Here is a 49,688-nt window from a genome sequence, read left to right on the forward strand (position 1 = left end):
CCCGTCTCGCAGATCTCACGCTGGACATCAACGGTGTCGAGCGAGCAGGGCGATGACGAGGCGGCACCTCGGGCGCATCACCGACCCAACCAAGATCGGTGACGGATGGATGGTGCACCAGTGAGCCTGCTGGCGGTCGGCGTCAGCCACCAGACCGCGCCCGTCACGCTGCTGGAGCAGTTCGCGATGGGTGCCGACGACACCGTCAAGGCCCTGCACGAACTGGTCGGCAGCGACCACGTCAGCGAGGCCATCGTGCTGGCGACCTGCAACCGGGTCGAGGTCTTCGCCGAGGTGGACCGCTTCCACGGCGGCGTCACCGAGGTCAGCCGGGTGCTGGCCCGGCAGGCCGGGGCCACCGTGGAGGAGCTCTCCCCGTACGTCACCGTCCACTACGAGGACCAGGCGGTCACCCACCTGTTCACCGTCGCCGCCGGGCTGGACTCGATGGTCGTCGGCGAGACGCAGGTGCTCGGACAGCTGCGCACCGCCTACGCGCTGGCCCGCGAGCAGGGCACGGTCGGCCGGGCCCTGCACCCGGTCGCGCAGCGGGCGCTGCGGGTGGGCAAGCGGGTGCACTCCGAGACGGGCATCGACAAGGCCGGCGCCTCGCTGGTGTCGGTCTCCCTGGACCGGGCCGAGGAGCGGCTCGGCTGCCTCGCGGGCCGGCCGGCGCTGGTCGTCGGGGCGGGCTCGATGGGTGCCCTCGCGGCGACCACGCTGGCCCGCCGCGGTGCCGGGATCACCGTCTGCAGCCGCACGCCCGCGCACGCCGAGCGGCTGGCCGCCGCGGTGGAGGGCCGGGCCGCCGACCTGGCCCGCCTGCCCGAGGAGATCGCCGCCGCCGACGTGCTGGTCACCTGCACCGGCGCGCGCGGCACCGTCGTCGGCACCGAGGTGGTCGCCGGCGCGATGCGGTCCAGGGGCGGGGCCGGCCGGCCGGAGCGGCCGCTGGTGGTCGTCGACCTGGCGCTGCCGCGGGACGTCGACCCCCGGGTCGCCGCCCTGCCGGGGGTGCACGTCGTGGACCTGGCGCTGCTGCAGGGCGCGCGGACGGCGGCCGGCGAGCACCCGGCCAGCGGTGGGGTGGCCGCCGACGACGTGGCCGCGGCGCACGCCCTCATCGAGGCCGAGACCGCGCTGGTGCGCGCCGAGCGGCAGGCCGCCGCGGTGGCGCCCACGGTGTCCGCGCTGCGCAGCCAGGCCGCGGAGGTGGTGGACGCCGAGCTGCTGCGGCTGTCCGCCCGCCTCCCCGACCTGGACGCCCGGGCCCGGGCCGAGGTCGCCCGCACGGTCCGCCGGGTCGTCGACAAGCTGCTGCACGAGCCGACGGTGCGGGTCAAGGAACTGGCCAGCGCCCCCGGCGGCGTGGACTACGCCGACGCGCTGCGCGCCCTGTTCGGGCTGGGCATCGACGCCGAGGTGGCCCCGGAGTGCACCACCCTGGCCGAGGCGGTCGCCGTCGACCCCGACGACCTGCGCCCGGGGGGTGGCGCGTGACCGAGCTCGCGAGGTCGCCCCGGGACCGGGCCGCCGCCACCGACACCCTGCGGCTGGGCACCCGGGCCAGCCAGCTGGCCACCACCCAGTCGCGGACGGTCGCCGACGCGATCACCGCGGCCAGCGGCGTCCCCGTCGAGCTGGTGCACATCAGCACCGAGGGGGACCGCTCGTCGGCGGCGATCGCCCAGCTCGGCGGCACCGGCGTCTTCGTCACGACCATCCGCCGGGCGCTGGCCGACGGCACCGTCGACGTCGCCGTCCACAGCTACAAGGACCTGCCCACGCTGCCCGAGCCGGGGCTGGCCATCGCCGCCGTCCCGCCCCGGGAGGACCCGCGCGACGCGCTGGTGGCCCGGGGCGGCCTCACCCTCGGCGAGCTGCCGGCGGGGGCGAGGGTGGGCACCGGCGCTCCCCGCCGGGTCGCCCAGCTGCGCGCCCTGGGCCTCGGCCTGGAGGTCGTGCCGATCCGCGGCAACGTGGACACCCGCATGGCGCGGGTCGTCGGGCGGGTGGGGCAGGACGCAGACCTGGACGCCGTCGTGCTGGCCCGCGCCGGGCTGGCCCGGCTGGGCCGGCTGGACGCCGTCACCGAGACCCTCGACCCGCTGCAGGTGCTGCCCGCGCCGGCGCAGGGTGCGCTGGCCGTGGAGTGCCGGGCCGACGACGTCCGCACGCGGCGGCTGCTCGGCGCGCTCGACGACCCGGCGACCCGGGCCTGCGTGCTGGCCGAGCGCACCACGCTGGCCGCGCTGGAGGCCGGCTGCATCGCGCCGGTCGCGGCGTACGCCGAGCTGGCCGAGGGCGAGGACGGCCCCGAGCTGTTCCTCCGGGCCTCGGTCACCGCGCTCGACGGCGGCGACGCCGTCCGCGGCTCGGCGACCGGTGCGCCGGCCGACGCCGAGCGGCTCGGCCGCGAGCTGGCCGCCGACCTGCTCGACCGCGGCGCCGCGGACCTCGTGTCGGCGTCCCGATGAGCCCCTCCTCCCGGGCCGGGCAGCAACCCCCGGCCTCCCACAACCCCGCACGCGCCCTCCGGGGCCAGAACCAGGAACACGTGATGACGCGCTTCCGCAAGCACAACGGCGGGACGGCCGGCACGGTCGTCTTCGTCGGCGCCGGCCCGGGCGACCCCGGGATGCTCACCGCCCGGGCGACCGCGGCGCTCACCGAGGCCGACACCGTCCTCGTCGACCCCGACGTCCCGTCGGCGCTCACCGACGCCGTCCGCGCGGACCGGCCCGAGCTGGAGCTGACCCCCGCCACCGGCGAGCCGGCCGAGATCGCCAAGGCCGCCGTCGCCGCCGCCAAGGGCGGCTGCACCGTCGTCCGGCTGGTCGCCGGCGACCCGTTCACCTCCGACGGCGTGGTCAAGGAGGTGCTGGCCGTCAGCCGCACCTCGGTGGGCTTCGACGTCGTCCCCGGCGTCGCCCCGGCCACCGCCGTCCCGGCCTTCGCCGGCGTCGCCCTCGGCGGCACCTCGCTGACCGCGGACCTGCGCGGCGGCGAGGCCGACCTGGCCGCGCTGGCCGCCGCGGCGACCGGCCTGGCCGCGCCGCTGGTGCTGCGCGGCGACGCCCAGGACCTCCCCGACGCCGCCGCGCGGCTGGTCGAGGGCGGGCTGCCCGGCAGCACCCCGGTCGTGGTCACCAGCGGCGGCTCGGGCACCGGGCAGCGGAGCGTGGTGGCCCAGCTCGCCGCCGTCGCGGAGAAGACCGCCGGGCTGGACGCCGTCTCCGGGCCGGTCGTGGCCACCGTCGGCTCGGCCGTCGACAAGCGCGGCAAGCTCTCCTGGTGGGAGAGCCGGCCGCTGTTCGGCTGGCGGGTGCTGGTGCCCCGCACCAAGGACCAGGCCGGGGAGATGAGCGACCGGCTGCGCGCCTACGGCGCCGTCCCGGTCGAGGTGCCGACCATCGCCGTCGAGCCGCCGCGCAGCCCCGCGCAGATGGACCGCGCGATCAAGGGCCTGGTCACCGGCCGCTACGGCTGGATCGTGTTCACCTCGGTCAACGCGGTGCGGGCCGTCCGCGAGAAGTTCGTCGAGCTCGGTCTGGACGCGCGCGCCTTCGCCGGCGTCAAGGTGGCCTGCGTCGGCGAGTCCACCGCCGAGGCGGTGCGCGCCTTCGGCATCGCGCCGGAGCTGGTGCCCACGGGTGCGCAGTCCAGCGAGGGTCTGCTGGCCGACTTCCCGGAGTACGACGACGTGCTCGACCCGATCGACCGGGTGCTGCTGCCCCGCGCCGACATCGCCACCGAGACCCTCGCCGCGGGGTTGAAGGAGCGCGGCTGGGAGATCGACGACGTCACCGCCTACCGGACCGTGCGGGCCGCTCCGCCGCCTGCCCCGGTGCGCGAGGCGATCAAGGGCGGCGGGTTCGACGCGGTGTGCTTCACCTCCTCGAGCACGGTGCGCAACCTGGTCGGCATCGCCGGCAAGCCGCACGCCAGGACCGTCGTCGCGGCGATCGGCCCGCAGACGGCGGCCACCGCCGGCGAGTTCGGCCTGCGGGTCGACGTCCAGCCGGAGACCTCCGCGGTGGCGCCGCTGGTGGACGCGCTCGCCGAGTTCGCCGCGGCCCGCCGCACCGAGCAGGAGGGGGACACCCGGTGACCCGCGGCTTCGCGAGGGGCCGGCGGCTGCGCTCGACGCCCGCGCTGCGGCGGCTGACCGCGCAGACCCGGCTGGCCCCGGCGGACCTCGTGCTGCCGGTCTTCGTCAAGGAGGGCATCGACGAGCCGGTGCCGATCGGCTCGATGCCCGGCGTCGTCCAGCACACCACGGACTCGCTGCGCAAGGCCGCGCACGAGGCGGCCGAGGCCGGCGTCGGCGGGCTGATCCTCTTCGGCATCCCGGGTGAGGGGAAGAAGGACGCATCGGGCTCCCAGGCCGACGCTGCCGACGGCGTCGTTAACGTCGCCCTGCAGCAGCTCTCCGCCGACCTCGACGACGAGCTGGTGCTCGTGGCCGACCTGTGCCTGTGCGAGTACACCGACCACGGGCACTGCGGGCTGGTGACCCCGGCCAGGGGTGGGGTCCGGGGGCAGGGCGGGGAACTCGTGGTCGACAACGACCCCACGCTGGACCGCTACGCGTCCGTGGCCGTCGCCCAGGCGCAGGCCGGGGCGCACGTCATCGCGCCCAGCGGGATGATGGACGGCCAGGTCGCGGCGATCCGCGCCGGGCTGGACGGCGCCGGGTACACCGAGACGCCGGTCCTGGCCTACGCGGCCAAGTACGCCTCCGGTTTCTACGGGCCGTTCCGGGAGGCCGCCGAGGGGGCACCGCGCTTCGGCGACCGCTCGACCTACCAGATGGACCCGCCCAACGCCGACGAGGCGCTGCGCGAGGTCGCCCAGGACCTCGCCGAGGGCGCCGACGCGGTCATGGTCAAGCCCGCGCTGCCCTACCTGGACGTCGTGGCCCGGGTGGCCGACGCGGTGCACGTTCCGGTGGCCGCCTACCAGGTCAGCGGCGAGTACGCGATGGTGGAGGCGGCCGCCGCCCGCGGCTGGGTGGACCGGCGGCGGGCGGTCCTGGAGACCCTCACCGCGATCCGCCGCGCTGGGGCCGGCACCGTGCTGACCTACTGGGCGGTGGAGGCCGCGCGCTGGCTGCGATGACGTACGTCGAGCCCGGCGGGTCGTGGCGGCCGTTCTGGCTGGCCGCCGCCGCCCTGGCCGTGCTCGTCGCCGCCGACGCCGTCCTGCCGGACCCGGACGTGCCGCCCCTGCTGTGGCTGGTCGGCGCGGTCTTCGTGCTCGGCACCTTCGCCGCCGGCGCCGTCACGGCCCGCCGCACGTGGACCGTCCGCGTCGACGCCGCCCCGGACCCGGCGCTGTCGGTCGGGCGGGAACGGGTGCCGCTCGCCGACGTCGACGCCCGTCACCTGCGCGCCGTCCGCGGCGGCCGGGCGGGCGGGGACGTCGGCGCCCCCGTCCTCGGCGGCGGCGGGTCGATCCCCCGCGGGCGGACCGGGCTGCCGCTCACGCTCACCGACGGGCGCACCGTGCTGGTGCCCACCCGGAACCCGGCGGCGCTGACCACGGCGCTGCTGGCCGCTCACCCGGACACCCGCGACGGGCACCCAGGGAAGCGAGGCACACTGGGCTCGTGACCTCGCCGGAGCGCCCCCCGTACGCCTACGAGGCCCCCACCTCGGCCGACCTGTTCGCCCGCGCGCAGCGGGTCACCCCGGGCGGCGTGAACAGCCCCGTGCGCGCCTTCCGCGCCGTCGGCGGCACCCCGCGGTTCATGGCGTCGGGGTCGGGCGCCCACCTCGTCGACGCCGACGGACGCCGCTACGTCGACCTGGTCGCCTCCTGGGGGCCGCTGATCCTCGGCCACGCCCACCCGGCCGTCGTCGAGGCGGTCACCGCCGCCGCCCGCCGCGGCCTGACCTTCGGCGCGCCCACCGAGGGCGAGGTGGAGCTGGCCTGCGAGATCGTCGCCCGCATGCCGCCGGTCCAGGAGGTCCGGCTGGTCAACTCCGGCACCGAGGCGGTGCTCTCGGCCGTCCGGCTGGCCCGCGGGGTCACCGGCCGCCCGCTGGTCGTCAAGTTCGCCGGGCACTACCACGGCCACGTCGACGCGCTGCTGGCCTCCGCCGGCTCCGGCGTCGCCACCCTCGGGCTGCCCGACACCCCGGGCGTCACCACCGGCGCGGCCGCCGACACCGTCGTCCTGCCCTACAACGACGTCGCCGCCGTGGAGGCCGTCTTCGCCGAGCGCGGCGGCGAGATCGCCTGCGTGATCAGCGAGGCGGCGGCCGGGAACATGGGCGTCGTCCCGCCGCTGGACGGGTTCAACGCCGAGCTGCGCCGGATCACCGCCGCGCACGGCGCGCTGCTGGTCCTCGACGAGGTCATGACCGGCTTCCGGGTGTCCCGCTCCGGCTGGTACGGCCTGGACCCGGTGGACGCCGACCTGTTCACCTTCGGCAAGGTCATGGGCGGCGGGCTGCCCGCGGCGGCCTTCGGCGGCCGCGCCGACCTCATGCAGCACCTGGCCCCGGCCGGGCCGGTCTACCAGGCGGGCACGCTGTCGGGGAACCCGGTGGCGGTCGCCGCGGGCCTGACCACGCTGCGGCACTGCACCGACGAGGTCTACGCCCGCTGCGACGAGGTGGCCGTGACCCTGCGCGGGGCGGCCAGTGCGGCGCTGTTCGCCGCCGGCGTCCCGCACCGGGTGCAGCAGGCCGGGTCGATGTTCTCCGTCTTCTTCGTCCCCGACGACCGGCAGGTGCGCGACTACGCCGACGCCCGCTCCCAGGACGCCGCCCGCTACACCGCCTTCTTCCACGCGATGCTCGCCCGGGGCGTGTACCTGCCGCCGTCGGCGTTCGAGGCGTGGTTCGTCAGCGCCGCCCTCGACGACGAGGCCGTGACCCGCGTGCTCGAGGCGCTGCCCGCGGCCGCCCGCGCTGCCGCGGCCGCCCAGCCCGCCACCGCCCCACCGGCCGAGGACCCGGCCGAGGTGAGCACCTGATGGCGGCCCACGACCGGACCACCGTCGTCCACCTGCTCCGCCACGGCGAGGTCGCCAACCCGGAGAAGGTCCTCTACGGGCGGCTGCCCGGCTACCGGCTGTCGGAGACCGGCCAGGCCATGGCGCTGGCCGCGGCCGAGTGGTTCGCGGACAAGGACGTGACCCACCTGGTGTCCAGCCCGCTGGAGCGCGCCCGGCAGACCACCGCGCCCATCGCCGAGCGGCTGTCGCTGCCGGTGGCCGTCGACGAGGGGCTGATCGAGGCCGGCAACGCCTTCGAGGGGCTGCGGGTCGGCGTCGGGGACGGCGTCCTGCGTGCGCCGCAGCACTGGTGGAAGCTGCGCAACCCGTTCCGGCCGTCGTGGGGCGAGCCCTACGTCGAGATCGCCGCCCGCATGCTCGCCGCCGTCGAGTCCGCCCGCGACGCCGCCCGCGGCGCCGCGGCGGTGTGCGTCAGCCACCAGCTGCCCATCTGGACGCTGCGGCTGCACCTGGAGGGACGCCGCTACGCGCACGACCCGCGCCGCCGCCAGTGCGGCCTGGCCAGCGTCACCTCGCTGACCTACGACGGCGACCGCCTGACCGGGATCTCCTACGCCGAGCCCGCCGGCGCCACCGACCCGGACGCGGTACCCGGCGCATGACGGTCACCTCCTCGACATGCCGAGCCCGCCGGCGCCACCGACCCGGACGCGGTACCCGGCGCATGAGGTGCTCCCCACGAAGCCACCCCATGACGTTGCTCCGCTCCGCTCCACAACGCCGCGGGGACCCCGGCGGACGCTCCGCTGGCGCTCCACGTCCCCGCGGGGGCTCCGGTGGAGAGCGGCTGCTCGGGGCCGCCGTGGGCGCGCTGCTCCTGGTGTGCACGGTGTTCCTCGCCGGCTGCTCCACCGGCGCGAACGCCGTCGACGTCAACAACGGCGGCGAGTTCCGCTTCGTGGCCGGCACCCCGGCCGGTGAGGTCATCCCGGCGTCCGAGCGGGCCGCCGCCCCCGAGTTCTCCGGCGAGCTGCTGGGCGGGGGCGGGTTCTCCTCGACCGAGCTCGCCGGCGACGTTGCCGTCCTCAACTTCTGGGGCTCCTGGTGCCCGCCCTGCCGGGTGGAGACGCCGCAGTTCCAGCAGGTGTACGCCGAGGTCCGCGACCGGGGGGTGCAGTTCCTGGGCCTGAACGTCAAGGAGACCAGCGAGCAGTTCGCGCAGGCCTTCGTCGACAGCGAGGGCATCACGTTCCCGTCGCTCTACGACCCGCGCGGCGAGGTGGCCCTGGCGTTCCGGGACTACCCGGCCAACGCGATCCCGTCCACCATCGTGCTGGACCGGCAGGGCCGGGTGGCCGCGGTCTACACCGGCGAGGTCGCCCAGGACGACCTGCGCGCGGTGCTCGACCGGCTGCTGGCGGAGGAGGGCTGATGGGGCAGACCCTCAGCGGCCTGGTCACCGACGGCCCGCTGCTCGTCGCCGCCGCCGTGGCCGCCCTCGTCGGGCTGGTCAGCTTCGCCTCGCCGTGCGTGCTGCCGCTGGTGCCCGGCTACCTCTCCTACGTCGCCGGCCTGGCTGGCACGGGCGAGCGTCCCCGGGCCGCGGTCCCGGCCGGAGGGGCGACGGCGACCGCGGTGCGCACGGACGTCGACCAGCGCTCGCCCCGCGGCCGGATGGTGCTCGGCGCGGCGCTGTTCGTGCTGGGCTTCACCGCCGTCTTCGTCGCCTTCGGTGCGGCCTTCGGCGGGCTGGGCCGGCTGCTGCTCGAGCACGCCGACGTCCTCACCCGCGTCCTCGGCGCGGTCACGGTCGTCATGGGCCTGGCCTTCCTCGGCTGGCTGCCGTTCCTGCAGCGCACCGCGCGGCTCTCGGCCCGCCCGGTCGCCGGCCTGGCCGGGGCACCGCTGCTGGGCGTCGTCTTCGGCCTGGGCTGGACGCCGTGCCTGGGGCCGACGCTGGCCGCGGTCAACTCGCTGGCCTACGTGGAGGCCACCGCCGGGCGGGGAGCCCTCCTGGGCGTCGCGTACTGCCTCGGCCTGGGCGTGCCGTTCGTGCTGGTCGCCCTGGGCGCGCGCTGGGCCCTCGGCGCCACGTCCCTCCTGCGCCGGCACGCCCGCACGGTCACCCGCGCCGGCGGGGCGCTGCTGGTCGTCGTCGGCGTCCTGCTGGTCACCGGGGCGTGGACGGAGTTGACGGGCTGGCTGCGCTCGTGGCTGGCCACCACCGGGTTCGGGGAGTCCGCGCTGTGACCACCACCGCTCCGCCGCGGGAGGCCGCGGCGCCACCGCCGGCGGCCCGACCGCCCCTGGGCCGGCGCGCCCTGGCCCTCTGGTTGCGCTGGTGGCGCCGGCTCACCGCCATGCGGACGGCGATCATCCTGCTGTTCCTGCTGGCCTTGGCGGCCATCCCCGGGTCGCTGCTGCCGCAGCGCTCGCTGAACCAGAACGCCGTCCGGCAGTACTTCACCGACCACCCGACGCTGGCGCCGGTGCTCGACCGGCTCTACGCCTTCGACGTGTTCGGCTCGCCCTGGTTCGCCGCGGTGTACCTGCTGCTGTTCGTCTCGCTGATCGGCTGCGTCGTCCCCCGGCTGGTCGAGCACGCCCGCGCGCTGCGGGCCGCCCCGCCGCCCGCGCCGCGCCGGCTGCTGCGGCTGCCCGACTCCGCCGAGCTGGCCACCCCGCTGCCCGGCCCGGCCGCCCTCGACGTGGTCGAGGAGGAGCTGCGGGTGGCGCGCTTCCGCGTCGTCCGCCGGGACTCGCCGGCCGGCCCGGAGCTGTCGGCCGAGAAGGGCTTCTGGAAGGAGACCGGCAACCTGCTGTTCCACCTGTCCCTGGTGGCACTGCTGCTCGGCCTGGCCGGCGGCAAGCTGTGGGGCTACGAGGGCAGCATCCTGGTCACCGAGGGGCAGGGGTTCTGCAACTCGTTCCAGCAGTACGACACCTACTCGGCCGGGCCGCTGGTCGAGGGCGGCGACCTCACCCCCCTGTGCATCGACCTGGAGGCCTTCCACGCCCGCTACGAGGAGGACCTGACCGCCGCTTCCTACACCGCCGACATCCGCTACGGCCCGCCCGGCGAGCCGGGCCGGGAGACGACGATCGGGGTCAACCACCCGCTGCGGGTGGACGGCGACCGGGTGTACGTGACCGGCCACGGCTACGCGCCCCGCTTCACCGTCACCCTGCCCGACGGCCGGCAGTTCACCGACGTCTCGGCGCCGTTCCTGCCCTCGGACCAGACCACGATGGCCAGCGAGGGCGCGCTCAAGCTGCCCGACCTGGGCGCCGGCGCCGACTCCCAGCTGGCCCTCGAGGGCTTCTTCGCACCGACCGGGCTGGTGCAGGGCGGGGTCCTCACCTCGATCGACCCCCGGCCGCTGGACCCGCAGGTGGCGGTCCTGGCCTACCAGGGCTACCTGGGCCTGGACTCCGGGCTGCCCCAGTCGGTCTACTCCCTCGACGCCAGCCAGATCGAGCGCGGCCGGCTCACCGAGGTGGGCCGGGCCAACCTCTCCGTCGGCGAGTCGATGACCCTGCCGGACGGGACGACGGTCACCTTCACCGGCACCTCGCAGTTCGCCGCGCTGCAGCTCTCGCACGACCCCGGGCAGGTGTGGGTGCTCGCCGCCGCGATCAGCCTGCTGACCGGCCTGCTCGCCCTGCTGCTGCTGCGCCGGGAGCGCTTCTTCGCCCGCGTCGCCCCGGCCCCCGACGGCGGCGGTACCGTGCTCTCGGTCGGCTCGCTGACCAGGGGCGGCGGGGAGAGCGCCACCCGCTTCGCCGCGCTCACCGGCCAGCTGCGGACGGCGCTCGACGAGCGCTCCCCGACCCCCTCCGCCCCGTCGTCCGGCGGGGCCGCACCGGAACCGGAGGCCTCCCGCCGTGACCGTTGACCAGTCGCTGGCCGACCTGTCGGACACCCTGTTCTCGATCGCCGTCGCGCTCTACTCGGTGGCCGTCGTCGCGTTCTGCGCGCAGCTGGCCTTCGGCCGCCGGCCGGCGCGGGAGCTGGTCGGCGCCGGGGCCGGGGTCGGGAGCGCCGCCGCCGCGCCCGCCGCACCGCCGCGCAGCTCCCGCTGGGGCTCGATCGGGCTCGCCGTCACCGTGCTCGGCGCGCTCGCGCACGCCGGCGTGCTGGTCACCCGCGGCCTGGCCGCCCACCGGCTGCCCTGGGGCAACGTGTACGAGTTCGCCACCGCCGTCGTCCTCGTCGGGGTGGCCGCCTTCGTCGTGCTGGCCGTGCGCGTGCCGGGGGTGCGCGACATGGGCGCCTTCGTGCTCGCCCCGGCGGTGCTCGCCCTCGTCGCGATCGGGCTGTTCCTCTACACCGAGACCGGACCGCTGGTCGCCGCGCTGCGCTCCAGCTGGCTGGCGGTGCACGTCACCAGCGCGATCCTCGGCTTCGGCGTCTTCTTCGTCAGCGGGATCGCCAGCGTCCTCTACCTGCTGCGCATCCGGCACGACACCCGTGACACCCCCCGCGGGGACGGCAGCAGCTCGGTGCTCTCCCGGCTGCCCAGCGCGGCGACGCTGGACCGGGTCGCCCACCGCACGGCCGTCTTCGGCTTCCCGATCTGGACCTTCGCGGTCATCGCCGGCGCGATCTGGGCGGAGAGCGCGTGGGGCCGGTTCTGGGGCTGGGACCCCAAGGAGACCTGGGCCTTCATCGCCTGGGTGGTCTACGCCGGCTACCTGCACGCGCGGACGACGGCCGGCTGGCGCGGGCGCCCCGCGGCGTGGGTGAACGTCGTCGGCCTGGTCGTGATGGTGTTCAACCTGCTCTACGTCAACATGGTCTCCACCGGGCTGCACAGCTACGCCGGGCTGAACTGAGAGGGTCCACCGTGGACGACGCGCAGGACGCCCCGGGCGCGCAGACCGTGCCCGGCCTGGGCTGGCCGGGGTCGGGGACGACGCACCCGGGCCTGGGCTGGCCCGGCGGCACGGCCTCCCCGCGGCCGACCTCCCCGCCGCCGGCTGCGCCCGGTCCCGACTGAGGCCCCCTGCCGGGCTCCCTGCAGGCTTCAGGCCGGGGAGCCGTCGTCGCGCCGGGTGCGGCGCTCGAGCTCGCGCAGGAAGTCGGGGTCGTCGTCGGGGGCGACCGGCCGCACGGGGCGCTGCGGCCGGGGCCGCGGACGCCGCGGGACGCGCGCCCCGCCGCCCCCGGACGCCCCCGCCGAGGCCGCGCGCATCACCAGCACGGCCACCGCGACCATCACCACCAGCACCACGACGACGCCCATGGCCTTCCCCTCGTCCGTCGAGCCCGCGTGCCTCCACAGTACGTGCACGGGCGACAGCTGCCCGCAAGCCCGACCCAGCTCGCCGCCGCCAAGGCCCATGCCAGCGGCCCGGTGGCCACCGCCGGGAGGGTTCACCTCCCGCTCAGCGCCTCCCTGACGGCACTCCTCCGGTCCCTGAGGACGGGCCACGAGGGTCACGCTCTCGGCCCACAGCAGCATCGGGCCCGGGCCTCACGGGCACGGTGATGCGGATGCCAGGACGACCGGGGTCACCGGCCCCCGGGTCGAGGTAGTCCTCGATGACGAGGGCGAGCGGTTGGGCACCGCGCCGCTCGATGGCGGTCAACGCGGCGTGGTAGGCCAGGGGAAGCTGGTCGGGGTCGCCGCGGTGGGTGACCTGGACGCCGCGACCTGGCGGCAGCGTGGCCGTCGACCGCGCCGGCCCGGTGAGCTGGGCGGTTCCGCCTGCGGTCCGGGCGAAGACGTGCCCGCTGATCGGCTCGCCCGGGTCGAGCGGAAGCAGCGCCCCCCAGCCGGTGGGCTCGACCCCGGCGCGGCGCAACCGCTGGCGCAGGACGGCCACGCCGCGGGTGATGGTGGCGGGCAGCTCGGCGACACCGCTGGTGAACGCCAGCGCCGGAACCGGGCCGGGCACGAGATCGACGACGCATGGCGGGTCGACACGACCGGCCAGCGGCGCGGCAAGTTCATCCAGCCGCGCCAGGGCGTGCCGGCGCTCGTCGATCTGGGCGGTGATCCGCCGTCGGTGCGCCTGCAGGGTCCTGGCGGCGCGATCGCTGCCGGCCAGGACGTCGGCGATGTCCTCGGGGGCCAGGCCGATCCCGCGCAGCCGGGCGATGGTGATCGCGGTGGCCAGCTGGCCGGCGGCGTAGCGCCGGTAGCCGGTGGCCGGGTCGACGCTGTCTGGGTGCAGCAGGCCGATGCGGTCGTAGTAGCGCAGCGTGGACACCGGCAGGCGGCAGCAGCGGGCGAACTCCGCGATCAGCAGCGACCGGGGGTGGGGGCTGCCGGTCACCGGGACAGCGGGCTCTGTTCCAGCAGGGACAGCTGTACCGACGGGCGCTGCGCGGCGATGCGGGCGACCGCGGCCGGTGCGATGCCCACGGCCAGCAGCACGGCCGTGCGGTCGAAGTACTCGCGGTAGGTGTGGCAGCGACCGGCTCGGGTCTCGAACACCTCGAGGAGCCGCCGCAGCCCGGCGTGACCGTCGAACCGGCCGTAGAACAGGTCGTGGTAGACCGCGTCCGGGGTGAACACCTTCAGCACTCGGTCGACGTCGCGGCTGTTGAAGGCCCGGGTGAACCGGTGGGCCACCGAGAGGGCGTCAGCGCTCATGCCGAGCACGGTCGACCCTCAACCCAGGTGAGAGTCAACCCCGGGCCGCGGACATCTGGACACGGCAGCAGCCCCTCGCCGGGAGACCACCCGGTGACGGTTACCGCGAGGGTGCCTGGACCGGAACACGCCTCGACCGCAGAGAACGCCCTTCATCTGCCGGTCGCCGGGGCTGGATGGCTGTCGACTGGAGAGTCGGCGGAAGGCGACTTCGACCGGTGGTCCGGTGGTCCTGCGTGAGGCGCGGCTCAGTCGCGGGACTTCTGCTGCACCGGCAGCCCACGGTCAGCTGGTGCGGTAGCGCGTCGCCAGCTTCGGGCTCTGCGCTCCGAAGGCGGCCAGATCGGCGGCGAAGACCGCATCCAGCAGCCTGGCGTCCTCGACGCCGGGGGCCACGACGACCTCGCCCAGCTCCAGGCCGCGCAGGCTTGCGGTCACGACCTCGTCCGCGCTCATCCGCGGTACCGCGCTGAGGTCCATCGCCTGGCGCTCGTGGAACTCGGTGGCCACCACGCCCGGGCACAGGACCTGGACGCGGACGCCGGTGCCCTCCAGCTCGGCGCTGAGGGTCTGCGACATGGCGAAGGCGAGGCGGCCGGCGTAGACGGCCCGACGTGGCATCACCGAGCTCGGCGCCGGACCGCTGAAGGCGCTCATGCCGGCGACGTTGACGATGGTGCCCTCCCCGCGGTCCTGTATGCCGCTGACGGCGGCGCGGGTGAGCATCGTCGGGGCGACGACCTCGACGTGGGCCAGCTCCCGGGCCTTGTCGGCCGGCAGCTCGGCGAGCGGCATGTAGTGCGCGACGCCGGCATTGTCGACCAACAGGGACAGCGGTTCGGTCGCGCACACCTGCGCGACCTCGTCGATGCCCTCGTCGGTGGACAGGTCCGCGGCGAGGGTCCGGACGGTCACCTCGGGGTGTGCGGCGGCGAACTCCTCCAAGCGGTCCTTGCGTCGTCCCACGAGGACCAGGTCGTGGCCCTGCGCAGCCAGGCGTTCAGCGAAGGCCTTGCCGATGCCGGAGGTGGCGCCGGTGACGAGTGCGAGCCTGCTCATGATGTGTTCCTCTCGTCGATCGGGTCTCCCGTGGCCAGGGCGACCGCGGGTCGGCTCCTGCGGAGCCGGGTGGTGGTCGCTGGTCACCGGTCGGCCGATGGCCGGTCGATGGGTGAGGTGTCCTGGTACAGCCACTCCAGGTCGGCGGTGAGCTGCACCCGCACTGCCTCGGGCCGGTCGTCCTCGAGCAGGTCGTCCGGAATCAGACATCCGGTGCGGCCCAGCTGCCAGGCCAGGCAGCGGTAGGACGGTCGCAGGCCGGGAAGGCGTCCGGCGGGATGGCGAGGACGGTTCCCGGTACCGCCGCAGTCAGCGTGTCCCGCTCGTACAGGGAAGGACGGGCCGGCGGTGGCGGCGCTGGTCGCAGCACAGGCAGCCCGGCGCACCCCCAAGCCCGCACCACTCCCGTGCGGGGAGCCGAGAGGACCCTCGGCAGGTAGGTGGCCGGCGTCGCCAGTCAGCACCCATCACCGGGCATCCCCGCGGGCGGGATGTGCGGGACACCCTCTCCAGCACATCCCTCCTGGACTGGGCCGTTGCCCGGTGAGGGGTCGGCTTGCGGCATGACCTCCGCCATCGTGGTCTGCCATGAGCCCGCCGGTGTGATCGTCAGCCGCCTCGATCAGGCGGTACGGCCGATCGTCGCGCCTGAGGATCGTTCGCAGGAGCGCGGACGGCGGTGGGCTCAGCCGCTGTCGACGCCCGGGCATGTCGAAGGATCTCGGTGATGACCTCGGTCTTGGCCTGCGCGTAGTGGTTCATGCTCGGCCAGTCCATCGCGGCGAGGCGCCGCTTGGTCTGCTCGTACAGCTCGCGGTCGGCGGGGTTGCGGCGTAGGTGGTCGCGTAGGGCCAGGTGGTCGGTGAGGTGGGGGCTGTCGGCGTCGAGGACGTGGACGTGGACGTCGAGAGCCGGCGTGCGCAGCATCCGGTGGGCCGGCTCGTGCACCCGCAGCTGATAACCCGCGGCGAGCAGGGCCGCCACGTGGGCTCCGTCGTCGTCGACGTCGGCGACGCCGACGGCGATGTCGATGATCGACTTGGCCGCCAGCCCGGGGACCGAGGTCGACCCGATGTGCTCGATGCTGAGCGCAGCCGGCCCGAGCGCATCCCTGATCTTGATCCGTTCGGCTTCGTAGCGGACCGGCCAGGCGGGGTCGTAGTCGGTGACGATGACGGCCCGGTGCTCGATTCCGCCGACGAGGTGAGCCTCCTGCGGGGACTGCCCGCCGGTCATCGGGGAAGGCCGTGCGAGGCGCGGCCGAGGACGAGGTCGAAGGTGTAGCGCTTGGTGATCTCGCCGCCGAAGCGGTGATCGATCAGGTCGGCCAGGCAGCCCAGCAGGGCAGCCCGTCGTCCGGCCGGCAGCCGGATCGTCGTGGAGTAGGTGCGCAGCAGGTCCAGGTACTCCTCGCCGGTGTAGGTCAGGTCGACGCAGAAGCGGTGCGACGCGACATCGGTGACCAGGGATGACTGCACGAGTTCGTCGGTGGGAGTGGGCACTCGGTCCTCGGGCAGTGGCCCGTCCTCGTAGGTCTCCGGGTCCAAGCGGCGGTAGCAGTCCTGCGCGGCGGTGAAGAAGGCCTGGCTGCCGCCGGCGACGTGGTGGGTCCAGACGATGGCCACCGTGCCGCGCGGGCGCAGCACTCGGGTGGCTGTGCGCAGGCGGGTGGCGGGGTCGAGCCAGTGCCAGGCGGTCGCGCAGACGACAGCGTCGAAGGGCTCCGGAGGCGGGGACCACTCCTCGAAGGCGCCGACGACCAGCTCGACGGCGGGGAAGTCCGCCAGCTGGCGGCGGGCGACGGCGGCGAGGTCGGCGCCCAGCTCCACGCCGGTGACCGCCCAGCCGCGCTCGGCCATGGACGCGGTGGCCTGGCCGGTGCCGGGGCCGATCTCCACGACTCGGGCGCCGTCGTCGAGGTCGCCGTAGGCGGCGAGGCGGTCGAAGAGGGCAGCTGGGTAGGTCGGACGGCGAGCGGCGTAGCGCTCGGCGTCGGTGTCGAAGGTCTGCCGCTGCGCCAGCCGCGCCGACTCGCTCACTGACCGCACCCGCCCGACGCTAGCCGCCAGGCGCGACACCGACCGTGAGATGGCACCCTCACCTCCGGCGTCGGTTTGCGCGGCATGTCTTCGGACGACGCGCTTGTTGGCGCAACGCCAACCGGCGCGCTCATTGGCGCAACGCCGACCCCGCGCCGACCTACGCCGAGCTCGTTGAGGACGGTCTACACAGCCCGAGCAGCTCCGGCCGATGACACCCACACCTCCGCCCGCAGGGCGCCCACGCGCCCACGATAGGTGCGGCCGCGGGGCGCAGGGGGTCACGCTGTGACCCGTCACGACCGGACGTGTTCCACCCGCGCGCACGCGGGTTCTCCCGATGGCGACGTCCCGCAGGGAATCCCGAGCCGCGCGGCCGTGACAGCGCCGAATCCGGGGCCGCGGTCGCGGCACTTCCGTTCAGGATCTGCTCGTACAGCCAGCCCGTACGGCGGCAGGCTCGTACAGCGGCAAGCACCCGAAGGGACAGACAGCATGCACACACGAGTTCTCGGCAGCAGCGACTTCGAGGTCTCTGCCATCGGCTTCGGCTGCATGGGCTTCAGCCACGGGTACGGCCCCGGGCCCGGCGCCGACGAGGCGATCGACCTGATGCGCAAGGCCTTCGACCTGGGATGCACCTTCTTCGACACCGCCGAGGGCTACGGCGCCGGGGCCAACGAGGAGCTCGTGGGCCGGGCCCTGGCACCCATCCGGGACCAGGTGGTGATCGCCACCAAGCTGCACATCACCGGCGGCGATGGCATGACCCGCGGGGACCTCTCTCGGCAGCTTCGGCAGCGGCTGGACGCGTCCCTGGCCAGGCTCGGCACCGACCACGTGGAGCTGTACTACCAGCACCGGGTGAACAAGGACATCCCCGTGGAGGATGTGGCGGCCTGCATGGGAGAACTGATCGACGAGGGCAAGATCCTCGGCTGGGGGCAGTCGCAGGCCACCGAACAGGAACTGCGCCGCGCGCACGCCGTCACGCCGCTGACGGCGATCCAGAGCGAGTACTCGATCATGGAGCGGATGTTCGAGCGGGACGTGATCCCCGCCTGCGCGCAGCTCGGCATCGGCTTCGTGGCGTTCAGCCCGCTGGCCAGCGGTTTCCTGTCCGGGAAGGTCACCGCCGAGGACACCTACACCGGCGACGACGTCCGGCGGGCCATCACCCGCTTCGACAGGGACAACATCCGCGCCAACCAGCCGCTGCTGGACCTGCTCACCGCCTTCGCGCAGGAGAAGGGGGCCACCCCGGCGCAGATCTCCCTGGCCTGGATGCTGCACAAGGGCGACTTCATCGTGCCCATCCCCGGATCGCGCCGGCTGCAACGGATCGAGGAGAACCTCCGCGCCGCCGACGTCGAGCTGACCGACGAGGAGTTCACCCGGATCGAAGCCGAGCTGGCCGAGATCGAGATCCACGGGAACCGCACCGACGAGGACATCGCCAAGCTCCGTCAGGTCGACTGAACACCTCCTTGCGCCGGGCCCTCTCGCGCGGGTTCGTCTGGCGAGCCCGGGAGGCGGCTACAGGCTGCTCGTCGCCCTGCGCCCGGCAACTGCCGCCTGTCCGCGGCGGAGCCGGGTGGGGGAAGGGTGAGCCGCAGGCCATCAGGATGGCGGCCTGCACCTCGAGCCGGCCGTGGCCGGGCAGGTCGACCAGGGAGGCCTCCAGGTTCCCGGTGATCGCCCGTCCGCGGTCGAGGCCGCCGCGGTCGATGGCGACGTCGCGGACGGCCTGCGGGGGCCTCGCGGATGACGCACGGCAGGTCGGGCAGGATCGGCGCGCCGGGATGCCGTCGTCCAGGACGCGGATGTCCGGTCGACGAGGGACTCCTCCCGGTCGCCGGGGAGCGATGGCGCTGCACGGTCGGCGACACTGCACCCGGACGAGGAAGGGAGAGCGCCATCGATGCCGTCGACCGGCAGCTGATCGGCCTGCTGCGCGCCAACGGGCGGGCCAGCTACGCCGAACTGGCCCGGCAGGTGGGCCTGTCCGCCCCCGCGGTGCACGAGCGGGTCGGCAAGCTCGAGGCGGCCGGGGTCGTCCTCGGGTACCAGGCGATCGTCGACCCGGCGTCCGTGGGGCTGGGCGTCACCGCCCTCGTGGGCGTCATCGAGAGCGACTCGGTCGACGACACCGGCATCGAGGAGGCGCTGCGCACCATGGCCGAGGTCGAGGACTGCTGGCGGGTCGCCGGCAGCGAGGGCTACGTGCTCAAGGTGCGCGTGACCGACATCCCGGCACTGGAGGCCACCATCAGCGCGTTGAACCGGATCAGAGGCGTCGCCCGCACCCGGACGACGGTCGTCTTGTCCACCAAGTGGGAGGGTCGCCATGGGTGACGACATCTCGTCCCGTGGTTGGTCACCTCCCCCGCCACTCAAGTGGGAGGGCTGCCATGGCCGAGAGGGTTGAGCCGACGGGGTCGGGGGCGTCGAGTGCAGGCCCCGCTGCCCCGACGAGGATCGCGCCCTGGCTGGCGATCTACACCGTGGGCCGGTTCGCCATCGCCGTCGCGCTGGTACTGCTGCTGTGGTGGCTCGGCCTGGCCGGCTTCCTCGGCCTGCTGCTCGGGGTGCTGCTGTCGATGCCGGTCTCCTACCTGCTGCTGCGCCCCTCCCGCGACCGGCTCACCGCGGCGCTGGCCGCCCGCAGCACGGCGCGCAAGCAGGCGAAGGCGGCTCGGGAGGCCCGCCTGGCCGGCGACGACTGAAGGACCCCGCTGCCCCCCATCACTCGCAGGCTCGCGATGGGACCCTGCAGCGGGGCCTCAGCCGCTGAGCGCGAGCCCGGCGCCGAGCAGCACGCCGGTGACGAGGGTGAGCTGCCCGGTGGCCTGCAGCGCGCCGATCAGCGCCGGGCCACGGCCACCGGAGAGCACGGTGCGCACCGGCGGCACCGCCAGCGGGACGGCGAGCAGCGCCAGCAGCGCCCACGGCCGCACCACCCCGATGGCGACGACGACCGCGAACGCGACCACCGGCAGCGCGGCGAACGCGACCCGGGTGCTCCGGTCACCGAGCAGCACCGCCATCGTGCGCTTGCCGACCGCGGCATCGCCTGCGATGTCGCGCAGGTTGTTGACCACCAGCAGCGCGACGATCAGCAGCCCGATCGGCACCGACGCGGCAACGGCGAGCCCCTCCACCGTGCGGGTCTGCGCGAACGTCGTCCCCACGACGGCGACCAGGCCGAAGAAGACGAAGACGAAGACCTCGCCGAGCGCCCGGTAGCCGTAGGGGAGCGGGCCCCCGGTGTAGGTCCAGGCCGCGACGATGCAGACCGCGCCGACGGCGACCAGCCACCAGCTCGACAGCGCTGCCAGCGCCAGCCCGGCGACCCCGGCGACGGCGAAGGAGGCCACCGCCGCGACGAGCACCTGCCGCGGGGTCGCCGCACCGGACCCGACCAGCCGCATCGGGCCCACCCGGGCGGCGTCGGTGCCGCGCCGGCCGTCGGAGAAGTCGTTGGCGTAGTTGACCGCCACCTGCAGGGCGAGGGCCACGACCAGGGCCAGCAGCGCCGGCACCGGCCGGAAGCCGCCCGCGGCCGCGGCGGCGCCGGTGCCCACGAGCACGGGCGCGAGCGCGGCCGGCAGCGTGCGGGGGCGGGCACCGGCCAGCCACTGCGCGGGGGTGGCCATGGTCATACGTCCAGGACCGCGGCCACGAGGTCGGCAGCAAGGCCCCGGCGGTCGGGCTTGCCGGTGTGCAGGGTCGGGACGGCGGGGATGCGGTGCAGCTCGCGCGGGGCGGCGGGCGCGCCGAGGCGCTCGGCCACCCACGGGCGCAGCGCGGCCAGGTCGGGCTCGGCCCCGGGCGCCGGGACGACGGCGGCGACCACCCGCTGCCCCCACTCGTCGTCCGGGCGGCCGAAGACGACCGCGTCGGCGACGTCCGGGTGCTCGCGCAGGGCGCCCTCCACCGCCTGCGGAGCGACGTTCACCCCGCCGGTGACGACGACGTCGTCCAGCCGGCCGGACACGGTGAGCCGGTCCTCGTCGTCGAGCGCCCCGGCGTCGCGGGTGCGGAACCAGGCCGTGCCGTCGTCGTCGCAGGCGAAACCCGCCGCGGTGCCCGACGGGTCCAGCCGGTAGCCCAGGGCCAGCGTCGGCCCGGCGAGCTCGACCCCGCCGTCGGTCACCCGCACGTCGACGCCGTCCAGCGGGACGCCGTCGTACACGCAGCCGCCCGCGGTCTCGGTCGTGCCGTAGGTGGTCACCACCGCGACCCCCTCCTCCCGGGCGCGGGCCAGCAGCCCGGGGTCGGGAGCCGCGCCGCCCACCAGCACCGCGGCGAAGGCCCGCAGCGCGGTCGGCTCCGCGTCCAGGTAACGGCGCAGCTGGGTCGGGACGAGCGCGGTGTACCGCCGGCCGGCCGGCATGCGGGCGACCGCGGCGGCCAGCGGCTCGCCGCGGCCCAGCACGGTCGGCTCGGTGCCGACCAGCAGCGAGCGGCCGAGCACCTGCAGCCCGGCGATCGCCGACACCGGAAGGGCCAGCAGCCAGTGCCCAGGGCCGCCGAGGCGGGCCAGGGTGGCCTCCCCGGAGGCGCGCACCGCCGCGGCGGGCAGCAGCACGCCGCGGCCGCCGCCGGTCGAGCCGGAGGTGACCACGACCAGGTCGGCGCCGGGCTCCAGCGGCTGCTCAGGCCGCAGCACCGCGCGGGCCGCCGCCACCGCGGCGGGCGGCCCGGCGGGCAGCACGGCCAGCGGGGCGGCGCCGTCGAGAGCGGCGCGCAGGTGGGGCAGGAGCGCGCGGGGGTCGGCCGGCGCGGGGACGAGGGTCAGCTGCCGGGCCACGGGCTCCGAGGCTACTTCGCGTGTCGATCTAGGCTGGGCAGGTGTTGGACGCACCCCTGCCGCAGCTCGGCGAGGTGCGGACCTGGTCGGTGCCGATGCGCACCCGCTTCCGCGGACTCGACGTCCGCGACGGCGTGCTCGTCCGCGGCCCGGCCGGCTGGGGCGAGTTCTCCCCGTTCTGGGACTACGACGTCGCGGAGAGCCGCCGCTGGTGGGCCGCCGCGGTCGAGGCGGCGTGCGCGGGCTGGCCGGCGCCGGTCCGCGACGCGGTGCCGGTGAACGTGACCGTGCCCGCCGTCGACCCCGACCGGGCGCACGCGCTCGTGGCGGCGTCCGGCTGCCGCACCGCGAAGGTGAAGGTCGCCGAGCCGGGGCAGACGCCGGGCGACGACCTGGCCCGCGTCGAGGCGGTCCGCGACGCGCTCGGCCCCGTCGGCGCGATCCGGGTCGACGCCAACGCCGCGTGGGACGTCGCCACCGCGGTCACCCGCATCCGCCAGCTGGACCGGGTCGGCCTGGAGTACGTCGAGCAGCCCTGCGCCACGCTGCCCGAGCTGGCCGCGCTGCGCCGCCGCGTCGACGTGCGGGTCGCGGTGGACGAGGGCGTGCGCCGCTCGGCCGACCCGCTGCGGGTCGACCTGGGGGAGGCCGGCGACGTCGTCGTCCTCAAGGTGCAGCCGCTCGGCGGGGTGCGGGCCGCGCTGCGCGTCGCCGAGGCGCACGGCCTGCCGTGCGTGGTCTCCTCGGCGCTGGAGTCCTCGGTCGGCATCGCCGCCGGGGTCGCGCTCGCCGCCGCCCTGCCGGAGCTGCCGTTCGCCTGCGGGCTGGGCACCGTCGCGCTGCTCGCCGGCGACGTCACGAGCACCCCGCTGCTGCCGGTGGACGGCGCGCTGCCGGTCACCCGGGTCGCGCCGGACCGGTTGGACGCGGTCGCCGCCGATCCGGTGACCGAGGCGCGCTGGAGCGCTCGGCTGTCCGCGGTGTCCGAGTGAACCCCTCCACCGCTCTGGCTCGGGTGCTGGTCGACGAGCTGGTCCGCGGCGGCGTCATCGACGTGGTGGTGGCGCCCGGGTCCCGGTCGGCGCCGGTGGCGCTGGCCCTGCTCGAGGCCGAGCGGGCCGCCCGGCTCACCCTGCACGTGCGCATCGACGAGCGCACGGCGGCCTTCCTCGCCCTCGGCCTGGCCAGGGCGTCCGGCCGGCCGGTGCCGGTGCTCACCACCTCCGGGACGGCGACGGCGCACCTGCACGCTGCGGTCCTCGAGGCCGACGCCGCCGGGGTGCCGCTGCTCGCGCTGACCGCCGACCGCCCGCCCGAGCTGCGCGACACCGGCGCCAACCAGACGATCACCCAGCCCGGGCTGTACGGCGGCGCGGTGCGGGCCGCGGTCGACGTCGGGGTGCCCGAGGCCGGGCGGGAGGCGGCGCAGAACCGGTACTGGCGGTCCCTGGTGGCCAAGGCGCTCCTCGTGGCCCGCGGCGCGCTGTCCGGCGACCCCGGCCCGGTGCACCTGAACCTGCCGTTGCGCGAGCCGCTCCTGCCGGACGACGACGCCGGCGAGCTGGACGGACCCTGGGCCGGTCGCCCCGGCGGCGCCCCGTGGACCGACGGCGCCGCCTCCGCCGCGCCCCCACCGCTCGACCTCGGCCCGGCGCGGACCCTCGTGGTCGTCGGGGACGCGCCTGCTGGGCTCGGCCGAGCCGCGGCCGAGCTCGCGCGGGCCCAGCGCTGGCCGGTGGTCGCCGAGCCGTCGAGCGGGGCGTGGGCGGCGTCCGTGCGCGGCGGCGCGCTGCTGCTCGGCGTCCCCGGGTGGCTGGCCGCGCACCGACCGGACCGGGTGCTGGTGGTCGGGCGGCCGACGCTGGCCCGGCCGGTGGCGGCGCTGCTGGCCGACCCCGGGGTGCGGGTGGAGACGGTCGCGGCCGCGCCCCGCTGGGCCGACGCGGGCCGCTCGACGGCGTGGGTCGGCGCCCTGCCGGCGCCCGGCCCCCCGGCCGACCCGGCGTGGCGGGCGGTCTGGTGCGGTGCCGCGGCCCGGGTGGGGACGGCGGTCGACGGCGTGCTCGACGCGGCGGAGGCGCTGACCGCCGCCCGGCTGGCCCGCGACCTGGTGGCCGGTCTCCCGGACGGCGCGCTGCTGGTGCTGGGCTCGTCGACCCCGGTGCGTGACGTCGACCGGCTGGCCGTGCCGCGGGGCGGGGTGACCGTGCTGGCCAACCGCGGCGTGGCCGGGATCGACGGCACGGTCTCCACCGCGGTCGGCGCGGCCCTGGCGCACGGCGGGCCGGCCGTCGCGCTGCTGGGCGACCTGACGTTCCTGCACGACCTGCAGGGCCTGCTCGTCGGCGAGGGCGAGCCGCGGCCGGACCTCACCCTCGTCGTCCCGGACAACGGCGGCGGCGGCATCTTCGCCCAGCTCGAGCCGGGGCAGCCGCGGTACGAGGCCGACTACCGGCGGGTGTTCGGCACCCCGCACGGCCGGGACCTGGTCGCCGTCGCCGAGTCGCTGGGCTGGCCGGCCGTCCGGGTGGCGGACCCGGCCGGGCTCGCCGGGGAGGTCGGGCGCGGCGGGCCGCGGGTGCTCGTCGTCCGCACCGACCAGCGCGCCGAGGCCGAGCTGGCGGTCGCGCTGCGGACGGCCGCGGCCGAGGCCCTCGGAGCCAGCTGATGGCGGCCGACCGCCGCCGTGCCGGGGGGACCACCACCGGTGACCGGTCGACGGCGTCCACGGGACGCGACCTGCTGTGCCTGCCGGCCCGCTCTCTCGTCCCCGATCACCGTGTTCCTCCCGCGTCGGTCGTGCTCTGCCCAGCCTGCTGGGCAGAGCACGACCGACGCGGGAGGAGGTCCAGGGCCCAGCTGGTGGCTCCCGTACGAGTGACCGGGAGGCGGTGGCACGCCGGCACGGCGCCGGTCAGCTCTCCAGGGCGGCCTGGACGGCGGCGAACTTGGCCTGCGTCTCGGCCAGCTCGGCGGCCGGGTCGGAGCCGGCGACGATGCCGCAGCCGGCGAACAGCCGGGCGGTGGCCGGGTCGTCGTCGCAGAGCTGGGCGCAGCGCAGGGCCAGGCCGAACTCGCCGTCCCCGCGGGCGTCGAGCCAGCCGACCGGCCCGGCGTAGCGGCCGCGGTCCATGCCCTCCAGCTCGCCGATCAGCGCGGCCGCGGCATCGGTGGGCGTGCCGCAGACCGCGGCGGTCGGGTGCACCGCGCCCACCAGCTCGAGCAGCCCGGCCTCGCCGGGAGCCCCGGTGCGCCGCTGGACGCCGGTGACGTCGCTGGCCAGGTGCCGCACGTTGGCCAGTGTCAGCAGCCGCGGCTCCTCCGGCGCGTTCAGCGTCGTGCAGTAGGGGGCCAGCGCGCCGACCAGGGAGTCGACCGCGAGGGCGTGCTCGGCGCGGTCCTTGGCCGAACCGAGCAGGCCGGCGGCCAGCCGCTCGTCGTCGGCTCCGGCGCCGCGGGGCGCCGTCCCGGCCAGCACCCGGGAGGACAGCTGCCGGCCGGTGCGGCGCAGCAGCAGCTCCGGCGTGGCCCCCAGGAGACCGTCGACGGCGAAGGTCCAGCAGTCGGGGAAACGGGCGGCCAGCCGGGTCAGCAGGGTGCGCGGGTCGAGGGGCGCGTCGGCGGTGACCAGCAGGTCCCGCGCCAGCACCACCTTGTCCAGGTCGCCGTCGCCGATCCGCGCCACGGCCGCGGCCACGGTGGCGCACCACGAGGCCGGGTCCAGCGCGCCGTCGGCGTAGCGCAGCCGACCCAGCGACGCAGGGACGGCCGCGAGGGTCGAGGTCAGCGCGTCGAGGGGGTCGGCGTCGCCGATCGCGGTCACCCAGGCGACGCCGTCCCGCCGTCCGACCACGACCTCGGGGACGACGAACACGCTCGTCCCGGCGGCCGGGTCGAAGGCGATGCTGGCGAAGACGACCGGCCCCGAGCCGGGCACCCCGGCCCGGTCGTCGACCTCGAGTCCGGCGCTGTACTCCTCCCACCAGGTGGCGGCCTCGGCGAGCGCGTCGGGGCCGCGGACCTCCAGCCGGGCCGCCTCGCCCCAGCCGACCAGGCCCTCGCCGCGGCGTACCCAGGAGAAGGCGTCGGCCGACGGCAGCAGGTCCAGCAGGACCGGGTCGTCGGCGAGCGGGGTGGTGGTGACGGCGGCGTCCGGCGAGGTCACGGCAGCCGCGGTCACAGGGCCAGAGTAGGCGCACCCGGTAGCGTCGCCGCCGTGGGAGACCGGCGAGACAGCGCACACACCGCCGGGCCGCGGGCCGGGCTGGACAAGCAGCCGGTCGACGTCGCCGCCATGTTCGACCGGGTCGCCCGGCGCTACGACCTCACCAACACGGTGCTCTCCGCCGGCCGCGACGCCTCCTGGCGCCGGGCCACCCGGGAGGCCCTGGGCGCCCGGCCGGGCCAGACCGTGCTCGACGTCGCGGCCGGGACGGCGGTGTCGACCGTGGAGCTGGCCCGCGGCGGCGTGCGGGCGATCGCCTGCGACTTCTCCCAGGGCATGCTGCGCGCCGGCGCCGCCCGGCCGGTGCCCAAGGTGGCCGGGGACGCGATGGCGCTGCCGCTGGCCGACGAGAGCGTCGACGGCGTGGTCATCTCCTTCGGCCTGCGCAACGTCGCCGACCCCGACGCCGCGCTGCGCGAGTTCGCCCGGGTGACCCGCCCCGGCGGGACGCTGGTGGTCTGCGAGTTCTCCAACCCCACCTGGGCGCCGTTCCGCACCGTCTACACCGAGTACCTGGTGCGGGCCCTGCCGCGGATCGCCCGCGCGGTGAGCAGCAACCCCGACGCCTACGTCTACCTCGCCGAGTCGATCCGGGCCTGGCCCGACCAGCCGGCGCTCGCCGCGCGGCTGCAGGCGGCCGGGTGGGCCGACGTGGCCTGGCGCGACCTCACCGGCGGCGTCGTCGCGCTGCACCGCGGCCGCAGGCCGCACACCTGACCCCGGTCACCGGAAAGGACCCTCCTGCCCCCCACCACTCGCAGGCTCGTGGCGGGGTCCTGCAGGAGGGCCGGCGGCGAGCCTCTGGACGGGGCCGACCGGTGAGGGCGGGGTCCTTTGCGGAACTGTGACGCGCGAGTTCGGTCCGTCACTTGTCACCGACGTCACGGATCGGCATACAGTGGGGACCGGCAGACTTTGTGAAGCAATTCACAAGGTCTGCCGGGGAACTCGAGCCGAGGGGGCCGCGGTGCAGCAGGGAGACCGGCGGGCCGACGTGCTGGTCGTCGGCGCCGGTCCCGCGGGCTCGTCGGCCGCCTGGCACCTGGCGCGGGCGGGCCTCGACGTCGCCGTCCTGGAGAAGGCCCGGTTCCCGCGGGAGAAGGTCTGCGGCGACGGGCTGACCCCGCGCGGGGTGAAGGCGCTGGCCGACATGGGCGTGGACACCACCGGCTGGGTCCGGCACCGGGGCCTGCGGGTCACCGGCGGCGGCCAGGTCGTCGAGGTCGACTGGCCGCAGCTGCGCTCGTGGCCGTCCCACGGCCTGATCCGCAACCGCCGCGACCTCGACGCCGGGCTCGCCGCGCACGCCCGGGGAGCCGGTGCGCGGGTGGTGGAGGACGTCACGGTCACCGCGCCGCTGCTCGACGACGCCGGCCGCGTCGCCGGGGTGCACGCCGAGGAGGGCCCCGACCGGGAGCCGGCCACCTGGCGCGCGCCGCTGGTCGTCTCGGCCGAGGGGCTGTCCGGTCGGCTGGGCAAGGCGCTGGGGCTCCTCCGGCGGGAGGACCGGCCGCTCGGGGTCGCCGTCCGCCGGTACGTCGCGTCCCCCCGCACGGACGACGACTACCTCGACATCTCCTTCGACCTGTCCGCCTCCGGCCCGAGCGCGGACTCCATGCCCGGCTACGGCTGGGCGTTCGGCATGGGCGACGGCACGAGCAACGTCGGCTTCGGACTGCTCGACCGCCGCCGGAGCACCGGCGCCGAGCCGCGGGCGGTGCTGCGGGAGTGGCTGGCGACGCTGCCGCCGGAGTGGCAGCTGGGCGAGGAGCACGCGGTCACCCCGCTGCGCGGCGCCGGCCTGCCGATGGCCCTGCACCGCCGGCCGGCCTACACCCGCGGCCTGCTCCTCGCCGGGGACGCCGCGGGCACGGTCAACCCGTTCAACGGCGAGGGCATCAGCTACGCCCTGGAGACCGGCCGCATGGCCGCCGAGGCCGCCGCCCGCGCGCTGGCGCTGCCGGAGGGCCCTTCGCGCGAGGCGGCGCTGCGCCGCCACCCGGTCCGGCTGCGCGAGGAGTACGGCCGGCACCACCGGCTGGGCACGGTGTTCCTCGCCCTGCTGGCCCGCCCCGACCTGGTCCGCTTCGCCACCGCGCACGGGTTGAAGCGACCCGGCATGGTGGCCGCGGCGCTCAAGCTCATGGGCAACCTCTCCGACGGGCGGGACGGCGACCGGTTCGACCGTGCCGTCGCCGTCCTGACCCGGCTGGCCCCGGCGGTCTGACATGGGTCCGACTCCCGCCACCGCGAGGTGCTGCTGATGCTGTCGATGTACGTCCCGATCGTCGGGCTGTTCGCACTGGCCGCGGCCTTCGCGCTGTTCTCGGTGGCGATCGCCCCGTACGTGGGCCCCCGCCGCTACAACCGGGCCAAGCTCGCCGCCTACGAGTGCGGCATCGAGCCGGTGGACCAGCCGCTCACCGGGGGCCGCTTCCCGGTCAAGTACTACCTGACCGCGATGCTGTTCATCGTCTTCGACATCGAGATCGTCTTCCTCTACCCGTGGGCCGTCGACAACGACGCGCTCGGCGTGTTCGGGCTGGTCGAGATGGTCGTCTTCATCGGCACCGTGTTCCTCGCCTACGCCTACGTGTGGCGTCGCGGCGGGCTCGAGTGGGACTGAGGAGCAACCCATGGGACTCGAGGAGAAGCTGCCCAGCGGCGTCCTGCTGACCACGGTGGAGAAGGTGGTCAACTGGACCCGCAAGTCCTCGCTGTGGCCGGCCACCTTCGGGCTGGCCTGCTGCGCGATCGAGATGATGGCCACCGGCGCCGGCCGCTACGACCTGGCCCGGTTCGGCATGGAGGTCTTCCGCGCCTCCCCGCGGCAGGCCGACCTGATGATCGTCGCCGGCCGGGTGAGCCAGAAGATGGCGCCGGTCCTGCGCCAGATCTACGACCAGATGCCCGAGCCCCGCTGGGTGCTGGCGATGGGCGTGTGCGCCAGTTCCGGCGGCATGTTCAACAACTACGCGATCGTGCAGGGCGTCGACCACGTGGTGCCGGTGGACATGTACCTGCCCGGCTGCCCGCCGCGGCCGGAGATGCTCACCGACGCCATCCTCAAGCTGCACCACAAGATCATGAACGAGCCGCTGGGGCCGCGGCGGGCCCGGCAGCTGGAGCAGGCGCGGGCCGACGGGACGGCGAAGGACCTGCACGTCGAGATGCCCTCCACCGTGCGGGTGGACAAGGCGGCCCGGGCGGCTTACGAGCGGGCCGCGGCCGAGCGGCGCACCGGCCAGTTCGCCATCGAGCAGCGCGGCGGCAACGCCGTCCTGCTGCCGGAGCCCCACGTCTGGAGCGACCGGTGACCGGCCCGGGGGACCGCAGCGGATCGGACGCCGCGCGGGGCGTGACGGCCCCGGGCGGGGGGTTCCGCAAGGGCGCCTTCGGCGTCACCGGCAGCGGCGACACCTCCGGCTTCGGCGGGCTGGTCCGCGTCGAGCCCGGCGGCGCGGTCGCGCTGCACTCCACCGAGCGCCCGTACGGCGGGTACTTCGACGAGGTCACCGACGCGCTGGTCGAGGCCGTCGGGCAGGCCACCTACGACGCCGCCGTCCACCGCGTGCTGGTCGACCGCGGGGAGATCACCTACTTCGTCGCCCGCGAGCACCTGCTCCCCCTCGTGCAGGCCCTCCGGGACGACGAGGCGCTGCGCTTCGAGCTGTGCAGCAGCGTCTCCGGGGTCGACTACGAGGACAGCGGCGGCCCGGCGGCGACCCCCGGCCGGCCGCGGCTGCACGTCGTCTACCACCTGACCTCGATGACCTACCGGCGGCGCATCCGGCTGGAGGTCGCGGTGACCGCCGAGGACCCGCACGTCCCCTCGGTCACGGGCGTCTACCCGACGGCGGACTGGCAGGAGCGGGAGACCTGGGACATGTTCGGCGTCGTCTTCGACGGCCACCCGGCGCTCACCCGGATCCTCATGCCCGACGACTGGGACGGCCACCCGCAGCGCAAGGACTACCCGCTCGGCGGCGTCCCGGTCGAGTACCACGACGCCACCATCCCCCCGCCCGACACGCGCAGGAGCTACCGGTGAGCCCGGGCCTGCAGTCCGGCGGTCCCCACGTCGCCGCGACCCGCCGGAGCCACCGATGAGCACCACGTACGACCCGGTCGACCCCTACGCCGGCTCCTACGACACCACCGAGGGCCGCGTCTACACCGTCACCGGCGGCGACTGGGACCAGACCCTCGGCGCCGAGGCCTACGGCGAGGAGCGGCTGGTCGTCAACATGGGCCCGCAGCACCCCTCCACCCACGGGGTGCTGCGGCTGGTGCTCGACCTCGAGGGCGAGACGGTCACCAAGGCCCGGGTGGTCATCGGCTACCTGCACACCGGCATCGAGAAGAACACCGAGTACCGCACCTGGACGCAGGGCACGACGTTCGTGACGCGGATGGACTACCTGTCCCCGCTGTACAACGAGGCCGGCTACTGCCTGGCGGTCGAGAAGCTGCTCGGCGTCGAGGCGCCGCAGCGGGCGCAGACCATCCGCGTGCTGGTCATGGAGCTCAACCGGATCGCCTCCCACCTGGTCGCGCTGGCCACCTTCGGCATGGAGATGGGCGCGCTCACCGGCATGACCAACGGCTTCCGGGAGCGGGAGCTCGTGCTCGACCTGCTCGAGGAGATCACCGGCCTGCGGATGAACCACGCCTACATCCGCCCCGGCGGGCTGGCGCAGGACCTCCCCGAGGGCGCGGTCGAGCACATCCGCGAGTTCCTCGCGGTCATGCCCGCGCGGGTGGCCGACTTCCACAAGCTGCTCACCGGCCAGCCGATCTGGCAGCGGCGCCTGAAGGACGCCGGCTACCTCGACGTCACCGGCTGCGTCGCGCTCGGCGTCACCGGGCCGGTGCTGCGCGCCGCCGGCCTGCCGTGGGACCTGCGCAAGGTCGAGCCCTACCTGGGCTACCAGACCTACGACTTCGAGGTGCCCACCGCCGACACCTGCGACGCGTGGGGCCGCTACCTGGTCCGCATGGCCGAGGTCAACGAGTCGCTGAAGATCGTCGAGCAGGCGCTCGACCGGCTCGAGCCGGGCCCGGTGATGGTCGAGGACAAGAAGATCGCCTGGCCCGCGCAGCTCTCCCTCGGCCCCGACGGCATGGGCAACTCCCTCGACCACGTCCGGCACATCATGGGCCAGTCGATGGAGGCCCTGATCCACCACTTCAAGCTGGTCACCGAGGGCTTCCGGGTGCCGGCCGGCCAGGTGTACGTGCCGGTCGAGTCCCCGCGCGGCGAGCTCGGCTACCACGTGGTCAGCGACGGGGGTACCCGGCCGTGGCGGGTGCACGTGCGCGACCCCAGCTTCGTCAACCTGCAGGCGACGGCGGCGATGAGCGAGGGCGGCATGATCGCCGACGTCATCGCGGCCATCGCCTCCCTAGACCCGGTGATGGGGGGTTGTGACAGGTGAGTGAGCATCGTAGGGAGCGCCAGCGACCGAGGAGCGGAGCGAACCTGGAACAGCTCCAGTGCGATCGGGGGTGCGATCGATGAGCGCGCTTCCCGGGTCGGCCGAGGGGACGGCGGTCACCGGGCTGGACTCCAGTCCCGTCGAGCCCGCACCCGCCGACCTGCCGCCGCTGACCGAGCGGACGCGAGCGGAGGCGCGGGAGATCATCGCCCGCTACCCGCAGCCGCGCTCGGCGCTGCTGCCCATGCTGCACCTGGTGCAGAGCTACCAGGGCTACGTCTCGCCCGAGGGCGTGGCGCTGTGCGCCGAGGAGCTGGGGCTGACCAAGGCCGAGGTCGGCGCGGTCGCCACCTTCTACACGATGTACAAGCGGCGGCCCACCGGCCGGCACCTGGTCAGCGTCTGCACCAACACCCTGTGCGCCGTCCTCGGTGGGCAGCGGATCTTCGACGCGCTCGGCCGGGACCTCGGCGTCCACCACGACGAGACCGCTGCCGACGGTTCGGTCACCCTCGAGCACGCCGAGTGCCTGGCCGCCTGCGACTACGCACCGGTGGTCACCGTCGACTACGAGTTCTACGACCAGCAGGACGTCGACAGCGCCCGCGCCCTGGTCGCGGCCCTGCGCCGCGGGGAGAAGCCGCACCCCACCCGGGGTGCGCCGCTGACCGACTTCCGGGGGATCTCCCGCCAGCTGGCCGGGTTCGACCAGTACGGCGGCGAGGCCGCGCGGCAGGCGGCGGTCGACGCTCCCGGCGAGATCGGGCCGACCCTGGCCGGCCTGCGGCTGGCCGCCGAGCGCGGCGAGTCGGCCCCGCCGATGCCCGGACGGCCGCCTGCGGACGAGGCCGAGCCGGCCGGGACAGAGCCCGCGGAGACCGTCGCGCCGTCCGGCCGCACGGGCGAGACCCCGGAGGCCGAGGCCGCCGACGCCCGCGTCGCCGCCGCCGACAACCCCGCCGAGCGGGCCGGCGCCGCGCAGACCCACCCCGACGAGGGCGCCGAGTACGGGCAGCCGCGGGGCCGGCAGCGGGCCGGCACCCAGACCCCGCCCACGCGCAACCCCGGAGCCTCCGGGCAGGGCACCTCCGTCGAGAAGGAGACCTGACATGCCCCTCGCTCCCGTGCTCACCGCCCGCTGGGCCGAGCCGCGGTCCTGGCGGCTGGCCAGCTACGAACAGCACGACGGCTACACCGCGCTGCGCACCGCTGTGTCCATGGGCCCCGACGAGCTGGTCGCCCTGGTCAAGGACTCCGGCCTGCGCGGCCGCGGCGGCGCCGGCTTCCCGACCGGCATGAAGTGGAGCTTCATCCCGCAGCCCAAGCCGGGGGAGACGCCCACCGGCCCGGCGGCGATGCCCAAGTACCTGGTGGTCAACGCCGACGAAGGAGAGCCGGGCACCTGCAAGGACCTCCCGCTGATGATGGCCGACCCGCACTCCCTGGTGGAGGGGGTCGTCATCGCCGCGTACGCGATCCGCTCCCACCTGGCGGTGATCTACGTCCGCGGCGAGGCGGTGCACGCCCACCGCCGGCTGGTCGAGGCCGTCCGGGAGGCCTACGCGGCCGGCTACCTCGGCCGCGACGTCCTCGGCTCCGGCTACGACCTGGAGCTGGTCGTGCACGCCGGGGCCGGCGCCTACATCTGCGGGGAGGAGACCGCGCTGCTGGACTCCCTGGAGGGCTACCGGGGGCAGCCGCGCCTGAAGCCCCCGTTCCCCGCCGTCGCCGGCCTCTACGGCGCGCCGACGGTGATCAACAACGTGGAGACGCTGGCCAGCGTGCCGTTCGTGGTCCGCGGCGGGTCGGACTGGTTCAAGGAGATGGGTCCGGAGAAGTCGCCGGGCCCGAAGATCTACTCGCTGTCGGGCCGCGTCGTCCGGCCCGGCCAGTACGAGGCCCCCATGGGGACGACGATGCGCGAGCTGCTGGAGATGGCCGGCGGCGTCCGCCCCGGGCACCAGCTCAAGTTCTGGACGCCCGGCGGCTCCTCGACGCCGTACTTCACGGCCGATCACCTCGACGTCCCGCTGGACTTCGACTCGGTGGCCGCCGCCGGCTCCATGCTCGGCACCACCGCGCTCATGGTCTTCGACGAGACCGACTCGATCGTCGAGGCCACCCTGCGGTTCACCGAGTTCTACGCGCACGAGAGCTGCGGCAAGTGCACTCCCTGCCGCGAGGGCACCTACTGGCTGGTCCAGATCCTCGAGCGGCTGGTGCACGGTCGGGGGACGGCGGCCGACCTGGACCTGCTCACCGACACCTGCGACAACATCCTGGGCCGCTCCTTCTGCGCCCTCGGTGACGGTGCGACCAGCTGCATCGCCAGCTCGCTGAAGTACTTCCGCGACGACTACGTCGCCCTGCTGCCCCCGGAGGAGCAGGCCCGCCTGGGCCGCAGCCTCCCGATCGAGCCCGTCACGGTGGGAGCCGCCTGACATGACCACCCCCCAGCCGGCGCCGGCCGCCGTCCCCGCGGTCCCGGGCCCGCACACGCCACCCGACGCCGTCCACTGCACCATCGACGGCTTCGACGTCGCCGTGCCCAAGGGGACGCTGATCATCCGGGCCGCGGAGATGGTCGGCATCCAGATCCCCCGGTTCTGCGACCACCCGCTGCTCGAGCCGGTCGGCGCCTGCCGGCAGTGCCTGGTCGAGGTCGAGGGGCAGCGCAAGCCGGTCGCCTCCTGCACCATGCCGGTCACCGACGGGATGGCGGTGAAGACCCAGCTCACCAGCCCGGTCGCGGACAAGGCGCAGCAGGGCACGATGGAGCTGCTGCTGATCAACCACCCGCTGGACTGCCCGGTGTGCGACAAGGGCGGCGAGTGCCCGCTGCAGAACCAGGCGATGAGCAACGGCCGCACCGAGAGCCGGTTCGTCGACGTCAAGCGGACCTACCCCAAGCCGCTGCCGATCAGTGCTGAGATCCTGCTCGACCGCGAGCGCTGCGTGCTCTGCGCCCGTTGCACCCGCTTCTCCCAGCAGATCGCCGGCGACCCGTTCATCGAGCTGTTCGAGCGCGGCGCGCTGGAGCAGGTGGCGGTCTACGAGGACGAGCCGTTCTCCTCCTACTTCTCCGGCAACACCACGCAGATCTGCCCGGTCGGCGCGCTGACCAGCGCCCAGTACCGGTTCCGCTCCCGCCCGTTCGACCTGCGCAGCGAGCCCAGCGTCTGCGAGCACTGCGCCTCCGGCTGCGCCCAGCGCACCGACTACCGCCGCGGCCGGGTGCTGCGCCGTCTGGCGGGGGAGGACCCGGCGGTCAACGAGGAGTGGAACTGCGACAAGGGCCGCTTCGCCTTCCGCTACGCCACGGCCAACGACCGGCTGACCACGCCGCTGGTCCGCCGGGACGGCGTGCTCGAGCCCGCGTCCTGGCCGGAGGCGTGGGCCGCGGCGGCCGAAGGCCTGCGCGCCGCGCGGGACGCCGGTGGCGTCGGGGTGCTGCCCGGCGGCCGGCTGACCGTCGAGGACGCCTACGCCTACGCCAAGTTCGCCCGGGTCGCACTCGGCACCAACGACGTCGACGCCCGTGCCCGCGCTCATTCGCCCGAGGAGCTGGCCTTCCTCACCGCGCACGTCGCCGGCACCGGCCCGTGGAACGGCGCGGTCACCTACGCCGACCTCGCCGCCGCCCCGGCGGTGCTGCTGGCCGGGTTCGAGCCGGAGGAGGAGTCGCCGATCGTCTTCCTGCGGCTGCGCCGGGCCGTGCGCAAGAACCGGCTGGCCGTCTTCGACCTGGCCCCGTTCACCACCCGCGCCGCCGAGAAGCTGCAGGCCACCGTGCTGACCACGCTGCCCGGCACCGAGGCCCGGTCCCTGGCGGCCCTGGCCGAGGGCACCTGGGGCGGTCCGGCGGTCGAGGCGCTGCGCACACCCGGCGCGGTGGTGCTCGCCGGCGAGCGGCTGGCCGAGGTGCCCGGCGCGTTCTCGGCGCTGTCCGCGCTGGCCGCCGCCACCGGGGCCCGCCTGGCCTGGGTGCCGCGCCGGGCCGGGGAGCGCGGCGCGGTCGAGGCCGGCGCGCTGCCCACCCTGCTGCCCGGCGGGCGCCCGGTCACCGACGCCGGAGCCCGCGTCCAGGTCGCCGCCGCCTGGGGGGTCGCCGACCTGCCGCCCACCCCCGGCCGCGACACCACCGGCATCCTCACCGCCGCCGCGCACGGCGAGCTCTCCGGCCTGCTGGTCGGCGGGGTCGACCCGGCCGACCTGCCCGACCCGCGGCTGGCCGAGGCGGCCCTGGGCCGCGCCGGCTTCGTGGTCAGCCTGGAGCTGCTCCCGAGCGCGGTCACCGCGCACGCCGACGTCGTCCTGCCGGTGGCCGCCGCCGCGGAGAAGGCCGGCGGCTACCTGGACTGGGAGGGCCGGCTGCGCTCCTTCGACGCCACCCTGCACGGCACCGGGCAACTGCCCGACGGCCGGGTGCTGCAGGGGCTGGCCGACGAGCTGGACGTCGACCTGCGGCTGCCCGGCCCCGAGGCCGCGCGCGCCGAGCTCGCCGCCCTCGGCGTCGTGGCCGAGCGCCCGCCGGTCACCGGTCTCGACGTCGCCCCGCCGGCCGCCCCGCGGCTCGCCGAGGACGAGGCGGTGCTCGCCTCCTGGCGGCAGCTGCTCGACGTCGGCACCCTGCAGCGCGACGAACCCGAGCTGGCCGGCACCGCCCACCCCGCGGTCGCCCGCATCGGCAAGGACGCCGCCCGGCGCCTCGGCCTGGCCGACGGCGACCGGCTCACCGTCGAGGGCGAGATGGGACACGTGACGCTGCCCGTGCTGGTCACCGAGATGCCCGACCAGGTGGTCTGGCTGCCGATGCGCTCGCCCGGCAGCGAGCTGCGGACCCGGTTGGGCACCCCACCCGGCGGCGTCGTCACGCTCTGCACCGCGGAGGGAACCGCATGACCCCGTTCGTCGCGGCCGACCAGCCCACCCTCGAGGACTTCGGGCACGACGTCTGGTGGATCGTGCTCATCAAGATCGTCGGCGTCTTCGCCGTCCTCGTGCTGATGACGCTGTTCGCCATCGTCTTCGAGCGCAAGGTCGTCGCCCGGATGCAGCAGCGGATCGGCCCCAACCGGGTCGGCCCGCGCGGCTCCCTGCAGAGCCTCGCCGACGGGCTGAAGCTGGCGTTCAAGGAAGACATCATGCCGGCGCTGGCGGACAAGCCGGTCTACTTCCTGGCCCCGTGCCTGGCCGCCGTGCCCGCGTTCCTGGCCTTCTCGGTCATCCCGCTGGGCCCCATCGTCAGCATCTTCGGGCAGCGCACCCCGCTGCAGCTCACCGACGCCCCCATCGGTGTGCTGGTGGTCCTGGCCTGCTCGGCGATGGGCGTCTACGGCATCGTGCTCGGCGGCTGGGCGTCGGGCTCGACCTACCCGCTGCTGGGGTCCCTGCGCAGCGCCGCGCAGATGGTCAGCTACGAGATCGCGATGGGGCTGTCGATCGTCGCGGTGTTCCTCTACGCCGGCTCGATGTCGACCTCGGAGATCGTCGCCGCCCAGGCCGACGGCAACCGGGTGTCGTTCTTCGGGCTGGAGTTCACCGGCCCGAGCTGGTTCGCGATCCTGCTGCCGGTCTCCTTCGTCATCTACGTCATCGCCGTGGTGGGGGAGACCAACCGGGCGCCGTTCGACCTGCCCGAGGCCGAGAGCGAGCTGGTCGGCGGCTTCCACACCGAGTACTCGTCGCTGAAGTTCGCCCTGTTCTTCCTCGCCGAGTACATCAACATGGTCACCGTCTCGGCCCTGGCCGCGACGCTGTTCCTCGGCGGCTGGCGAGCGCCGTGGCCGATCTCGATCTGGGACGGCGCCAACTCCGGCTGGTGGCCGCTGCTGTGGTTCTTCCTCAAGGTCGTGGCCGCGCTGTTCGTCTTCATCTGGCTGCGCGGCACGCTGCCCCGGCTGCGCTACGACCAGTTCATGCGCTTCGGCTGGAAGGTACTGGTGCCCACCGCGCTGGTGTGGATCCTCGCCGTGGCCACCATGCGCACCGTCGCCCGCGAGGCCGACCTGTCCACCGGCGAGGTCGCGCTGTTCGTCGGCGTCCCCGTCGCGCTGCTGGTCCTCGCCGGCCTGCTCGTCGCCAGCCGGGCCACCAACCGGGCCACCCGGGTCGCCGCGACCCGCGCTGCCGCCGGGTCGATCCACCCGACCGAGGCGGAGCCCGAGGTCCTGCCCCCCGTCGGCCCGCGCCGCCGGCCGGCCCGGGCCGGCGGCCCCAGCCGGGCCGAGGGCGGCTTCCCCGTCCCGCCCATGGACTTGCGGGTCCCCCCGTCGCCGCGGCTGGGCCGCCGGGAGCCGGTGGCGCCGGACGGCGCCGTGGTGAGCACCGGACGGCGCAGCGGCGCCGTCGTCGAGGAGGACGTCGATGTCTGAGCAGCACCCGCCGGCTCCGGGCTCGACCCGGGCCTCCGGCGGCGAGGTCGCCCGCCGCGAGCGCGACGCGGCGCCGGCCAAGCGCACCAGTCGGCTGCCCGGCCCCGGACAGGGCTTCGGGGTCACCTTCGCGCAGATGTTCCGCAAGGTGACCACCGAGCAGTACCCGTTCGAGCCGAAGGTGACCAAGCCGCGCTACCACGGCCGGCACGTGCTCAACCGGCACCCCGACGGGCTGGAGAAGTGCGTCGGCTGCGAGCTGTGCGCCTGGGCCTGCCCGGCCGACGCCATCTACGTCGAGGGCGGGGACAACACCGAGGACGCGCGCTACTCGCCCGGTGAGCGGTACGGGCGCGTCTACCAGATCAACTACCTGCGCTGCATCTTCTGCGGGCTGTGCATCGAGGCCTGCCCGACCCGCTCGCTGACCATGAGCAACGACTTCGAGCTGGCCGACGACAACCGGGCCGACCTGATCTACACCAAGGAGCAGCTCATGGCCCCGCTGCTGCCCGGCATGGAGGCCCCGCCGCACCCGATGCGGCTCGGCGACGACGAGCGTGACTACTACGTGCGGACGCCGGATTCCACCTCGCCCGCCGAGGCCGTCGGGGTGGCGCGGGTGGGTGGAGACCGGGCGGGTGGAGACCGGGTGGGTGGAGACACAGCCGTGGAGCAGCCGTGAACGACGTCGCCATCGGCACCGGCGAGGCCGTCGTCTTCTGGATCCTGGGGCCCATCGCCCTGGCCGGGGCCCTGGGCATGGTGCTCTCCCGCAACGCCGTCCACTCGGCGCTGTGGCTGGTCAACACGATGCTGGCGCTGGGCGTCTTCTACGTCGTCCAGGAGGCGCCGTTCCTCGGCGCGGTGCAGATCATCGTCTACACCGGCGCGATCATGATCCTCTTCCTGTTCGTGCTCATGCTGGTGGGCCGCGACTCCTCCGACTCGGTGGTGGAGACCCTGCGCGGGCAGCGGGTGGCCGCCATCGTGCTCGGCATCGGCTTCGCCGGGCTGGTCGGCGCGGGCATCGCCCGGGCCACCCAGGACCTCCCGGTCACCGGCCTGGCCGCCGTGCAGGGTGGGGACACCAGCAACATCCAGGCCATCGCCCGGCTGCTGTTCACCCGCTACCTGCTCGCCTTCGAGGTGACCAGCGCGCTGCTCATCACCGCCGCCGTGGGGGCCATGGTGCTCGCCCACATCGAGCGCGATCCCGGCACCCGGCGCACCCAGCGGGAGCTCTCGCGCGCCCGGTTCCTCACCGACCGGCCGCAGACCCTCCCGGGCCCCGGCGTGTACGCGCGCGGCAACTCCGTCGCCGCCCCCGCCCTGCTGCCCGACGGCCGGCTCGCCGAGGACAGCTTCGCCACCGGCATCGAACCCCAGGAGGTCGAGCAGATGCCGCGCCCCACCGGCCGCGCCCAGCTCGGCACCCCCGACGACGCCCTGGGCACCCTCGACCCCGCACCCGAGCGGGGGCAGCGGTGAGCCTCACGAACTACCTGGTGCTCGCCGCGATCCTGTTCACCATCGGCGCGGTCGGCGTGCTGGTGCGGCGCAACGCGATCGTCGTCTTCATGTGCATCGAGCTGATGCTCAACTCGGTGAACCTCACGCTGGTCACCTTCGCCCGGGCCAGCGGCACCGTCGACGGCCAGATCATGGCGTTCTTCGTGATGGTCGTCGCCGCGGCCGAGGTCGTCGTCGGCCTGGCGATCATCATGTCCATCTACCGGACCCGCCGCTCGGCCTCGGTCGACGACGCCAGCCTGCTGAAGTACTAGAGAAGGACCCCGTCCTCCCCACCCCTCGCAGGCTCGGGGCGGGACCCGGGACGGGGCCACGACGGCCGACCGACTGATGCGGAGAACCGGTGCCTGAGTTGTCGCCCGCCGACGGGCTGATCGCCTCGTCCTGGCTGCTGATCGCGCTGCCGCTGGCCGGCGCCGCCGTCCTGCTGCTCGGCGGCCGGCGCACCGACCGGTGGGGCCACCTGCTGGGCGTGGCCACGGTGGTCTCGGCGTTCGTGCTCGGCCTGCTGTGCACCGTGCAGCTCGACGGCCGGGCGGTGGACGTCGACCTGTTCACCTTCGTCTCGGTCGGCTCGCTGGACGTGCGGGCCGGGCTGCTGTTCGACCCGCTGTCGGCGGTCTTCGTGCTGCTGATCACCGGCGTGGGCGCGCTCATCCACGTCTACTCGGTCGGCTACATGGCGCACGACCCGCACCGGCGCCGCTTCTTCGCCTACCTCAACCTCTTCGTCGCGGCGATGCTGCTGCTCGTCCTCGGCGACAACTACGTGGCCCTCTACGTCGGCTGGGAGGGTGTGGGCCTGGCCTCCTACCTGCTCATCGCGTTCTGGTACGAGCGCCCCGCGGCGGCCACCGCCGCGAAGAAGGCGTTCGTCATGAACCGGGTCGGCGACGTCGGGCTGGCGCTGGCGATCTTCGTCCTGTTCGCGCAGCTGGGCACCGTCTCCTACGCCGGCGTGTTCGGCTCGGTCGGCCTGCTGACCGGCGGCACGGTCACCGCGATCGGCCTGCTGCTCCTGCTCGGCGCGTGCGGCAAGTCCGGCCAGTTCCCGCTGCAGGCCTGGCTGCCCGACGCCATGGAGGGCCCCACCCCGGTCTCGGCGCTCATCCACGCCGCCACCATGGTCACCGCCGGCGTGTACCTCATCGCCCGCAGCGCGCCGATCTACGACCTGACACCGGCCGCGCGGGCCGCCGTCCTCGCCGTCGGCGCGATCACGCTCACCATCGGTGCCGTCGCCGGCTGCGCCCAGGACGACGTCAAGAAGGTGCTGGCCTACTCGACGGTCAGCCAGATCGGCTACATGTTCCTGGCCGTCGGCCTCGGGCCGATCGGCTACGTCGCCGGGCTGGCGCACCTGCTCACCCACGGCTTCTTCAAGGCCGGGCTCTTCCTCGGCGCCGGCTCGGTCATGCACGCCATGGACGACTCGGTGGACATGCGCCGCTTCGGCGGGCTGGCCTCCCGGATGAAGACCACCTTCGTCACCTTCGGGCTGGGCTACCTGGCGCTGATCGGCTTCCCGTTCCTCTCCGGCTTCTACACCAAGGACGCGATCATCGAGGCCGCGTTCGACCGGGGCGACGGCTGGGGCTCCCTGCTCGGCTGGGTCGCCGTCCTCGCCGCCGGGCTCACCGCCTTCTACATGACCCGGCTGATGCTGATGACCTTCGCCGGCCGGCCCCGCTGGGAGCCCGGCGTCCACCCGCACGAGTCGCCGCCGGTCATGACGGTCCCGATGGTGCTGCTCGCCGTCGGGTCGGTGCTGGCCGGCTTCCTGCTGGTGGTGGCGTTCCCGCTGGAGGAGTGGTTGGCGCCGGTCTTCGGGGCGCCGACGGAGGCCGAGCACGTGGTCGCGCCGCTGACGGTGAGCCTGCTGGTCACCGCGGCCATGGTGCTCGGCGTCCTCGCCGCGTGGGTGTTCGTCGGCCGCCGCGAGGTGCCGGTGACCGCGCCGGTGCGGGTCTCGCCGGTGACCCGGGCCGCCCGCCGCGCGCTCTACGCCGACACGGTCAACGAGTCGCTGTTCATGCGGCCCGGCCAGTGGCTGACCCGCGCGCTGGTCTTCATCGACAACCGCGGGGTGGACGGCGCGGTGAACGGCCTGGCCGCGACGCTGGGCGGCTCGTCGTCCCGCCTCGGCCGCGCCCAGACCGGCTTCGTCCGCTCCTACGCGCTGTCGATGCTCGGCGGCGCCGTCGTCGTCGCCGGAGTGCTGCTGGCGGTGACGGTGGGATGAGCGGCGGGACGAGCGGTGCCGTCCGGCCGGCTCTCCCGGGCGGGAGCGCACCGGTGCCGGCGAGCAGGGTCCCCACCGACCGAGAGGCGACGTCGTGACCGACTTCCCGTGGCTGCTGTCGATGATCGTGGTCCCGGCGATCGGCGCGGCCGCCGTCGCCGCGCTGCCCCGGGACCGCGAGGCGCTCGCCAAGCAGCTCGCCCTCGGCGTCAGCCTGCTCGTGCTCGTGCTGGCGGTCCTCGCGACGGTCGCCTTCGACGCGGGCGGCGACCGGTTCCAGCTGACCACCTCGGTGGCCTGGATCCCCGACTTCGGCGTCGACTTCGCCCTCGGCGTCGACGGCATCGCCCTGGTCATGCTGCTGCTGATCGGCGTGCTGATGCCGGTGGTCGTCCTCGCCTCCTGGCGGGAAACCGCGCCCGGACGGCGGTCGGTGCGGGCCTTCTTCGCCTGGCTGCTGCTGCTCGAGTCGCTGATGGTCGGCGTCTTCGCCGCGACCGACGTCTTCCTGTTCTACGTCTTCTTCGAGGCGATGCTCGTCCCGATGTACTTCCTGATCGGCAGCTTCGGCGGGCCGCGCCGGCAGTACGCGGCGGTCAAGTTCTTCCTCTACAGCCTGGTCGGCGGGCTGGTCATGCTGGCCGCGGTCATCGGGCTGTACGTGGTCAGCAGCGGCGAGCTGGGCGAGGGCACCTTCGCCTTCGACGCGCTGCGGCAGATCGACATCGACCCGGGCGTGCAGAAGCTGCTGTTCCTCGGCTTCTTCGTCGCGTTCGCGATCAAGGCGCCGCTGGTGCCGTTCCACACCTGGCTGCCCGACTCCGGTGCCGAGGCGCCGATCGGCGGGGCGGTGCTGCTGGTCGGCGTCCTGGACAAGGTCGGCACGTTCGGGTTCATCCGCTACTGCCTGCCGCTGTTCCCCGACGCCTCCCGCGACCTGGCGCCGTTCGTGCTCGTGCTGGCCGTCGCCGGCATCCTCTACGCCGCGCTGCTGGCGATGGGGCAGAGCGACATGAAACGGCTGGTGTCCTACACCTCGATCGCGCACTTCGGCTTCATCGCGCTGGGCATCTTCGCCTTCACCACCGAGGCCGGGACCGGCGCGGTGCTGTACATGGTCAACCACGGCATCTCGACCGGGCTGCTCTTCCTCGCCGTGGGCATGCTCATCGCGCGCGGCGGGTCGCGGCAGGTCAGCGACTACGGCGGTGTGGCCAGCCAGGCCCCGGTGCTGGCCGGGGTCCTCCTCGTCGCGGGGCTGGCCTCGCTCGCCCTGCCAGGCACCAACAGCTTCGTCAGCGAGTTCCTCGTGCTGATCGGCTCGTTCCCGACCCGGCCGGTGTTCACCGTCCTGGCGACCGTGGGCATCATCCTCGCCGCGCTGTACGTGCTGATCCTCTACCAGCGCACCATGCACGGCCCGCCGCGCGGGGTCCTCCTCGACGAACCCGAGCCGTCCGAGACGCTCGAGCCCGCCGTCTCCGGTGGCGGTGGCGCGTCCGCCGCGACCGCGACGGTCACCGCCCCCGCGCCGCCGGCCGTCCCGCGGCTGCGGGTGCCCGACCTGGGCCGCCGCGAGCTGGCCGTCGCGGTCCCGATGGTCGCGCTGATCATCGCGCTGGGGTTCTACCCGCAGCCGCTGGTCCGCCTGATCGAGCCGGCGGTCGCCGCCACGATGGTCGACGTGGGAGCCGACCCGGCCGGCGTCCAGCCCGCCACCACCGACGTCGAGGGGGCCGACTGATGGTCCAGGCTCCCGAGATCTCCCTCGCGGCCCTCGCCCCGCTGCTGTTCGTCCTGGGTGCTGCCTGCGTCGGCGTCCTCGTCGAGGCCTTCGGACCGCCGGAGGGCCGGCACCGCGTCCAGGTCGCCGTCGCCCTCGTCGGCACCCTCGGCGGCCTGGTCACCAGCCTGCTGCTCGCCGGGGAGCGCCAGGTCACCGCCGGCGGCGCCCTGGCCGTCGACGGCCCGGCGGTCTTCCTGCAGGCCACCATCGCCGGCCTCGGCGCGCTGTCGGTCCTGCTGTTCGCCGAGCGCTCGCTCGACCCCGCCCGCTCGGCGTTCGTCGCCGCCGCGGCCGTGCCCGCGGGCAGCCCGCGCGACCGCGAGCTGATGACCTCCTCGCGGGTGCAGACCGAGGTCTACCCGCTGACCGGTTTCGCCGTCGGCGGCATGATGCTCTTCGTCGCGGCCAACGACCTGCTGGTCATGTTCGTCGCGCTCGAGGTGCTCAGCCTGCCGCTGTACCTGATCAGCGGGCTGGCCCGCCGCCGTCGGCTGCTGTCGCAGGAGGCGGCGGTCAAGTACTTCCTGCTGGGCGCCTTCGCCTCGGCGTTCTTCCTCTACGGCCTCGCGCTGGTCTACGGCGCCACCGGCAGCGTCCGGCTGGCCGACATCCGGGCGGCCGCCGCCGTCGGCGGCACCGACCTGCTGCTGGTGCTGGGCCTGGCCCTGCTCGTCGTGGGGCTGATGTTCAAGGCCAGCGTGGCGCCCTTCCACGCCTGGACGCCGGACGTCTACCAGGGCGCGCCCACCCCGGTCACCGCCTTCATGGCCGCCTGCACCAAGGTCGCCGCGTTCGGGGCCATCCTGCGGCTGCTCTACGTCGCCTTCGGCACCAGCGAGTGGACCTGGCGGCCGCTGGTCTACGGCATCGCGATCGTCTCGATGGTCGTCGGCGCCGTCCTCGGCCTCACCCAGACCGACCTCAAGCGGATGCTCGCCTACTCCTCGATCGCGCACGCCGGGTTCCTGCTCACCGGGGTGCTCGGCCTGAACGGCGGTGCGGACGCCGCCGGCTCCGGGCTCGGCGCGACGATGTTCTACCTCCTGGCCTACGGGCTCACCACGCTCGGCGCCTTCGCGGTGCTGACCCTGGTGCGCGACGGCGCCGGCGAGGCCACCCACCTGTCGCGGTGGGCCGGGCTGGCCCGGCGCTCACCGCTCACCGCCGCGGTGATGGCCCTGTTCCTCCTGGCCCTGGCCGGCATCCCGCTCACCAGCGGGTTCACCGCCAAGTTCGCCGTCTTCCGGGCCGCGATCGACGCCGGTGCCTGGCCGCTGGTCGTGGTGGCGCTGCTGGCCAGCGCGGTGGCGGCGTTCTTCTACCTGCGCGTCATCGTGCTCATGTACTTCGCCGAGCCCGTGGTCGACGGCCCCACGGTCGGTGTCCCGGGCCTGCCGACCACCATCGTCCTCGCGGTGACGGTCACCGCGACCGTCGTCCTGGGGATCGCGCCCGGGGCGGTGCTCGACGTAGCCGAGCGGGCCGCTATCTTCGTCGGTTGATGACCGGAGCCAGCGCCGCCGTCGGCGGGGACACCCCGACCGCCACCTGGCAGCCGATCTCGACCCCCGCCTCCTCGATCGGGCCGTGGCTTCCCGACGGTGACCTGGGAGTCCGCCTCGCCGCGGGCCTGACCCGCGTCGAGGGTGTGCTGCGCGCCGCCGTCGGCAGCGAGCACACCTTCATCGCGGAGGCCGCCGGTCACCTGGTGGCCGCCGGCGGCAAGCGGTTCCGGCCGCTGCTCACGCTGCTCGCCGCCGAGCTGGGCGACCCGCTCGCGCCGGGGGTGACCGAGGCCGCCGTCGTCTGCGAGCTGACCCACCTGGCCACGCTCTACCACGACGACGTCATGGACGAGGCCGCCGTCCGCCGGGGGGCGCCGAGCGCCAACAGCCGGTGGTCGAACAGCATCGCGATCCTCACCGGCGACTTCCTGTTCGCCCGCGCCTCCGACTTGCTGGCCGACCTCGGCCCCGAGGCGGTGCGGATCCAGGCGCGCACCTTCGAGCGGCTGGTCACCGGGCAGATCCGGGAGACCGTCGGCGCCCGGCCCGGCGACGACCCGGTGGCCCACCACCTCGGGGTCCTGGCCGACAAGACCGGCTCCCTGGTGGCCACCTCCGCCCGCTTCGGCGCCTCCTTCGCCGGGGTCGACGACGAGCTCGTGGTCGCGCTGACCGCGTTCGGCGAGGAGGTAGGGGTCGCCTTCCAGCTCTCCGACGACCTGCTCGACATCGTCAGCGAGGGCGGCGCCTCCGGGAAGTCGCCGGGCACCGACCTGCGCGAGGGCATCGCCACGCTGCCGGCGCTGTTCGCGCTCGCCGGCGACGACCCGGCCGAGCAGCGGCTGCGGGAGCTGGTGTCCGGGCCGATCACCGACGACGCCGAGCACGCCGAGGCGCTGGATCTGCTGCGGTCCTCCGCGGCCCTGCAGCGTGCCACCGGGGTGCTGCGCGAGTACGCCGACCGGGCGCGGGCGCGGCTGTCCGCCGTTCCGCAGGGGCCGGTCCACGAGGCTCTGTCGGCGCTGTGCGAGTACGTCGTCAGGCGCACCAGCTGAGCACCCCCATGCCCCCCACCGGGCAAGGACCCCGAGAAGGACCCCGTCCTCCCCACCGCTCGGAAGAGGACCCCCCTGCCCCCCGCCACTCGGAGGAGGACCCTCTCCCCGAGCCCTTCGTCGAAGGACCTCCTCCCCACCCCTCGGGGAAGGACCCCTTTCCCCCCACTGCTCGCAGGCTCGCACCAGGCCCCCTCCGGGCGTGCCCTGAGCGTGCGAAGGGCTCGGGGAGGGGGTCCTTCTGCCTGCAGAGGGGCCGGCGGTGCCCTGGACGGGGCCGGCGGCGGGGCTGCACGGGCGCCGGGGCCCTGCTGCTCGGTGCGTGGCTGCTCGGCGCGTGCGGCCCGGCGGCGCCGCCGGCCCCCGACGCCGCGACCCCGACCCCGGCTCCGACCCCGACTGTGCCCGCGACGTCCGTGCCGACGCTCGACGTCACGGTGATCGCCGACGGCCTGGACCACCCCTGGGACGTTGCGCAGGCCCCCGACGGCACCCTGCTGCTCGACGAGCGGGACGGCGGCCTGACCGCGGTGCTGCCCGACGGCACGGTGCAGGAGGTCGCCGCCGACTTCGCCGACCTGTTCGCCACGGGGGAGACCGGGCTGATGGGGCTGGTGCTCGACCCGGCGTTCGCGCAGAACCGGCGCTTCTACACCTGCCAGGGCCGCGAGGACGACGACGGCCGGTCCGTCGCGGTGGTCGCCTGGACCGTCGACGGGGCCTGGCGCGCCGCCACCCGGGTCGCCGACCCGCTGCTCGACGGCATCCCGGTCAACGAGCGCATCGGTCGGCACGGCGGCTGCCGGCTGCGCGTCGACCCCACCGGTGCCCTGCTGGTGAGCACCGGCGACGCGGCCGACCCGGACACCGCGCAGGACCTGGGCACGCTCGCCGGGAAGGTGCTCCGGGTCGACCCGGCCACCGGGAGCCCGGCCGCCGGCAACCCGTTCGCCGACCGGCCGGGAGCCGACCCCCGCATCTGGACCTACGGGCACCGCAACGTGCAGGGGCTGGCCGTCCGTCCCGGTTCCGGCCAGGTGTACGCCGCCGAGCACGGCCCCGACCGGGACGACGAGGTGACCGTGCTCCGTCCGGGCGGCAACGGCGGCTTCGCCCCCCACGGTCCCGGCTACGGCGAGTACGTCCCGATGACCGACCCCGCGCTGCCCGACGTCCTGTCGGCCACCTGGGCCTCGGGGGCGCCGACCATCGCCCCCTCGGGTGCCACCTTCCTCGACGGGGACCGGTGGGGCGCCTACGACGGGCTGCTGCTGCTCGGCCTGCTCAAGGGACGAGGGGTGCTGGCCCTGCGGGTCGCCGACGACGGCACCCTGCTCGAGCAGTTCCGGCTGCCCGAGTTCGAAGGGACCCACGGCCGCATCCGCACGGTGCAGCTGGGCGGCGACGGCGCCCTGTACGTCACGACCGACGACGGCGGGGACGCCGACGTGCTGCTGAGGGTGACGTCCCGGCCGTGACCACGAGGTCGCGGCCCGGTGTCGCCCTGCGAGGCGCGCCGACGACTGGGGCCCGCAGGATCCCCGAGGAGCAGGACGACCCCGTCCTCCCCACCCCTCGCAAGCTCGGGGCGGGGCCCGGGACGAGGCCTGGGCTCAGCGCGCGTCGGGGACGGCACCTGGCCGCGGTCCTCGTCCGGAGGACGACAGTGTCACCGTCACAGCACCCGGTCGCGCACCCGGGCCGGCACCGGGGTGCCCGGCGGGAGCAGCGGATCCGAGTCCGGCTCGCCGACCACGGTGCGCAGCGGCAGCACCCCCGCCCACACCGGGGCGGTCAGGTCCCGCTCGTCGTCGCCGGGCGGGCCGGTGCGCACCTTGACGCTCGCCTCGGTCAGGTCGAGCGTGAGCAGGGCGGTCGCGGCGAGCTCCCGGCGGTCGGGTCGCCGGGTCGCCGTCCAGGAGCCGGGCGCCAGGTGCTCGGTGAGCACCTCCAGCCCGAGCAGCCGCTCGGCCGGGTCGGTGACCGGCCGGGCGACCCCGTGGACGACGGCGCAGCGGTAGTTCATCAAGTGGTGAAAGGCCGAGCGGGCGTACACGATCCCGTCGACGTGGGTCACGGTGAAGCAGACCGGCGCCCCGGCGGCCGCGGCCCGCAGGGAGGCCGCCCCGGTGGAGCCGTGCAGGTAGAGGGTGTCGCCGCGCCGCCCGTAGCCGGTGGGCAGCACCACCGGCGCGTCGCCCAGCACGACGCCCAGGTGTCCGACCAGGCCGGCGTCGAGGACGGCGTACAGCTCGGCGCGGTCGGTCCGGGCGCGCCTGGCGCCGCGGCGGACGGTGCTGCGGGGGGTGGGGGACAGCGGGGGAGCGGGGTGCACGGTCCCCACCCTGCCCGACCCGGTGGCCTCCCCGAAGAGCCAATACGCTGCCTTCCCGGCAGGCCACTGGAGGTGTCGGGATGGTCGACGTCCCACCGGTCGTGCTCGACCGGACCTCGCGGACGCCGCTGTCGGTGCAACTGGCCGACGCGCTGCGGGCCGCGGCCGCGGCCGGCGTGCTGCGCCCCGGCGACCGGCTGCCCTCGACCCGCGAGCTCGCCGGCGCGCTCCGGGTGAGTCGCACGGTCACGGCGGCCGCCTACGACCAGCTGCTCGCCGAAGGCTGGGCGGACGGACGTCGCGGCGTGGGCACCTTCGTCGTCGGCGCGGCCGCCGCGGCCCGGACCACCCCGGCCGTCCGGCGGCCGTCGGCCCGGGCGACCACCCCCGGAACCGACCTGCGGGCCGGCACCCCGTGCCTGGAGGTGCTGGACCGGGCCGCGTGGCGGCGCGCCTGGCGCGCCGCCGGCGACGCGCCCCCGGACGCCGGCCCCGAGCCGGCCGCCGACCCGGCCTTCGCGCGGGCGGTGACCGACCACCTGCTCCGGCACCGCGGGCTGCCCGCCGCGCCCGAGGACGTGCTGGCCACCGCGGGGACCTCGGCGGCGGTCACCGAGGTCGCCGGACTGCTGCCGCGCGGCAGCCGGGTCGGCGTGGAGGACCCCGGCTACCAGCGGGTCGTCGGCGCGCTGCGGGACGGCGGCGTCGACGTGGTGCCGCTGCCCGTGGACCGCGACGGGCTGGTGGTCGACGCGGTGCCTCCCGGCCTCGCGGCGGTGTACTGCACGCCGGCGCACCAGTTCCCGCTCGGCCGGCGGCTGTCCGCGGCCCGGCGGGTCGCCCTGGTCGCCCGGGCCCGCGCCGAGGGCTGGTGGGTGCTGGAGGACGACTACGACGGCGAGCTGCGCTACGACGTGGCGCCCCTGCCCCTGCTGGGTGCGCTCGGCCCGGACGTCGTGGTGCACCTGGGCACCACCAGCAAGATCGTCAGCCCGACGCTCGGCGTGGGCTGGCTGATCGCCCCGCCCGAGCTGCGCACCGCCCTCGTGGCCCGGCGGACGGCGACCGGCGCCCGGCCCGCCCGGGCGGGGCAGCGGGTGTTCACCGCGCTGGCCGGCAGCGGCGACCTGGCCAGGCACCTGCGCCGGCTGCGCCGTGAGCTCGCCGGCCGGCGTGCGGAGGTGCTGGCGGCGGTGGCCGCAGGCGGGGCGCACGCGGAGGGCGACCCGGCCGGTGCCCACGTCCTGGTGCCGTTGCCCGACCCGGCCACCGAGGAGGCGGTCGTCGCCGCCGCGGCCGCGCGGGGCGTCGTGGTCGACGGGCTCGGGCGGCACCGGACCGGCTCCGCGCCGTCCCACCCCGGGGGCGGCCTGGTCGTGGGGTTCGCCGCTCCGACCCGCACCCATCTCCGCCGGGCCCTGCCCGTGCTCACCGCGGCGCTGCGGGATGCCCTGCGCTGAGACCACCACCGGTTCCGACGCAGCCGCGAACGGCGCGCGCCCGGGGGACGGCTCCTGGCCGCGGTGTCGGTCCCTGTGAGTGGGGGGCCGGAGGCTCCCCCGAGCAGGGACGGGGGCGTGGGGCTCCACGGCGGCGGGGGACGGCTCCTGGCCGCGGTGTCGGTCCCTGTGAGTGGGGGGCCGGAGGCTCCCCCGAGCAGGGACGGGGGCGTGGGGCTCCACGGCGGCGGGGGACGGCTCCTGGCCGCGGTGTCG

The 49,688-nt window shown here is 75.3% G+C and carries 45 protein-coding genes and 1 pseudogene; 36 read left to right on the forward strand and 10 right to left on the reverse strand.

The genetic code is table 11. From position 1 onward, the window contains the following. Positions 1–120: 120 nt before the first annotated feature. From DQ238_RS20545 to DQ238_RS22940, 12 genes are all read left to right on the forward strand, one after another. Positions 121–1,500, forward strand: coding sequence for a glutamyl-tRNA reductase (locus tag DQ238_RS20545; protein ID WP_113783113.1), 1,380 nt, complete (start codon positions 121–123; stop codon positions 1,498–1,500). Beyond that, entirely contained in the window at positions 1,497–2,477 is a 981-nt protein-coding gene (gene hemC, locus DQ238_RS20550; RefSeq protein WP_199506486.1) for a hydroxymethylbilane synthase, read from the forward strand. The genes DQ238_RS20545 and hemC overlap by 4 nt, the downstream gene beginning before the upstream one ends. 83 nt (positions 2,478–2,560) lie before the next feature. Then, the gene (locus tag DQ238_RS20555; protein WP_113783114.1) at positions 2,561–4,111 is read left to right on the forward strand and encodes a uroporphyrinogen-III synthase; all 1,551 of its coding nucleotides are present in this window, start codon (positions 2,561–2,563) and stop codon (positions 4,109–4,111) included. Then, positions 4,108–5,121: a porphobilinogen synthase gene (gene hemB, locus DQ238_RS20560; protein WP_113783115.1), complete on the forward strand. Its 1,014-nt coding sequence runs from the start codon at positions 4,108–4,110 to the stop codon at positions 5,119–5,121. The genes DQ238_RS20555 and hemB overlap by 4 nt, the downstream gene beginning before the upstream one ends. Beyond that, the gene (locus DQ238_RS20565; RefSeq protein WP_113783116.1) at positions 5,118–5,615 is read left to right on the forward strand and encodes a hypothetical protein; all 498 of its coding nucleotides are present in this window, start codon (positions 5,118–5,120) and stop codon (positions 5,613–5,615) included. The genes hemB and DQ238_RS20565 overlap by 4 nt, the downstream gene beginning before the upstream one ends. Then, positions 5,612–6,985, forward strand: a complete 1,374-nt coding sequence (gene hemL / locus DQ238_RS20570; protein WP_113783117.1) for a glutamate-1-semialdehyde 2,1-aminomutase — start codon at positions 5,612–5,614, stop codon at positions 6,983–6,985. Before DQ238_RS20565 ends, hemL begins: the two co-directional genes overlap by 4 nt. Then, entirely contained in the window at positions 6,985–7,629 is a 645-nt protein-coding gene (locus DQ238_RS20575; RefSeq protein WP_113783118.1) for a histidine phosphatase family protein, read from the forward strand. Before hemL ends, DQ238_RS20575 begins: the two co-directional genes overlap by 1 nt. A gap of 200 nt (positions 7,630–7,829) precedes the next feature. Next, positions 7,830–8,399 (forward strand): TlpA disulfide reductase family protein, encoded by a 570-nt coding sequence (locus tag DQ238_RS20580; RefSeq protein ID WP_233496144.1) that lies wholly within the window; start codon positions 7,830–7,832, stop codon positions 8,397–8,399. Continuing rightward, entirely contained in the window at positions 8,399–9,217 is an 819-nt protein-coding gene (locus DQ238_RS20585) for a cytochrome c biogenesis CcdA family protein (RefSeq protein WP_113783120.1), read from the forward strand. The genes DQ238_RS20580 and DQ238_RS20585 overlap by 1 nt, the downstream gene beginning before the upstream one ends. Further along, the gene (locus tag DQ238_RS20590) at positions 9,214–10,863 is read left to right on the forward strand and encodes a cytochrome c biogenesis protein ResB (protein WP_113783121.1); all 1,650 of its coding nucleotides are present in this window, start codon (positions 9,214–9,216) and stop codon (positions 10,861–10,863) included. Before DQ238_RS20585 ends, DQ238_RS20590 begins: the two co-directional genes overlap by 4 nt. After that, positions 10,853–11,803 (forward strand): c-type cytochrome biogenesis protein CcsB, encoded by a 951-nt coding sequence (gene ccsB, locus DQ238_RS20595; RefSeq protein WP_113783122.1) that lies wholly within the window; start codon positions 10,853–10,855, stop codon positions 11,801–11,803. Before DQ238_RS20590 ends, ccsB begins: the two co-directional genes overlap by 11 nt. 11 nt (positions 11,804–11,814) lie before the next feature. Beyond that, the gene (locus tag DQ238_RS22940) at positions 11,815–11,967 is read left to right on the forward strand and encodes a hypothetical protein (protein WP_158550878.1); all 153 of its coding nucleotides are present in this window, start codon (positions 11,815–11,817) and stop codon (positions 11,965–11,967) included. Positions 11,968–11,994: 27 nt separating this feature from the next. Here the strand turns inward: DQ238_RS22940 and DQ238_RS20600 are convergent, their stop codons facing one another. From DQ238_RS20600 to DQ238_RS20625, 6 genes are all read right to left on the reverse strand, one after another. Beyond that, positions 11,995–12,213 carry a hypothetical protein gene (locus DQ238_RS20600; RefSeq protein WP_113783123.1) on the reverse strand — a complete coding sequence of 73 codons (219 nt, stop codon included), beginning with the start codon at positions 12,211–12,213 and terminating at the stop codon, positions 11,995–11,997. Positions 12,214–12,355: 142 nt separating this feature from the next. Continuing rightward, on the reverse strand, positions 12,356–13,249 hold the full coding sequence (locus DQ238_RS20605; protein WP_158550880.1) for a MerR family transcriptional regulator: 894 nt from the start codon (positions 13,247–13,249) through the stop codon (positions 12,356–12,358). After that, entirely contained in the window at positions 13,246–13,569 is a 324-nt protein-coding gene (locus DQ238_RS20610) for a nuclear transport factor 2 family protein (protein WP_147263169.1), read from the reverse strand. The genes DQ238_RS20605 and DQ238_RS20610 overlap by 4 nt, the downstream gene beginning before the upstream one ends. 285 nt (positions 13,570–13,854) lie before the next feature. After that, complete coding sequence (locus tag DQ238_RS20615; RefSeq protein ID WP_113783126.1) at positions 13,855–14,628, reverse strand: SDR family oxidoreductase; 774 nt, start codon at positions 14,626–14,628, stop codon at positions 13,855–13,857. Between the two features lie 609 nt (positions 14,629–15,237). Continuing rightward, on the reverse strand, positions 15,238–15,864 hold the full coding sequence (locus tag DQ238_RS20620) for a GrpB family protein (RefSeq protein WP_113783127.1): 627 nt from the start codon (positions 15,862–15,864) through the stop codon (positions 15,238–15,240). Next, on the reverse strand, positions 15,861–16,676 hold the full coding sequence (locus tag DQ238_RS20625) for a class I SAM-dependent methyltransferase (RefSeq protein ID WP_199506487.1): 816 nt from the start codon (positions 16,674–16,676) through the stop codon (positions 15,861–15,863). The genes DQ238_RS20620 and DQ238_RS20625 overlap by 4 nt, the downstream gene beginning before the upstream one ends. Before the next feature lie 486 nt (positions 16,677–17,162). Here DQ238_RS20625 and DQ238_RS20630 point away from each other — a divergent pair, with 486 nt between their 5' ends. From DQ238_RS20630 to DQ238_RS20640, 3 genes are all read left to right on the forward strand, one after another. Next, positions 17,163–18,146 carry an aldo/keto reductase gene (locus tag DQ238_RS20630; RefSeq protein ID WP_113783128.1) on the forward strand — a complete coding sequence of 328 codons (984 nt, stop codon included), beginning with the start codon at positions 17,163–17,165 and terminating at the stop codon, positions 18,144–18,146. A 285-nt stretch (positions 18,147–18,431) separates the two neighbouring features. After that, positions 18,432–19,022 carry an Lrp/AsnC family transcriptional regulator gene (locus DQ238_RS20635; RefSeq protein ID WP_233496145.1) on the forward strand — a complete coding sequence of 197 codons (591 nt, stop codon included), beginning with the start codon at positions 18,432–18,434 and terminating at the stop codon, positions 19,020–19,022. A gap of 56 nt (positions 19,023–19,078) precedes the next feature. After that, positions 19,079–19,393, forward strand: coding sequence for a DUF4229 domain-containing protein (locus DQ238_RS20640; RefSeq protein WP_113783129.1), 315 nt, complete (start codon positions 19,079–19,081; stop codon positions 19,391–19,393). Between the two features lie 57 nt (positions 19,394–19,450). Here DQ238_RS20640 and DQ238_RS20645 read toward each other — a convergent pair whose 3' ends face one another. Together DQ238_RS20645 and menE are read right to left on the reverse strand one after the other, a co-directional pair. After that, positions 19,451–20,323 (reverse strand): 1,4-dihydroxy-2-naphthoate polyprenyltransferase, encoded by an 873-nt coding sequence (locus DQ238_RS20645; protein WP_113783130.1) that lies wholly within the window; start codon positions 20,321–20,323, stop codon positions 19,451–19,453. A 2-nt stretch (positions 20,324–20,325) separates the two neighbouring features. Then, positions 20,326–21,480, reverse strand: coding sequence for an o-succinylbenzoate--CoA ligase (menE, locus tag DQ238_RS20650; RefSeq protein WP_113783131.1), 1,155 nt, complete (start codon positions 21,478–21,480; stop codon positions 20,326–20,328). 41 nt (positions 21,481–21,521) lie between these two features. Here menE and DQ238_RS20655 point away from each other — a divergent pair, with 41 nt between their 5' ends. Continuing rightward, complete coding sequence (locus tag DQ238_RS20655; RefSeq protein WP_233496146.1) at positions 21,522–22,472, forward strand: o-succinylbenzoate synthase; 951 nt, start codon at positions 21,522–21,524, stop codon at positions 22,470–22,472. After that, a complete protein-coding gene (menD, locus tag DQ238_RS20660; RefSeq protein WP_113783132.1) occupies positions 22,469–24,148 on the forward strand; it encodes a 2-succinyl-5-enolpyruvyl-6-hydroxy-3-cyclohexene-1-carboxylic-acid synthase in 1,680 nt (559 codons plus the stop codon). The genes DQ238_RS20655 and menD overlap by 4 nt, the downstream gene beginning before the upstream one ends. A gap of 246 nt (positions 24,149–24,394) precedes the next feature. Here menD and DQ238_RS20665 read toward each other — a convergent pair whose 3' ends face one another. Then, positions 24,395–25,660: an isochorismate synthase MenF gene (locus DQ238_RS20665; protein WP_113783133.1), complete on the reverse strand. Its 1,266-nt coding sequence runs from the start codon at positions 25,658–25,660 to the stop codon at positions 24,395–24,397. A 36-nt stretch (positions 25,661–25,696) separates the two neighbouring features. Between DQ238_RS20665 and DQ238_RS20670 the strand changes: the two genes are divergently transcribed. The 18 genes and pseudogenes from DQ238_RS20670 to DQ238_RS20755 all read left to right on the forward strand — a co-directional run bounded on the left by DQ238_RS20670 (position 25,697) and on the right by DQ238_RS20755 (position 47,116). Then, a complete protein-coding gene (locus DQ238_RS20670) occupies positions 25,697–26,422 on the forward strand; it encodes a demethylmenaquinone methyltransferase (RefSeq protein ID WP_113783134.1) in 726 nt (241 codons plus the stop codon). A gap of 250 nt (positions 26,423–26,672) precedes the next feature. After that, positions 26,673–27,932 (forward strand): geranylgeranyl reductase family protein, encoded by a 1,260-nt coding sequence (locus DQ238_RS20675; RefSeq protein WP_113783135.1) that lies wholly within the window; start codon positions 26,673–26,675, stop codon positions 27,930–27,932. A 39-nt stretch (positions 27,933–27,971) separates the two neighbouring features. Next, the gene (locus tag DQ238_RS20680) at positions 27,972–28,331 is read left to right on the forward strand and encodes an NADH-quinone oxidoreductase subunit A (protein ID WP_113783154.1); all 360 of its coding nucleotides are present in this window, start codon (positions 27,972–27,974) and stop codon (positions 28,329–28,331) included. Between the two features lie 10 nt (positions 28,332–28,341). Continuing rightward, positions 28,342–28,839, forward strand: a pseudogene (locus DQ238_RS20685) (NADH-quinone oxidoreductase subunit B family protein); the annotation flags it as partial. A gap of 179 nt (positions 28,840–29,018) precedes the next feature. Further along, the gene (locus DQ238_RS20690; protein ID WP_113783137.1) at positions 29,019–29,756 is read left to right on the forward strand and encodes an NADH-quinone oxidoreductase subunit C; all 738 of its coding nucleotides are present in this window, start codon (positions 29,019–29,021) and stop codon (positions 29,754–29,756) included. A gap of 55 nt (positions 29,757–29,811) precedes the next feature. Then, positions 29,812–31,143, forward strand: a complete 1,332-nt coding sequence (locus DQ238_RS20695; RefSeq protein WP_113783138.1) for an NADH-quinone oxidoreductase subunit D — start codon at positions 29,812–29,814, stop codon at positions 31,141–31,143. 79 nt (positions 31,144–31,222) lie between these two features. Beyond that, positions 31,223–32,251 (forward strand): NADH-quinone oxidoreductase subunit NuoE, encoded by a 1,029-nt coding sequence (gene nuoE / locus DQ238_RS20700; RefSeq protein WP_113783139.1) that lies wholly within the window; start codon positions 31,223–31,225, stop codon positions 32,249–32,251. 1 nt (position 32,252) lies between these two features. Next, positions 32,253–33,584 (forward strand): NADH-quinone oxidoreductase subunit NuoF, encoded by a 1,332-nt coding sequence (gene nuoF / locus DQ238_RS20705; RefSeq protein ID WP_113783140.1) that lies wholly within the window; start codon positions 32,253–32,255, stop codon positions 33,582–33,584. 1 nt (position 33,585) lies between these two features. Beyond that, a complete protein-coding gene (locus tag DQ238_RS20710; protein WP_113783141.1) occupies positions 33,586–36,045 on the forward strand; it encodes an NADH-quinone oxidoreductase subunit G in 2,460 nt (819 codons plus the stop codon). Continuing rightward, positions 36,042–37,517 carry an NADH-quinone oxidoreductase subunit NuoH gene (gene nuoH / locus DQ238_RS20715; protein ID WP_113783142.1) on the forward strand — a complete coding sequence of 492 codons (1,476 nt, stop codon included), beginning with the start codon at positions 36,042–36,044 and terminating at the stop codon, positions 37,515–37,517. Before DQ238_RS20710 ends, nuoH begins: the two co-directional genes overlap by 4 nt. After that, positions 37,510–38,202: an NADH-quinone oxidoreductase subunit NuoI gene (gene nuoI / locus DQ238_RS20720; protein WP_233496147.1), complete on the forward strand. Its 693-nt coding sequence runs from the start codon at positions 37,510–37,512 to the stop codon at positions 38,200–38,202. The genes nuoH and nuoI overlap by 8 nt, the downstream gene beginning before the upstream one ends. Further along, positions 38,199–39,008 (forward strand): NADH-quinone oxidoreductase subunit J, encoded by an 810-nt coding sequence (locus DQ238_RS20725; protein WP_113783143.1) that lies wholly within the window; start codon positions 38,199–38,201, stop codon positions 39,006–39,008. Before nuoI ends, DQ238_RS20725 begins: the two co-directional genes overlap by 4 nt. After that, positions 39,005–39,304 carry an NADH-quinone oxidoreductase subunit NuoK gene (gene nuoK / locus DQ238_RS20730; RefSeq protein WP_113783144.1) on the forward strand — a complete coding sequence of 100 codons (300 nt, stop codon included), beginning with the start codon at positions 39,005–39,007 and terminating at the stop codon, positions 39,302–39,304. The genes DQ238_RS20725 and nuoK overlap by 4 nt, the downstream gene beginning before the upstream one ends. 89 nt (positions 39,305–39,393) lie before the next feature. Next, a complete protein-coding gene (gene nuoL, locus DQ238_RS20735) occupies positions 39,394–41,292 on the forward strand; it encodes an NADH-quinone oxidoreductase subunit L (RefSeq protein ID WP_233496148.1) in 1,899 nt (632 codons plus the stop codon). A 94-nt stretch (positions 41,293–41,386) separates the two neighbouring features. Beyond that, on the forward strand, positions 41,387–43,036 hold the full coding sequence (locus DQ238_RS20740; RefSeq protein WP_113783145.1) for an NADH-quinone oxidoreductase subunit M: 1,650 nt from the start codon (positions 41,387–41,389) through the stop codon (positions 43,034–43,036). Further along, a complete protein-coding gene (gene nuoN, locus DQ238_RS20745) occupies positions 43,036–44,580 on the forward strand; it encodes an NADH-quinone oxidoreductase subunit NuoN (protein WP_113783146.1) in 1,545 nt (514 codons plus the stop codon). The genes DQ238_RS20740 and nuoN overlap by 1 nt, the downstream gene beginning before the upstream one ends. Next, the gene (locus tag DQ238_RS20750) at positions 44,580–45,638 is read left to right on the forward strand and encodes a polyprenyl synthetase family protein (RefSeq protein ID WP_113783147.1); all 1,059 of its coding nucleotides are present in this window, start codon (positions 44,580–44,582) and stop codon (positions 45,636–45,638) included. Before nuoN ends, DQ238_RS20750 begins: the two co-directional genes overlap by 1 nt. Positions 45,639–46,054: 416 nt before the next feature. Then, positions 46,055–47,116, forward strand: coding sequence for a sorbosone dehydrogenase family protein (locus DQ238_RS20755; RefSeq protein ID WP_233496149.1), 1,062 nt, complete (start codon positions 46,055–46,057; stop codon positions 47,114–47,116). 197 nt (positions 47,117–47,313) lie between these two features. Here the strand turns inward: DQ238_RS20755 and DQ238_RS20760 are convergent, their stop codons facing one another. Continuing rightward, positions 47,314–47,973, reverse strand: a complete 660-nt coding sequence (locus DQ238_RS20760; protein WP_113783157.1) for a pyridoxamine 5'-phosphate oxidase family protein — start codon at positions 47,971–47,973, stop codon at positions 47,314–47,316. An 80-nt stretch (positions 47,974–48,053) separates the two neighbouring features. On the opposite strand from DQ238_RS20760, the gene DQ238_RS20765 reads away from it, so the two are divergent. Then, positions 48,054–49,433: a PLP-dependent aminotransferase family protein gene (locus DQ238_RS20765; RefSeq protein WP_113783149.1), complete on the forward strand. Its 1,380-nt coding sequence runs from the start codon at positions 48,054–48,056 to the stop codon at positions 49,431–49,433. Positions 49,434–49,688: the final 255 nt, after the last annotated feature.

The organism is Geodermatophilus sp. TF02-6, from assembly GCF_003319115.1.
Taxonomy (GTDB): domain Bacteria; phylum Actinomycetota; class Actinomycetes; order Mycobacteriales; family Geodermatophilaceae; genus Geodermatophilus.

Bases quoted from the DNA above. Each gene is read 5' to 3' on its own strand.
- nuoH (WP_113783142.1), top strand. From the start codon at position 36,042: ATGACCCCGTTCGTCGCGGCCGACCAGCCCACCCTCGAGGACTTCGGG.
- DQ238_RS20750 (WP_113783147.1), top strand. From the start codon at position 44,580: ATGACCGGAGCCAGCGCCGCCGTCGGCGGGGACACCCCGACCGCCACC.
- DQ238_RS20695 (WP_113783138.1), top strand. From the start codon at position 29,812: ATGAGCACCACGTACGACCCGGTCGACCCCTACGCCGGCTCCTACGAC.
- DQ238_RS20635 (WP_233496145.1), top strand. From the start codon at position 18,432: ATGACGCACGGCAGGTCGGGCAGGATCGGCGCGCCGGGATGCCGTCGT.
- DQ238_RS20615 (WP_113783126.1), bottom strand. From the start codon at position 14,628: ATGAGCAGGCTCGCACTCGTCACCGGCGCCACCTCCGGCATCGGCAAG.
- DQ238_RS20565 (WP_113783116.1), top strand. From the start codon at position 5,118: ATGACGTACGTCGAGCCCGGCGGGTCGTGGCGGCCGTTCTGGCTGGCC.
- DQ238_RS20620 (WP_113783127.1), bottom strand. From the start codon at position 15,864: ATGACCGGCGGGCAGTCCCCGCAGGAGGCTCACCTCGTCGGCGGAATC.
- DQ238_RS20575 (WP_113783118.1), top strand. From the start codon at position 6,985: ATGGCGGCCCACGACCGGACCACCGTCGTCCACCTGCTCCGCCACGGC.
- DQ238_RS20600 (WP_113783123.1), bottom strand. From the start codon at position 12,213: ATGGGCGTCGTCGTGGTGCTGGTGGTGATGGTCGCGGTGGCCGTGCTG.
- nuoN (WP_113783146.1), top strand. From the start codon at position 43,036: ATGGTCCAGGCTCCCGAGATCTCCCTCGCGGCCCTCGCCCCGCTGCTG.
- DQ238_RS20630 (WP_113783128.1), top strand. From the start codon at position 17,163: ATGCACACACGAGTTCTCGGCAGCAGCGACTTCGAGGTCTCTGCCATC.
- DQ238_RS20585 (WP_113783120.1), top strand. From the start codon at position 8,399: ATGGGGCAGACCCTCAGCGGCCTGGTCACCGACGGCCCGCTGCTCGTC.
- nuoF (WP_113783140.1), top strand. From the start codon at position 32,253: ATGCCCCTCGCTCCCGTGCTCACCGCCCGCTGGGCCGAGCCGCGGTCC.
- DQ238_RS20710 (WP_113783141.1), top strand. From the start codon at position 33,586: ATGACCACCCCCCAGCCGGCGCCGGCCGCCGTCCCCGCGGTCCCGGGC.
- DQ238_RS20645 (WP_113783130.1), bottom strand. From the start codon at position 20,323: ATGGCCACCCCCGCGCAGTGGCTGGCCGGTGCCCGCCCCCGCACGCTG.
- DQ238_RS20765 (WP_113783149.1), top strand. From the start codon at position 48,054: ATGGTCGACGTCCCACCGGTCGTGCTCGACCGGACCTCGCGGACGCCG.
- DQ238_RS20640 (WP_113783129.1), top strand. From the start codon at position 19,079: ATGGCCGAGAGGGTTGAGCCGACGGGGTCGGGGGCGTCGAGTGCAGGC.
- DQ238_RS20610 (WP_147263169.1), bottom strand. From the start codon at position 13,569: ATGAGCGCTGACGCCCTCTCGGTGGCCCACCGGTTCACCCGGGCCTTC.
- nuoI (WP_233496147.1), top strand. From the start codon at position 37,510: ATGTCTGAGCAGCACCCGCCGGCTCCGGGCTCGACCCGGGCCTCCGGC.
- DQ238_RS20555 (WP_113783114.1), top strand. From the start codon at position 2,561: ATGACGCGCTTCCGCAAGCACAACGGCGGGACGGCCGGCACGGTCGTC.
- nuoE (WP_113783139.1), top strand. From the start codon at position 31,223: ATGAGCGCGCTTCCCGGGTCGGCCGAGGGGACGGCGGTCACCGGGCTG.